Source organism: Vibrio variabilis (assembly GCF_003263785.1).
In the GTDB taxonomy this organism is placed as follows: Bacteria; Pseudomonadota; Gammaproteobacteria; order Enterobacterales; family Vibrionaceae; genus Vibrio; species Vibrio variabilis.
Genome location: NZ_JYJK01000096.1, coordinates 1 through 57671, shown reverse-complemented (window position 1 = coordinate 57671; position 57671 = coordinate 1). Strand labels below are relative to the sequence as shown.

The 57671-nt window shown below is 45.9% G+C and carries 48 protein-coding genes and 8 pseudogenes (1 of these 56 running past the window's edge); 23 read left to right on the top strand and 33 right to left on the bottom strand.

All coding sequences use genetic code 11. The features are described 5' to 3' along the window. The 5 genes and pseudogenes from TZ48_RS18205 to TZ48_RS18190 all read left to right on the top strand — a co-directional run. A pseudogene (locus TZ48_RS18205) lies at nt 1-953 on the top strand (MFS transporter); it begins 261 nt to the left of the window's first position. A gap of 92 nt (nt 954-1045) precedes the next feature. Further along, a complete protein-coding gene (locus tag TZ48_RS18200; protein ID WP_042499681.1) occupies nt 1046-1606 on the top strand; it encodes a DUF1415 domain-containing protein in 561 nt (186 codons plus the stop codon). Nucleotides 1607-1729: 123 nt separating this feature from the next. Next, on the top strand, nt 1730-1879 hold the full coding sequence (locus TZ48_RS25390; protein WP_239670954.1) for a hypothetical protein: 150 nt from the start codon (nt 1730-1732) through the stop codon (nt 1877-1879). Nucleotides 1880-2074: 195 nt separating this feature from the next. Then, nucleotides 2075-2335, top strand: coding sequence for a hypothetical protein (locus TZ48_RS18195; RefSeq protein WP_112480183.1), 261 nt, complete (start codon nt 2075-2077; stop codon nt 2333-2335). A gap of 357 nt (nt 2336-2692) precedes the next feature. Further along, the gene (locus tag TZ48_RS18190; protein ID WP_042499678.1) at nt 2693-3265 is read left to right on the top strand and encodes a nucleoside triphosphate pyrophosphohydrolase family protein; all 573 of its coding nucleotides are present in this window, start codon (nt 2693-2695) and stop codon (nt 3263-3265) included. 74 nt (nt 3266-3339) lie between these two features. On the opposite strand, the gene btuD is transcribed toward TZ48_RS18190, so the two are convergent. The 9 genes and pseudogenes from btuD to TZ48_RS18145 form a co-directional block, all read right to left on the bottom strand. Beyond that, a complete protein-coding gene (gene btuD / locus TZ48_RS18185; protein ID WP_112480182.1) occupies nt 3340-4113 on the bottom strand; it encodes a vitamin B12 ABC transporter ATP-binding protein BtuD in 774 nt (257 codons plus the stop codon). Further along, nucleotides 4097-5094: pseudogene (btuC, locus tag TZ48_RS18180) on the bottom strand (vitamin B12 ABC transporter permease BtuC). Before btuC ends, btuD begins: the two are co-directional and overlap by 17 nt. Before the next feature lie 45 nt (nt 5095-5139). Beyond that, a complete protein-coding gene (locus TZ48_RS18175) occupies nt 5140-6168 on the bottom strand; it encodes a succinylglutamate desuccinylase (RefSeq protein ID WP_112480181.1) in 1029 nt (342 codons plus the stop codon). Nucleotides 6169-6358: 190 nt separating this feature from the next. After that, the gene (locus TZ48_RS18170) at nt 6359-8158 is read right to left on the bottom strand and encodes a M3 family oligoendopeptidase (protein ID WP_112480180.1); all 1800 of its coding nucleotides are present in this window, start codon (nt 8156-8158) and stop codon (nt 6359-6361) included. A gap of 147 nt (nt 8159-8305) precedes the next feature. Then, nucleotides 8306-8929, bottom strand: coding sequence for a histidine phosphatase family protein (locus tag TZ48_RS18165; protein ID WP_112480179.1), 624 nt, complete (start codon nt 8927-8929; stop codon nt 8306-8308). After that, nucleotides 8926-9492 carry a bifunctional adenosylcobinamide kinase/adenosylcobinamide-phosphate guanylyltransferase gene (gene cobU / locus TZ48_RS18160; RefSeq protein WP_112480178.1) on the bottom strand — a complete coding sequence of 189 codons (567 nt, stop codon included), beginning with the start codon at nt 9490-9492 and terminating at the stop codon, nt 8926-8928. Before cobU ends, TZ48_RS18165 begins: the two co-directional genes overlap by 4 nt. Before the next feature lie 10 nt (nt 9493-9502). Then, nucleotides 9503-10285, bottom strand: coding sequence for an adenosylcobinamide-GDP ribazoletransferase (locus TZ48_RS18155; protein WP_112480177.1), 783 nt, complete (start codon nt 10283-10285; stop codon nt 9503-9505). Beyond that, nucleotides 10282-11310 carry a nicotinate-nucleotide--dimethylbenzimidazole phosphoribosyltransferase gene (cobT, locus tag TZ48_RS18150; RefSeq protein WP_112480195.1) on the bottom strand — a complete coding sequence of 343 codons (1029 nt, stop codon included), beginning with the start codon at nt 11308-11310 and terminating at the stop codon, nt 10282-10284. The genes TZ48_RS18155 and cobT overlap by 4 nt, the downstream gene beginning before the upstream one ends. Before the next feature lie 280 nt (nt 11311-11590). After that, nucleotides 11591-11881 (bottom strand): hypothetical protein, encoded by a 291-nt coding sequence (locus tag TZ48_RS18145; protein ID WP_112480176.1) that lies wholly within the window; start codon nt 11879-11881, stop codon nt 11591-11593. A gap of 731 nt (nt 11882-12612) precedes the next feature. Between TZ48_RS18145 and TZ48_RS18140 the strand changes: the two genes are divergently transcribed. The 4 genes from TZ48_RS18140 (at nt 12613) to TZ48_RS18125 (ending at nt 17097) form a co-directional block, all read left to right on the top strand. Continuing rightward, on the top strand, nt 12613-13497 hold the full coding sequence (locus tag TZ48_RS18140) for a sigma-70 family RNA polymerase sigma factor (protein WP_112480175.1): 885 nt from the start codon (nt 12613-12615) through the stop codon (nt 13495-13497). 85 nt (nt 13498-13582) lie between these two features. Beyond that, nucleotides 13583-14266: a Rossmann-fold NAD(P)-binding domain-containing protein gene (locus TZ48_RS18135; RefSeq protein ID WP_112480174.1), complete on the top strand. Its 684-nt coding sequence runs from the start codon at nt 13583-13585 to the stop codon at nt 14264-14266. 165 nt (nt 14267-14431) lie between these two features. After that, complete coding sequence (locus TZ48_RS18130; RefSeq protein WP_112480173.1) at nt 14432-15799, top strand: L-cystine transporter; 1368 nt, start codon at nt 14432-14434, stop codon at nt 15797-15799. A gap of 158 nt (nt 15800-15957) precedes the next feature. Further along, the gene (locus tag TZ48_RS18125) at nt 15958-17097 is read left to right on the top strand and encodes a permease (RefSeq protein ID WP_112480172.1); all 1140 of its coding nucleotides are present in this window, start codon (nt 15958-15960) and stop codon (nt 17095-17097) included. Nucleotides 17098-17277: 180 nt separating this feature from the next. Here TZ48_RS18125 and xylB read toward each other — a convergent pair whose 3' ends face one another. Then, nucleotides 17278-18729, bottom strand: a complete 1452-nt coding sequence (gene xylB / locus TZ48_RS18120; RefSeq protein WP_112480171.1) for a xylulokinase — start codon at nt 18727-18729, stop codon at nt 17278-17280. A gap of 234 nt (nt 18730-18963) precedes the next feature. On the opposite strand from xylB, the gene TZ48_RS25980 reads away from it, so the two are divergent. Genes TZ48_RS25980 through TZ48_RS25970 form a run of 3 tightly spaced genes read left to right on the top strand, consistent with a single transcriptional unit; the run spans nt 18964 to nt 20167 of the window. Next, the gene (locus TZ48_RS25980; RefSeq protein ID WP_275426461.1) at nt 18964-19401 is read left to right on the top strand and encodes a type 1 periplasmic-binding domain-containing protein; all 438 of its coding nucleotides are present in this window, start codon (nt 18964-18966) and stop codon (nt 19399-19401) included. Next, complete coding sequence (locus tag TZ48_RS26470; RefSeq protein ID WP_275426460.1) at nt 19299-19766, top strand: substrate-binding domain-containing protein; 468 nt, start codon at nt 19299-19301, stop codon at nt 19764-19766. Before TZ48_RS25980 ends, TZ48_RS26470 begins: the two co-directional genes overlap by 103 nt. Further along, complete coding sequence (locus tag TZ48_RS25970) at nt 19703-20167, top strand: helix-turn-helix transcriptional regulator (protein ID WP_275426459.1); 465 nt, start codon at nt 19703-19705, stop codon at nt 20165-20167. Before TZ48_RS26470 ends, TZ48_RS25970 begins: the two co-directional genes overlap by 64 nt. Nucleotides 20168-20222: 55 nt before the next feature. Here TZ48_RS25970 and TZ48_RS25965 read toward each other — a convergent pair whose 3' ends face one another. The 4 genes and pseudogenes from TZ48_RS25965 to TZ48_RS18105 all read right to left on the bottom strand — a co-directional run bounded on the left by TZ48_RS25965 (nt 20223) and on the right by TZ48_RS18105 (nt 23825). Then, nucleotides 20223-20525 (bottom strand): fibronectin type III-like domain-contianing protein, encoded by a 303-nt coding sequence (locus TZ48_RS25965; RefSeq protein ID WP_275426464.1) that lies wholly within the window; start codon nt 20523-20525, stop codon nt 20223-20225. Nucleotides 20526-20648: 123 nt separating this feature from the next. After that, nucleotides 20649-21308 (bottom strand): annotated as a pseudogene (locus TZ48_RS25960) (glycoside hydrolase family 3 protein); the annotation flags it as partial. A 258-nt stretch (nt 21309-21566) separates the two neighbouring features. Beyond that, a complete protein-coding gene (locus TZ48_RS25380; RefSeq protein ID WP_239670952.1) occupies nt 21567-22586 on the bottom strand; it encodes a glycoside hydrolase family 3 protein in 1020 nt (339 codons plus the stop codon). Between the two features lie 129 nt (nt 22587-22715). Beyond that, complete coding sequence (locus TZ48_RS18105) at nt 22716-23825, bottom strand: helix-turn-helix domain-containing protein (protein ID WP_112480170.1); 1110 nt, start codon at nt 23823-23825, stop codon at nt 22716-22718. A 479-nt stretch (nt 23826-24304) separates the two neighbouring features. Between TZ48_RS18105 and TZ48_RS26465 the strand changes: the two genes are divergently transcribed. From TZ48_RS26465 to TZ48_RS18075, 7 genes are all read left to right on the top strand, one after another. Next, complete coding sequence (locus tag TZ48_RS26465; protein WP_420822960.1) at nt 24305-24994, top strand: apurinic/apyrimidinic endonuclease family protein; 690 nt, start codon at nt 24305-24307, stop codon at nt 24992-24994. Further along, nucleotides 24892-25623: an apurinic/apyrimidinic endonuclease family protein gene (locus TZ48_RS26460; protein WP_420822959.1), complete on the top strand. Its 732-nt coding sequence runs from the start codon at nt 24892-24894 to the stop codon at nt 25621-25623. Before TZ48_RS26465 ends, TZ48_RS26460 begins: the two co-directional genes overlap by 103 nt. A 108-nt stretch (nt 25624-25731) precedes the next feature. Next, entirely contained in the window at nt 25732-26775 is a 1044-nt protein-coding gene (locus TZ48_RS18095) for an aldose epimerase family protein (RefSeq protein ID WP_112480169.1), read from the top strand. A 508-nt stretch (nt 26776-27283) separates the two neighbouring features. Further along, entirely contained in the window at nt 27284-28588 is a 1305-nt protein-coding gene (locus TZ48_RS18090) for a carbohydrate porin (protein WP_112480168.1), read from the top strand. A 121-nt stretch (nt 28589-28709) separates the two neighbouring features. Beyond that, nucleotides 28710-29432 carry a hypothetical protein gene (locus tag TZ48_RS18085; protein WP_112480167.1) on the top strand — a complete coding sequence of 241 codons (723 nt, stop codon included), beginning with the start codon at nt 28710-28712 and terminating at the stop codon, nt 29430-29432. 38 nt (nt 29433-29470) lie between these two features. Further along, nucleotides 29471-30682, top strand: a complete 1212-nt coding sequence (locus TZ48_RS18080) for a methyl-accepting chemotaxis protein (RefSeq protein ID WP_162674643.1) — start codon at nt 29471-29473, stop codon at nt 30680-30682. Nucleotides 30683-30935: 253 nt separating this feature from the next. Beyond that, nucleotides 30936-31955, top strand: coding sequence for a LacI family DNA-binding transcriptional regulator (locus TZ48_RS18075; RefSeq protein ID WP_112480165.1), 1020 nt, complete (start codon nt 30936-30938; stop codon nt 31953-31955). Nucleotides 31956-32026: 71 nt separating this feature from the next. Here TZ48_RS18075 and TZ48_RS18070 read toward each other — a convergent pair whose 3' ends face one another. The 11 genes and pseudogenes from TZ48_RS18070 to TZ48_RS18030 form a co-directional block, all read right to left on the bottom strand. Next, nucleotides 32027-33178 carry a glycoside hydrolase family 5 protein gene (locus tag TZ48_RS18070; protein WP_112480164.1) on the bottom strand — a complete coding sequence of 384 codons (1152 nt, stop codon included), beginning with the start codon at nt 33176-33178 and terminating at the stop codon, nt 32027-32029. Between the two features lie 106 nt (nt 33179-33284). Further along, on the bottom strand, nt 33285-34862 hold the full coding sequence (locus tag TZ48_RS25955; protein ID WP_275426463.1) for a glycoside hydrolase family 3 C-terminal domain-containing protein: 1578 nt from the start codon (nt 34860-34862) through the stop codon (nt 33285-33287). Then, nucleotides 34811-35500, bottom strand: coding sequence for a glycoside hydrolase family 3 protein (locus tag TZ48_RS25950; protein ID WP_275426458.1), 690 nt, complete (start codon nt 35498-35500; stop codon nt 34811-34813). Before TZ48_RS25950 ends, TZ48_RS25955 begins: the two co-directional genes overlap by 52 nt. A 61-nt stretch (nt 35501-35561) precedes the next feature. Then, complete coding sequence (locus TZ48_RS18060; protein WP_112480163.1) at nt 35562-36152, bottom strand: hypothetical protein; 591 nt, start codon at nt 36150-36152, stop codon at nt 35562-35564. After that, the gene (locus TZ48_RS18055) at nt 36149-37777 is read right to left on the bottom strand and encodes an endo-1,4-beta-xylanase (protein ID WP_112480162.1); all 1629 of its coding nucleotides are present in this window, start codon (nt 37775-37777) and stop codon (nt 36149-36151) included. Before TZ48_RS18055 ends, TZ48_RS18060 begins: the two co-directional genes overlap by 4 nt. 93 nt (nt 37778-37870) lie before the next feature. Continuing rightward, nucleotides 37871-38701 carry a carbohydrate ABC transporter permease gene (locus TZ48_RS18050; protein ID WP_112480161.1) on the bottom strand — a complete coding sequence of 277 codons (831 nt, stop codon included), beginning with the start codon at nt 38699-38701 and terminating at the stop codon, nt 37871-37873. Then, the gene (locus TZ48_RS18045) at nt 38701-39675 is read right to left on the bottom strand and encodes a carbohydrate ABC transporter permease (RefSeq protein ID WP_112480160.1); all 975 of its coding nucleotides are present in this window, start codon (nt 39673-39675) and stop codon (nt 38701-38703) included. Before TZ48_RS18045 ends, TZ48_RS18050 begins: the two co-directional genes overlap by 1 nt. Before the next feature lie 63 nt (nt 39676-39738). Next, on the bottom strand, nt 39739-40317 hold the full coding sequence (locus TZ48_RS25945) for an extracellular solute-binding protein (protein ID WP_275426457.1): 579 nt from the start codon (nt 40315-40317) through the stop codon (nt 39739-39741). After that, nucleotides 40298-40981: an ABC transporter substrate-binding protein gene (locus TZ48_RS25940; RefSeq protein WP_275426456.1), complete on the bottom strand. Its 684-nt coding sequence runs from the start codon at nt 40979-40981 to the stop codon at nt 40298-40300. Before TZ48_RS25940 ends, TZ48_RS25945 begins: the two co-directional genes overlap by 20 nt. A 9-nt stretch (nt 40982-40990) precedes the next feature. After that, a complete protein-coding gene (locus tag TZ48_RS18035; RefSeq protein ID WP_112480159.1) occupies nt 40991-42049 on the bottom strand; it encodes an ABC transporter ATP-binding protein in 1059 nt (352 codons plus the stop codon). A gap of 316 nt (nt 42050-42365) precedes the next feature. Beyond that, nucleotides 42366-45459: pseudogene (locus TZ48_RS18030) on the bottom strand (GH116 family glycosyl hydrolase). A gap of 41 nt (nt 45460-45500) precedes the next feature. Here TZ48_RS18030 and TZ48_RS18025 point away from each other — a divergent pair. Beyond that, a pseudogene (locus TZ48_RS18025) lies at nt 45501-46444 on the top strand (aldose 1-epimerase). A gap of 44 nt (nt 46445-46488) precedes the next feature. Here TZ48_RS18025 and TZ48_RS18020 read toward each other — a convergent pair. The 8 genes and pseudogenes from TZ48_RS18020 to TZ48_RS17985 all read right to left on the bottom strand — a co-directional run bounded on the left by TZ48_RS18020 (nt 46489) and on the right by TZ48_RS17985 (nt 56175). Beyond that, entirely contained in the window at nt 46489-48900 is a 2412-nt protein-coding gene (locus TZ48_RS18020) for a glycoside hydrolase family 94 protein (RefSeq protein ID WP_112480158.1), read from the bottom strand. A 72-nt stretch (nt 48901-48972) separates the two neighbouring features. Next, complete coding sequence (locus TZ48_RS18015) at nt 48973-50067, bottom strand: ABC transporter ATP-binding protein (protein WP_112480157.1); 1095 nt, start codon at nt 50065-50067, stop codon at nt 48973-48975. Next, nucleotides 50060-51414, bottom strand: a pseudogene (locus tag TZ48_RS18010) (GH1 family beta-glucosidase). The gene TZ48_RS18015 and the pseudogene TZ48_RS18010 overlap by 8 nt, the downstream one beginning before the upstream one ends. Before the next feature lie 3 nt (nt 51415-51417). Beyond that, nucleotides 51418-52281: a carbohydrate ABC transporter permease gene (locus TZ48_RS18005; protein ID WP_420822961.1), complete on the bottom strand. Its 864-nt coding sequence runs from the start codon at nt 52279-52281 to the stop codon at nt 51418-51420. Nucleotides 52282-52312: 31 nt separating this feature from the next. Continuing rightward, a pseudogene (locus TZ48_RS18000) lies at nt 52313-53301 on the bottom strand (carbohydrate ABC transporter permease). A gap of 66 nt (nt 53302-53367) precedes the next feature. After that, a complete protein-coding gene (locus TZ48_RS17995; RefSeq protein WP_112480155.1) occupies nt 53368-54609 on the bottom strand; it encodes an ABC transporter substrate-binding protein in 1242 nt (413 codons plus the stop codon). 18 nt (nt 54610-54627) lie between these two features. After that, nucleotides 54628-55637 (bottom strand): annotated as a pseudogene (locus tag TZ48_RS17990) (LacI family DNA-binding transcriptional regulator). Between the two features lie 265 nt (nt 55638-55902). Next, entirely contained in the window at nt 55903-56175 is a 273-nt protein-coding gene (locus TZ48_RS17985) for a hypothetical protein (RefSeq protein WP_112480154.1), read from the bottom strand. A gap of 379 nt (nt 56176-56554) precedes the next feature. Between TZ48_RS17985 and TZ48_RS26455 the strand changes: the two genes are divergently transcribed. From TZ48_RS26455 to TZ48_RS26445, 3 genes are all read left to right on the top strand, one after another. Next, nucleotides 56555-57016 (top strand): carbohydrate binding domain-containing protein, encoded by a 462-nt coding sequence (locus TZ48_RS26455; protein ID WP_239670950.1) that lies wholly within the window; start codon nt 56555-56557, stop codon nt 57014-57016. Then, nucleotides 57013-57396 carry a cellulase N-terminal Ig-like domain-containing protein gene (locus tag TZ48_RS26450; RefSeq protein WP_239670949.1) on the top strand — a complete coding sequence of 128 codons (384 nt, stop codon included), beginning with the start codon at nt 57013-57015 and terminating at the stop codon, nt 57394-57396. Before TZ48_RS26455 ends, TZ48_RS26450 begins: the two co-directional genes overlap by 4 nt. Then, a partial coding sequence (locus TZ48_RS26445) for a glycoside hydrolase family 9 protein (protein ID WP_239670948.1) occupies nt 57356-57671 on the top strand: 316 nt, incomplete at its 3' end. The genes TZ48_RS26450 and TZ48_RS26445, both read left to right, overlap by 41 nt.

The window sequence follows — 57671 nt, the reverse complement described above, 5'->3', positions numbered from 1 at the left end:
GTCATCGGCTATACGATGATGTTAACCGACAGCTTAACCGCCATTGTCTTATTGAGAGCGGCGATGGGCGTTGGGCTAGCGGCATTTGCCTCTGTTGCCGTCGCTATATGGTAGAAGAACTGTCTCCCGATGCGTTCACTAAAGCAATTGGCGGCTATATTGCTGCAAATTCTTTAGGTGGCATTGCTGGGCGTGTCGCAGGTGGGGTGTTGACCGACTATTTTGACTGGAAAACGGCGGTGTTTGTTATCGCCACTTTTACATTGATTTCCGCTTTGCTGGTCATCGCGATGCTACCTAAACAGCAGCACTTTAAACCTGCTCGAGGGCTGTTCTACCATCACAACCGCAGTTTGGTCACACACATCTCAAACCCAACGGTATGGGTGGCGATGCTCATTGGCGGCATTAACTTCGCGCTGTTCGTGAACCTCTACTCAGTGATGGGATTTCGCTTGGTCGAAGCTCCGCACAACCTACCCATTGCGCTTAGCTCACTTATATTCCTATGCTATTTGGCGGGCACACTGTCATCCAAACTCAGTGCCAATTGGCGCAAAAGATATCCACCGATTCCGGGCATGGTATTTGGAACCTTATTGAGCCTACTGGGTATGCTGGTCGCCTTATTTGAATCCATCCCTATGATGCTACTCGGACTACTACTTATCAGTGGCGGCGCATTCTTCACGCATACCCTAGCCTATGCATGGGTAAGCCAAAAAGCGACACAAGCAAAAGCGACTGCCACTGCTCTCTATCTGGTGCACTACTACATTGGCGGTAGTCTAGGTGGGTTTTTCTTACTCTATTGTTGGCAGGTAGGTCGATGGCCGGGTGTTGTTGAAGGTGGCGCATTACTTTATGCCGCGTTATTTGGACTTTGCTACAAGCTTTATCATATCGACCAGCGTAGCGCGCATGCCGATAAGCCCATTAATCACCCCTTCTAGTCAGTGAAGTAAGGGCTAAACAGTAACATTAACGTTCGCTATCGCCGCCATAGCAGCATATAATTGCCATTGTGTTAAATGTGGTAAATGTTATGTCGTTACGTGAAGAAGTAGTAAAGATCGAACAACAAGTTCAGCAATGGCTCAAGGATGTGGTCATTGGTTTAAACCTATGTCCATTCGCAGCCAAGCCAGAGCGCAATAAGCAGATTAAGACCTTTGTTAGCCTTGCTGACAAAGAAGAAGGCCTACTTGAAGATATTCTCAGTGAGCTCATGCTGCTTGAACAAACCGATGCGAAAGATCTTGAAACCACACTCGTGGTTGTTCCTAAGATGCTGCATGACTTTGTGGACTACAACTTCTTCATTGACTGGGTCGAAGCTCTCATTAAGCAAAATGACTGGGAAGGCATTTATCAGGTAGCGACCTTCCATCCAAACTATTGCTTCGGCGGCGCGGAGCCTGAAGATCCGGAAAATCTGACCAATCGCTCTCCCTACCCAATATTTCACCTTATCCGTGAAGAGAGCATGGAGCGTGTTCTTAAGCACTACCCCGATCCAGAAGCCATTCCGGACAACAACATTGCGAGAGTCAGTGAACTTGATGAGCATGAGAGAAAGCGCTTGTTCCCGTACCTTTTCTCTTAAGTCATCCACTGTATAACGGGGTAACAGCAATAGATCGGCTCAATATTAGGTTGCGATAATGTAGATACTCAATAGCACGTGGCGCTGCTAAGGTATCGACATTCACCTATTGAGAGCATCACTATGAAATCTTGGTTCAAATTTATCCCGCTTTGCCTTTTGGTCGGCTATGTCGTTATTTATGATGTCATCGATCAGTACGACCACAGTCAAGCGGCTGAACAGCAAGTTGTCGCTTCACAAACAGTCGCTACGCAAGCAAGTCCTGAGTAACCACCCACAGAGCAAACAACAAACCCACTATTTGCTCTGCACTCTACGCCGTTATTCCCAAGAGCCTCCCTACACCCAAGCAAAAACAGCTTAAGTGTGGGGATTTGATGAAATTCTTACATTCCTTTACTTCCACAATTATGCCCTGATTGATAACCTTGATGAATAAAAAACACCAAGAAATAAGAAGACGCAATGAGTCTGGCGCTCACAATATTTACTAACGTTGGCAAAACGGGTGTCGAGCTAGCAAATTATCAGGCACCCTCTGCAACACACGCAGTCGAAATTTGGGATAAGATACCCAGTGCTTCAGAAGTAACCCTACACTACTTAGTGATTATGGAAGGTCGCAATCATATCGACAGTAAGTTTATCGATACTCGTTACGTTGGACAGCTGCTTGAGATGTGGGGACAGTTTGATACGTTTTATCATCAGTTCCAAGAAAACTAGTTCCAAGAACTCTAAACGGTTAAAAGGCCACCCCGAAAGGTGGCGTTTAAATACGACGACTCGGGACCCTAATCCGAAACGACGTTTTCCAAAAAGTACGTGTACTCTTTGAAACTGTTGGCATGATGACACAAACGCTTAGGTCATCACCCAAAATTGATGATTTGGCGATATCAACAATTCAGTCAACCAATTGAATTGTGTAAGAATGCTACCTTTATTCCCGCCTAAAAACAATATCAGAGTAAAAGAGTGAGCGTCAGTCGATATTCGCGTCTCAAGAAAATGACCATCGGTGTAGCGCATGAACCTCTGCTCTGATAGGATCTCATCACCAATTATCAAGCAGCAAAATCGATGAAACTAACCAAACTTACCCAACCGATCTTTGATCACCTATACCGCGATATCACCGAGTTCCGTACTACGTTTGATCTGCCAGTCAATGATGCTAGCTCACTAGATGATGCAGCAGACACGCTACATAGCTCACTGGCTATCGAGGAAATGACAGAACTTGCTGAAGCGGACTCGAAAGTTGAACAAGCGGACGCAATCATCGATTCAGTGTATGTTTTGATGGGTCGTTTGGTTCATCTTGGCGACAGCAAAGTAGAAGACAACGTTGCGATCAGCTACCTGATTGAACTGCTTCTGCACGTTGCAGCAAACCGCGACATCGACTTCATCAAATGCTGGGATGAAATTCACTCCAGCAACATGAGTAAAGTGTGCCGCAACGAAAAAGAGTACCAAGAAACCGAAGCGCACTACGCTGAGCAAGGCATCAAGCTGATGGCTGTGACTAAGGGCGAATACATTATCGCTAAATGCGCAGAAGACTTCGTTTCAGAAGCGAAGACTATCCGTAAAGGTAAAGTGCTAAAGTCGGTCTACTACCGCCCTGCGGACTTATCACCGCTTGTATAAAACCTTTTAAAAAAACGGCCTCATCAGAGGCCTTTTTTCATCGTATCGATTTTCCAATCACTTAAATTTTAGCTTCATTCATTGAAGATCAATAACGGCTTGCCGTTCACTTCTATCTTGCTGACCGAGGTTTGATACACGGACTCAATATTCTCCGGCGTCAATACTTCATCGCCCGTCCCGACGGCTTCAACGACACCATTGTTGAGCATCACCACATGATCCGCACGTCTTAGCGTGGTATTTAAATCATGGTTTGCTACCACGACTGAAAGCCCTTGCGACGTCACTAGCTCAATCAACTGATTGAGGTATTTCTCTTGCCCAACATCCAGTGGCGCCGCCGGCTCATCAAGAATCAAGACTTTAGAATGAGGGTTCAATGGGCGCCAGATCTGCAAGCAACATGCAGCGAGTCTGACTCGCTGCCACTCACCACCCGATAAATGATGCACCGTTCTCGACAGCATGGTATCGAGCTTCAAAAGAGCGGTGATATCAGAGATTGCATCGTTCAGGGTTGCTTCACCATTCTTTCCTCTGGAGCCATTCTCATCATTGGGAATGGATAGCGAGAGATACTGATACACAGGCATGTTAAACGCAGGACGCGAAGCCTGTGGCAAATAAGCGCGTATCGTCGCCATATCAGGGAGAGACATGCCAGCTAAGTCCATGCCTGCAATGTCCACCTGACCTTCATAATTCAGCACTCCAGCTATGGCAGCAAGCAACGTACTCTTACCACTGCCATTTGGACCGATGACATGGGTAAGCTGCCCTTCTGGAAATGAAAGGCTAGCGGGCAAAAGTCGAGTACCAATGGCGAGGTTATGAACTTGAATCATGGTTTCTTAACAGCATCCAAATAAACACTGGAGCACCGATTGTCGTCGTCATGACGCCAACGGGCAACTCTGCGGAGTCTAGCACCGTTCTCGCCAAGATATCGGAGACCACTAACAAAGCCGCCCCGGTCAGCGCTGACAACGGCAACAAGTATCGATTCTCTGTACCAAACGCCAAGCGCAATAGATGGGCACAACCAAACCGACAAAACTGATAACGCCACCGAGTGCGACAGAGCCTCCGACCAACAGCGAGACCGCGAGTATTAGCTGCCAGCGAATTCGGAGTACATCGATACCGAGTTGCTTAGCGTGGATTTCCCCAACCATCAGCTTATCGAGCGTTGTGCCCTTGCTGCACAGCCAAATAGCCACTGGAATCATGGCAATGGTGAGTGTGTGCTGATACCAACTGACACCACCAACGCTACCCATGAGCCAATACATGAGCTGGCGAATGCTCAAATCATCACTAAAATAAAACGCCCACGTCACCACAGCGCCGGACAAAATACCTAATGCCACCCCGACTAACAGTAAGCGAGTCGTAGTCAGTCGCAGCGTTTTTGCCATCGAGACTAAAATAAGTGTAAAGCCAAGCGCCCCGAGCACGCCGGCGAGCATAAATCCTAATGGCGTCGCAGCAGCAGGGAAAGCAAACAGTATCAGCACCATGCCTAAACTGGCACCACCGGAAATACCGAGCACGCCCGGCTCGGCCAGTACATTGCCCAATAAAACTTGAAGCGAAGCACCAGACAGCGCCAGCGCAGCACCAATCGCAGCTGCGGCAAATAGCCTAGGCATACGCAGATCATAAAGAAGACGGGACTCTAGCGCAGATTGCGGAGAAAAAGGATTGATGAATACTTCGCCAACAGAGAGGTGAAGTAGCGCGCAAGTAAATAAGACGCCTGACATCACTATCATTAGGATGTGCCAGCGTCTTTGGTTTTGATTCAGTAACTGATTGAATTCCATTAGAGGAGCATAACAGTCGCGCTCAAGAACGCCACTGATTTTCTATTAATCGTAGACCAGTTGGTCATCCTCATAGCGAGTTGCCACTTTAACCACCATGAGAGCCGCTCTTTGCCCTATCACTACTTTACGATTTGGGAATACGATGGCTTCATGATCGTTTTTCGCCATCAACGGCTTATCACCATCATGACCGAACACTTCTCCGTGTTTAAACTCAGTGAAGTTCTCAACATCATCGTCAAACAAGAAGTCGAAGTCCTCATGGTGACGAACAACAGTGCGAGAAACGCGATAGATGATCGGCGTTTTTGCCAAGTGTTCAGGTTTCTCAGCAGCCAGCAAGTCTCGGGTGGCTAAATCAAAGGCTAGCAGCTTGGTCAGATCGTTCTCGCCAATGCGAGCCACGCGACCTAGTTCCATTGTCAGCGCCTGTGCACCGTAGTTCTCAGCGGAGAACCAACTGAAGGTACTAGACGGAGCATTAGACAGCAGCACAGCGTCCATATGGGCGCTAGATACATAGTCAAACAAGGCTTTGCTGCGCACGGCATGGCGCGTCTTAGGGCTCACCACAAAAGAATAGTGCTTGGACTCACGGATAGCACAGTGCAGATCAAGGTGCCAACGACGCTCAACGGCCGTATCTTGATAGAAGTCGTTCACAAGCTTTTTAAGGTGCTTGGCTATCGCGACTTCGCGGTTCACAGAGCCCTCTTTATTACCGAAAAGACGGTTCAGATTCTCATCGATAAAACGCGTGTGACGGTTAGTCGCTTCTGGGTGTGCGATGATAAACAAACAGCGCGCCTTGAGCTTTAAAAAACCTGATTCAATATCGTCAACGATTTTATCAACCAACTCCATTGGCGCAGTCTCATCACCGTGGACCCCACAGGAAATGATGATGTGCTCACTCTCCTCGTCAAGTTCGCGAGGTGTGACTTCCAAGACACCACGATAGCGGTGATCGAGCTTTATTCCGTCGTCGGTAGTTTTTGATATTTCGGTGAATTCAGTTTCGGTTTCTAAAGTATCTTTTAGAAATGACTGGCGAAAAAACGATTTCGTCATGCGCTGCTCCCTATCTAACAGCGGTATGGTAATGAAACAAGAGAGAAAATTATACGAATATGATCGCGTTTATCGAAGTAAGTCGCGTTACTTGGGGAGAAAAACTCCAAACTGTTCAAAAAACAGACCACTTAAAGCCAGTTTGCCCCTCCAGCAGTAAAACCATAATACTGGTGAGGGCAAAGCAGTGCTATCGACCAATTTCGTTGAGAAGTGCTTCAAACTCATCAACCTTCATAGATAAGCTTTGCATGCCTTGTTCCCAAAACTCCGCTTGCGTAAGATCTTTGTTCATGTGTTTGAACACCACATCTTCCGCAAGATGCGAACCCGTATCTCGAAGTAGCGCCACGTAATCAGGATAGAAAGACGCTCCTTTTTGCTCACGCTGGGCATACACTCCCTGACTAAACAAGTAGCCAAATAAGTACGGATAATTGTAGAAGCTCAGTTCAGAGATGCTAAAGTGCAGTTTACTCGCCCAGAAATAAGGGTCTGTACCCTCCATTGAGTCACCGTACCATTCTGCCCATGTTGTCGACATCAACTCACATAGCTGGTCTGCATCAAGCTCACTCTCTTGACGCGCTTGATAGAACGCTTTTTCAAACTCAAAACGAACCGGAATATTGATGGTGAGTGCGTAAGCGGACGACAGCTCTTCCCACAACATCTCCAGCTTTTCTTCACTGGTTTTTGCTTGTTCCAATAAATAATCGCGCACGATATTTTCAGCAAAGATAGACGCAGTTTCTGCAAGTGTCATTGGATAGCTAGTGCGACATAGCGGCAGATCACGCATCACCCAATTGTGGAATGCATGGCCAAGTTCGTGAGCGAGCGTCAATAGGTCAGAGCGGCTACCGCCCCAAGTCATGAATACAAGAGGTGTACGAGTCGCAGCTAGTTGCGTGCAGTAAGCGCCAAGGCGACGGTTTTCTGATGGCTCAGCATCTATCCAACCGTTATCGACCATCGTTTGTACAAACGCAGCCATCTCTGGGTTCACTTGCTCAAAGGCAGATTTGATCACTTCAATGCCTTCTGCAAACTCGTATACTTTGGCTTCCCCGTTGCCTAATGGCGGCATAGCAGCGAGATGGTTCCATGGCGTCATACTTGGCAGGCCATGGACTTTCGCCATCAGCTTACCGGCTTTTTGCCCAATAGCACGATGGCTTTTTGCCACCGACATCATGGCTTCTAGAGTCTCACGTTGAATGCGATTCGCTCTGAGACTTGGGTCGAGAAAGTGCTCTTCGCTGTTATGAGAGCGCTTTTTCCCCTCATTATGACGCCAGCCGGCAAGCGCATTCACGATGGCTGCAAAAGAAGTGTCGTTCGCCTTCATTGCCGCTTGAATCCCTTTCCAAGCCGCCTCTTGCTTTGCAAACTCACCGCCATATAAAAGGCTTGCTGCCGCTGAGAAACCCAGTGTTTCAGTGCCCTGCTCAGTTTCAATCGTGATGCTTAATGAACCAGTAATGTTGTCATAGAGACGTCCCCACGCATCGCGACCATCAACCTGCATCGCTGACAGCAACTGCTCTTCAGCAATGCTGAGTTGAGTCTGTGCTTTGCGCTGGAGGAGCTCGATTTGAAAACCTTGTCCCGCTACCGAGGGGTTGTCGTGTTCGAGGACTTGCTGAATAAAAGCGACGTCGGCAAAGGCCAAAACATTTTCATAAGGACTGAATGCTTGTTCCAGCTCCGAGCTCAATTGAGACAAACGACCAATTAGCTGTTTAGCTTGCGTGTTTTGGGCATTGGTCGAGGCATGGCAGTTGGCCAGTGTGCTTACCGTATTGAGCAAGGTGCTTGCCGCTTCCATGGTCTGAATCGCGTTTTGCATCGCAACCACGTGCTGACGTTCTTCTTGATGATGAGTCAGTAATGAAATCGAGCGTTGAATCAGCTCAATGTCTTGTTCAACCTTGGGGTCATTTAATCCTTGATAGGCAATCGACAAATCCCAAACCGCGTTTTTCATAAGCTTTCCCTAGTAGATCGTTATGTGACTGTGCATATAGCAATACATATACGAACTAATATGGAGACAGATACACCAATTATCAATGCTTAATAATTTTCAATCAGTTAGGAACGTCGTGTGGCGTGAGACAGGGTGGCCTAAGATTCAATCTATCAAGGTAAAAGAAGATATCGGCTGCCCAATCACCTTAACGCTTATCATCGAAGGATAGCGCGAATCAAACTGCAGCTGTGTCACGGTCGCATTACCGATCGCAAGCGCCGCATAAAGCTTCGGATTGCGCCAATCGAGGTCGAGGACATTCGCTAGAATTTGGCGAATGACCCCGCCGTGACAAAAAAGAAGGGTATGTTGATGGGTTTGAAGGAGCCGATGCCAAGCCCTGCTCACTCTCAGGTGAAAATCTTCAAGCGTTTCTGCATTGGGTAACTGGCACGTAACAGGCGTTGTCCAGAACGGCTCTAGCGTTTGCCACTCTTCTTTTGACATACGGTCAAAAGGTACACCATCGAAATCACCGAAATTCATTTCAGCGAATGCGGGTTCAATGTTAAGTTCAATACCAGATTGTTCACTAAAAGGCTCTGCAAGGCTCATGCATCGGGACAGTGGCGAACTGACCACCCGGTTTATATCAAGGGACTCACTCAATAAAGCTTGGAGCGCCTGACTATTATGTTCAGCCTTAATACCGACATCAGTATGGCCATAAAGGGCAGCGGCACCATCGACTTTCGCATGGCGCATTAAAAACACGTTCACTTTCATTGAGCAGCTCCCTTTAGCACCAGAGGTAATCCAGCCGCCACCAGAGTCACCTGCTGCGCGATCGCAGCGACGCGCTGATTCATTCTTCCTGCATTATCGACAAACAAACGTGACACTTCGCCCAACGGCACCACACCAAGGCCAACTTCGTTGGATACCAGTATAATGTGGGCTTCACAACGTTCTAGGCTTTCGACTAACGATGCAATGGCACGCTCAATCTCTTGCTCTACATCACCGCCGCTCTGCTGTGCATAGTAAATGACATTGTTGAGCCACAAGGTTAAGCATTCAACCAAGACGACATCATAATTAGAAAACGTCATCAGTTCGGCCGACAACTTTAGGGGAACTTCCCACTCTGTCCAGCCGTCACCGCGCTGCTGCTGATGATGAGCGATGCGTCGCTGCATTTCCTCATCCAGTGGCTCTGAAGTAGCTAAATAATGTTTGGTCATAACACACTGGTCACGATCACCCGATTCACATAATGAGAGAACTCTTTGCTCAGCAAAGCGCGACTTACCAGAACGGGCACCGCCCAAGACTAACTCCACCGTCATCGCTATCTCACTACCCCAAAAAAACCATTAACATGAGCACGTAAGTCATTAGCTCAACCAACTGCTGCGCTGCACCCAAGCAGTCACCCGTAAAACCACCTAAACGTGCCAAAAGCCATTTAGTAAATACGATGCGAAATACCAAGGCAAAAGCAATCAGGCTCGCCGCCAACGTCATGTCGTACATCAAGGCAGGCAGCACCCCACACAGTGCCAAAAATACCAGTTCGCCGGGAGTCTGTGTATTGGCAAGGGGTTTACTCTTGCTCCCTTTAGGGTCGGACACGTAAGGCATCGCGGAAATAAGCGAAGCGGCGACGGCACGACTGAACGCGTATCCGATAACGAAAACAGCAAATAGGTTAACTTGTGCGGACAGCTCGACCAAGACGGCATATTTCAAAAGCAGAGCCATGACTAAGGTCGCCACACCGTAAGTGCCGAGACGGCTGTCTTTCATGATCTCTAGACGGCGCTCTTGGGTCATCCCTCCACCAATACCATCGGCCATGTCTGCGAGACCATCTTCGTGAAACGCACCAGTGAGCAGCAGGCTAAACACCATGGTGATAACGACTGCGATACTGGTCGGCAAAAGCCCATCAACAACCGTGAAAAGCCCACCGCACAAAGCCCCCAATAACACGCCAACCAAAGCGAAATAACGCCCAGATCGATTCATTCTTTCAGCAGAATATGGGGTACTAGCGGGTATCGGCAGTCTTGAGAAAAAACTCAGCGCCAAACAGAACAGTTGCCACTGATAGCGCCAAAACGAGACTTGCCCACTCACACCGTTACTCCAGCACTCTCAAAGCTCGCCATTTCATTGTAAAACTCAACCGCGCAACGAATGAGGGGCAGCGCCAATGCTGCACCAGTGCCCTCACCTAGACGCAAAGACAAATCCAGTAGCGGTGCTGCGTTAAGCTCATCCAAAACAAACCGATGTGCACCTTCATTCGAGACATGAGAGAAAATCAAATAGTCACGTACTGCTGGTTCAAGCTTGCATGCGGCTAGCGCGGCAACTGAGACAATAAAGCCATCGACAAGTACAGGAACTTGCTGCTTACTTGCTTGCAAAAACGCACCAACCATATGAACAATTTCAAATCCGCCTAGCTGCGCCAGAACCGACATCACATCTCGCTCATCAAAGCGAGATAGCGCTTGTTCAACCAAAGCCGTCTTTCTCGATAGTTGTTCTGGATTGATACCGGTACCAAGGCCAACACTTTCTACCACTGAAAGATCGGTCAACGCGGAAAGCAGAGCGGATGCTGAGCTGGTATTGCCAATCCCCATCTCGCCAAAAATCAATAAATCAGCTCCGTCCGCCACGCACTGATTCACGATCTCGCGTCCACCCTCTATACCTTGAGAAAGCTGCGATGCGCTCATTGCTGGCTGAGTTGAAAAGTCCGTGGTTCCACAACCAAGACGACTAAGTAATAACTGAGAAGATTGGGTTTCAATAGGTGCTAGCATGCCGCAGTCGACCACTTGAAAATCAATGTCGTTCGCTCGACAAAAACAGTTAATCGCAGCTCCGCCAGCAAGGAAGTTTGTCACCATTTGCTGCGTCACCGCACTGGGCGCAATACTCACACCCTGCTCTGCGATGCCGTGATCGCCTGCGAACACGACAACCTTAGGGTTAGGCAGGGCAATTTTATTTACAAATTGGCCACGGGCGTGACTTTGAATTTTGGCGAGCTGCGCGGCAACATGTTCTAGCTCACCGAGAGCACCGAGAGGTTTCGTTTTTTGATCGATGTGATTTTGAATCTGAGGGTCAAATTGATTGCTTAGCATGGTGTCCATTTCGCTATGTTGGTATAGAGCAGAGCCTGTTTTAAACTCGTACAACTCTTGCTTAGTCTAAAAGTCGTTTGAGGACAGTGTACGCGTGTCACGTTCTCAAACCAACCGAATCTGGCCAACTAAGTACATGAATAATTTTAATAATCACCAACAGTAGGAAATTGGATCACAGGAGTTAGAAAGATAGGCCGCCAACACAGGTATGTATAAGAGAACTCATGCCCCGACATCATGGTTTGCAGCCTAGTTTTATAGAAAGTGTCAACAATGACTAAACCGTTTCTTCTTCACGTAGTTCAGAGAACAGCATCGCCAAGCCATCATCAGAGACTCTTGGTTTAGCCAAATTACATGATTGGCAGCACGCCTTATCCGCCTTACAGTGCTGCCCCATTAGCAAACTGTCCAAGTTGCGAGTACCTGCTTTGCAGTCTACTTCGATAGATTTAAAAATACGACAATCATCGCTGCCAGGAGTATCAACAACTCCAATAATAGAAACACCCTGAGATTTGGCGAGCAACAATAGTTCTTCAATTTTTTGTTTGAGTTCTGTATTCATTCTGTTGTGTCCAAACTAATATTTTATAATTCTTAACGTTATCTTAGACTATAGTTTAATGAAATGTGTTAATAGCACGAGCTATTGTGTAAAAATGATAAAACACTCGTATTTTCATGGCAAAGCATGAGTTTATAAAAGACACCTCACCTGTAACAATTCTGTAAAAATTTTGCGCAACATAGCCTAGGTTACATCTATTTTTGGAGTAAAAGTCACAAAAACAAACAATCACATCGACTACAGCCAAAATCACTAATTTTCGTGATATATCGTTTAAAAACACCATTCGATGTGGAATATCACAGTAGATCACTCCAAACATGCTCAGTGGACTAACAGCCCCTTCTTTCAAGACGCAACACAACCACCTGTAAACTTTTAAAATTAATATAGGTTTACAAGAACATCATTAATTACCGTCCAGATTCATTGACGAATGCATGCGACTTTATAAAAAGACTAATAACCAGTTATTTCAATATGATACGGACCACAGCTCTGATCTCTATAAATTACGATTTATATACGAACGATTATTATTTTCTACTTCTGTCTAACTATCCTTCGAATCAAAAAACAATAATGTTATTGGTATGTTTAAGTTTCTAGTAAACGTACGCTGTTCATTGTTATGAAGTTATAGTAATTTATGGAGTGAGTGTGAGCTTACATTCACATAAATTATAAAACTAATAATAAGCCAATGATGCAGTTGGTAAGGGGTTAATTTGAAACTTGAAGTAAACCGTGCTCAACAAAGCTCCACATACAAGGATGATACTGCCAATATTGGTACTAGTTACTTTAAACAGGTATCTAGTCACAACCTGCTCACCGCCGAAGAAGAAAGGCTAATAGCTCGCAAAGCCCGCACGGGCGATGTTGAAGCGAGGCAGCGTTTGATTAACGCCAACTTACGCTTGGTGATTAAAACCGCAAAGCGCTACGCCAATCGCGGACTCGACTTTTATGACCTTATTAACGAAGGCAACATTGGCCTCATTCAGGCTGTCGACAAATTTGATCCGGAGCTTGGCTACCGCTTTTCAACTTATGCGGTTTGGTGGATCCAGCAAGCGATAGACCGCGCTATTATGAACCAAGGACGCACTATCCGCGTTCCCGTTCATGTAACCAAACAAATTCGCGAATGCAGCAAGGCCGCCCATCAACTACGAAGAGAAGGCAAACATGAGCCTACCTTTGCAGAAATTGCAGAGAAAACTGGCCGCTCTGCAGACGAGGTAAGTAAGTTACTTAAGCTATCAGAGCAGTCACTGTCCCTCGATAATGGTTGGGATGACGATGGCGATAAGAAAGATCACCTGCAAACGATCGACGATGATGATGTGTTCGAACTACCAGAACGTGACATTGTCACACAGAATTTAAACAAGGAATTGGTCAGCTTAGTTGATGGCTTGCCAGATAAACATAAGACCATTCTCTACCATCGCTTCGGCCTTCTTGATGATGAGCCTAAAACACTCGAAGAAGTCGGTAGTATTGTCGGAGTAACTCGAGAACGCGTACGACAAATTCAGAAAGTAGCAATGGAAACGCTTCGAGAGAAGTTAAGAAAGCAAGATCTAACGGCGGCGGAAATTGATTAGCTTTATCTATATGTCTATGTAATCACAACACGTTAGCCAGATTTTGACTATAGTCCCACTACATCTTGATGAGTGGGACTTTTTTATGCAGCACAACTACAATGCGATTATTGCCGGAAGCTCAGGACTGGTTGGTGGTAAATTGCTTTCCCTACTTGAGGAAACATCGCATATCGACACTGTTTACGCATTGTGCCGCTCCCCTCTTGAAAGTACCCATCATAAAACACACCAAATCATGGACGGTGCACTTAGGATCACCGATTGGGATGATACCCACCCTACGCCAACCCTTGGTTTTATCTGCTTGGGTACCACATTAAAAAAAGCCGGCAGTAAAGCCGCATTAGAGAAGATCGACCTCGACTTGGTCTGCGACGTTGCTCAAACCATGAAGATGATTGGTGTTAAACGTATCGCTGTTGTGTCCAGTTTGGGCGCTTCACCTCGCTCACTCTCCCACTACTTAAAATGCAAAGGCAAAGTGGAGCAGCGCATCAATCAAATGGGCTTTGAACATGTCGTCTTTGTCAGACCTGGCCCACTAGCCGGGCGTGAAGTCGACATTCGCAGCGACGAAGTACTGGTGCAAAAACTGTTCGCGGTGATCTCACCTATTATGGTCGGGCGACTACGCGCTTTCACGCCAATCCCGGCAGAGCTGGTTGCAAAAGCCATGCTATACAGTGTGTTACAACCTCACAACGCCAAGTCCGTCGCATACAACTCAGCAAACATGCGTGATCTACTAAGCGAATACGCCAACTGACTCGCAAAATATTTCTAACAATCTCGCTCTATATAACTTACACCTCTAAGTAATAACTTTTACTTATTGTCATCTGTGCACTGCAAGCGTTACTTTAGCCATCCACACTTCCATTTCCCACACCTTAAGTGGGGACTTCGTCAGTTGAAAAAAAGGATTCTTTATATGTCAATTGCGGTTATCGCGTCGCTCGCGGTATTTTTGGGCATTCTCTATTTCTTGTATGGACAGCAGCAAAAAAACCACACTCTCTCTCGCTTAGTTCTTTTTGGATTGGTTTTAGGTAGCGCATTTGGTCTTGGCCTGCAGCTTCTGTTTGGTGAAGGTCATGCAGCTATTGGCGGCACTCTAGAGTGGGTCAATGTTGTCGGTCGCGGCTATGTTGGTCTGCTGAAAATGATCATCATGCCACTTGTCCTAGTCTCTATGATTGCAGCGGTCGTGAAGCTTGAAAAAGGCGGATCACTGGGCAAAATTAGTGGCCTAACCATATCTATTCTTCTGGCAACAACAGCTATCTCTGCCCTTATCGGTATTGTTGTTACCCAAGTATTTGGCCTAAGTGCAGAAGGACTGACTGAAGGTGCTCGTGAAACGGCTCGTATTGCCGTCCTTGAAAACCGAGTAGACCGCGTAAGTGACCTAACTATCCCACAAATGCTGGTTAGCTTCATTCCAACGAACCCATTTGCAGATCTGACTGGCTCACGTTCAACGTCTATTATCGCCGTTGTTATCTTCGGTGTACTAACAGGCATCGCTGCACGTAAAGTGATGGCCGAGAAAGAAGAACTAGAATCACCGATTCGTACCTTTGTTGAAGCAACTCAGTCTATCGTTATGCGCCTGGTTAAGATGATCATGGCTCTAACGCCATACGGCATCGCAGCTCTAATGGCAAAAGTTGTAGCAACTTCAAGTGCTGGCGATATTCTTAACCTGCTCGGTTTCATCGTTGCATCTTACCTTGCTATTTTCCTAATGTTTGTCGTGCACGGTTTACTGGTATCCCTAGTTGGCGTTAGTCCTAAAGAGTACTTCCAGAAGATCTGGCCTGTACTGACCTTCGCATTCTCATCTCGAAGCTCAGCAGCGACGATTCCACTGAACGTAGAAGCTCAGGTAACAAAACTGAACGTGCCACCAGCGATTGCTAACCTTTCAGCTTCATTTGGTGCGACAATCGGCCAAAATGGCTGTGCGGGTATCTACCCTGCGATGCTAGCCGTCATGGTTGCGCCTTCGGTTGGTATCGACCCAATGGACTTTAACTTCATTCTTTCGTTGATTGCTATCATCACTATCAGCTCATTTGGTATTGCTGGCGTTGGCGGCGGTGCAACCTTTGCTGCACTTATTGTTCTCCCAGCTATGGGGCTTCCAGTCACCATTGCTGCCCTATTAATCTCAATCGAGCCTCTTATTGATATGGCACGTACGGCACTAAACGTATCAGGCGCCATGACAGCAGGTACTATTACCAGCCGCCTACTCAAGAAGAAAGAAGCCTCGCTAGAAGAAGCTAAAGTTTAGTCTCACGATACCTTCCTAATGAAACAGCGCCTTATGGCGCTGTTTTTGTTTGCACTCAATGACTTATCTTTTATTTCTATTTTAATCGAAATAAAGCTTGATCTCATCTCAGTTATTTCTATAATTCGAAATATATCGAATTATTAGAGGAGGCTAATATGAGCCCTGAATTCCTTTCAATGGCCAAAGAAACCGCCAACATGTTCGCCTTCTTAGCGACCGAGTTAATTATTCTATTTTTGGCTATAAGTTACATTGTCGGTGTTCTACAAGAGTTCCTAACACCAGAAAAGATCCAATCTATTCTTAGCTCAAAGAATGGTAGAGGTTACTTTGTTGCGGCACTACTTGGTTCCATCACTCCATTTTGTTCGTGCTCAACCATTCCTTTCTTGAAAGGATTACTGCGCGCCCGAGCTGGATTCGGCCCTATGATGGTGTTCTTGTTCGCAAGCCCACTGCTAAACCCTGTGATCATTGGCCTATTTGTCGTGACATTCGGCATTAAAGTCGCTGTCTTTTACTTTGCGATTGCCATGTTTGTATCGGTTACAGCTGGCTATGTATTAGAGAAATTGGGTTTCGAGCGCTATGTAAAACCTGAGGCATACGAGGTACAAACGGCGAGCTCATGTGGTACGTCTTGCGGCGACACTAAACCAGCTGCGACTAAAGAATCGTCATGCGCAACGTCTACAAGCTGTGGCTCACCAAAAATTGAATCAGTGAAGCCAGCCGTAAGCAGTTGCTCTGCGGACAGTTCTTGCTCAACACCAACACCGGCAACATCATGCTACGCAGAAAAAGAACCAGAACCGACTATTGCTAGCATTAATGCAGACGGCAGCGCGTGTTGCGTCACTGCAGTAGCAGCACCAAAAGAAGACAATCGTTGGGTTCGTATTTGGAAGTCAACTTGGAAAGATTTCAAGCAAGTGTTCCCTTATCTATTGGTGGGTATTCTACTTGGGTCACTCATTTACGGCTTTATTCCAACTGACCTTATCGCAGAGTACGCAGGTGAAGGGGTTTGGTATGCGATTCCTATCGCAGCAGTCATTGGTATTCCATTGTACATTCGTGCAGAAGCGGTAATTCCTTTGAGTGCTGCACTAGTACAGAAAGGTATGGCGCTAGGCTCAGTCATGGCTTTGATTATTGGTAGTGCAGGGGCAAGTCTGACTGAAGTTATCTTGCTTAAATCTATCTTCAAAAACCAAGTGATTGCGGCGTTCTTGGTGGTAATTTTGGGTATGGCGGTAAGTGCAGGTTACCTGTATAGCTTTATGTTTGTTTAATCAAGTCCGTTTACGCTTGAAAATGTTTGGGATGAGTAAACTACATTTTCCAAAGTAGTGTTTGGCTACAACGCAATACGGCAGGTCAGCCTTATCACTGTACCTGCCTTGTTTTTAGCGCAGCTACTTAGAAAGCAGCAATTCAATTTCAAACATACGCGTGATTCGACATAGACTGTTTTAGAACAGACCTTGTAATCGTTTATAGAGAGCTTGGTATGTCGCACGTTTACTCTGATAGTAAGCATGCTTGTCAGCGTTTGGTATATGCTTTTGTACCAGCTTGGGCACCGGGCAGATATCGGATACCGTCGCGCCTTCTTTTGTGCCCAATACAGCAAGTCTTGCTGCACCTAGCGCAGGCCCCACTTCACCACCTTGTCTGTACACTAAAGGCATCTCAACAATATCAGCGAGCATTTGACGCCAATACTCACTTCTTGCACCCCCGCCAATTAGCGATACTTCATCAGGAATGTTTTTAGTGACGTGTAAGGCATCAAATCCGTCTGCAAACGCAAAACCAACCCCTTCTAACACGGCCTGTGCGAGTTCTAGCTTGGTTGTTGAGTGGGTCATACCAAAGAAGACACCCTGGGCATCAGGGTTGTTGTGCGGAGTCCGCTCACCAGAAAGATATGGCAAGAAAATGACCTGTGAGGTTGTATCAGCGTTTTCTTCGACTTCGTCAATCATGTCGCCAACATCTTCAAACCCAGTCAATTCTGCTACCCAACTTAGACATGAGGCGGCACTCAAGATAACCGACATAGTGTGCCACGTTTGTGGAAGTGCATGACAGAAGCTATGAAGCGCAAGCTCAGGGTTAGAGACAAAGCCATCGCTAACCGCAAAATACACACCCGATGTACCAAGCGACAACATCGCTTGACCCGGCAGAGTAATACCGACACCGACAGCGCCAGCGGCGTTATCACCACCACCAGCCACAACCGCAACCTGAGGCATTTCCCAAGCGTTTGCAATGTCAGGACTCAGAATCCCCGTGACCGCGCTGCCTTCAAACAATTCTGGCATATGAGAAACCGACAAGCCTGTCGCTTCTAAAAGCTCTTCACTCCATGCGCGCTTCTCAACATCCAACCAACACGTCCCTGCAGAATCGGACATGTCAGACGCAAAATCGCCGGTCATTTTGAAGCGCAAGTAGTCTTTAGGTAACAGTACCTTATCTACTTTTGCAAACACTTCAGGTTCATGATTAGCAACCCATTTTAGTTTCGGCGCCGTAAAGCCTGGCATCATTATATTGCCAGTAATATCGCGAGAGTTTGGCACCGCCGCTTCCAACTCTTTACATTCCGCTTCACAACGGCCGTCGTTCCAGAGAATAGCAGGTCGCAAAACATCTCCATTTACGTCAATAAGTGTCGCACCGTGCATCTGCCCGGAGAGGCCGATGGCAAGAACATCACTTAGATTCACTGATGCCTTGAGACCATTAATAGATTCACAGGTTGCCTCCCACCAAGCGCTGGGATCTTGTTCTGACCACAATGGCTTAGGGCGAGATACCTCCAAGGAGACGGTACAAGAGGCAAGGATCTCACCTTGCTCAGTCATCGCAATGGACTTAACGCCCGATGTACCTAAGTCGATACCTATATACATAGTTGTTTCCTTTAAGTTCTCACATTTGATTTCGCAACCAGACATCCACGACGCCATCTACCTGTTGCGCTTAGCTTGTATTCAGTATCTGCTGAGTAACACTTTCAAACAATTATGTTTTTTTATAGAACCATTCACTGATTTCACGACTGCGCCTAAGATCACACCATGTGCAATACGTCGCTGTTAGACTCAACGTTCGAGTAGATATCGCCAATATACAATTAAGGCATTATGGACAAACGATTTCGGGTTACACTGCTATTCAACGCCAATAAGGTTTATGATCGAGAGGTCATCGAAGGAATTGGTGAGTACCTACAAGCATCTCAATGTGATTGGGATATTTTTCTTGAAGAGGAGTTCACAACTCACCTAGATAACTTTCGCGGCTGGAGTGGCGACGGTGTGATTGCTGACTTCGACAACCCGAAAATTGCTGAACTGCTCAAGGATTCTGACATCCCTGTCATAGGAGTCGGTGGCTCTTACGAAAAGGAAGAAGATTATCCAGACATCCCTTATGTGGCCACCGACAACCAAGCGCTGGTTGAGTTGGCTACCAGCACTTGCGTGAAAAAGGACTGGAGAACTTTGCTTTCTATGGCAAACCTCATGACAAATGTAACCGCTGGGCTCATGAACGAGAAAAAGCGTTTTCAACTATCGTGAAAAGAGAGGGATACACGGGTTCTATCTATCGAGGTAATGAGACCAACTCAAGAACCTGGACCTACGATATGAATCGTCTAGCCGATTGGTTACAACGCTTACCGACACCCACGGGCATCATTGCGGTCACAGACTCGAGAGCGAGACACCTTCTGCAAGTGTGTCAACACCTCAACGTTATGGTGCCTGACAAAGTATCTGTAATTGGCATCGATAATGAAGAACTCGCTAGGCACCTTACGAGGGTATCATTAAGCTCTGTTGGACAAGGTACTAAACAGATGGGGTATCGCGCAGCAAAATGCTTCATCGCCTCCTTGATGCGAAACATAAAGATCAATCAGCTATCCCTAATCAGGTATTGAAACACGCTCGGGTTATGGTGCCGCCAACTCAGGTCTTCGAACGTCAAAGCACTGATTATCAGGCGCTAAAAGATCCCTTCGTGATACAAGCTATGCACTTTATCAGACACAATGCGTGTAAAGGCATTAAAGTCGACCAGGTGCTCAGTTACGTAGGTATCTCTCGTTCTAACATGGAAGCACGATTTAAAGCCGAGCGTGGACACTCGATTCATCAAGAGATCCACAACTCTAAGATAAAGCGCGCTTGCAACCTACTCGGTAACACTGAACTTCCAATTATTGAAATTGCTGAACTGTGCGGCTACCCGTCATTACAATACATGTACACCGTGTTTAAAAAGAACCTAGATCAAACACCAAAAGAATATCGAGAAACGTCTTTAAGTGCTGCTGACTAGAACCACAGCGTTATATTTGTCAGTAAAAAGGAGAGGCTCCCTCTCCTTCTTCAGTTTACAGAATCGAAATATCACACACCATACGCCACTGCTCAGGTAGCACGCGTGTGCCACCTTTCACGGTGATGACATCCTTAAATACAATATCGGTGGACGACTTACCGATCATAACCTCAAAGTCGCCTGCTTCCACCACTCTCTGATGCCGATGATTGGTAAGGTTGAGCATGTCTACTGGGAGTGAAAACCTTAGTGTCTTCTGCTCCCCTGGTTCTAAATATACCTTACCAAAACCCTTGAGTTCTCGAATTGGGCGTACTAGGGAACTGACCAGGTCTCTTACGTACAGCTGTACCACCTCATGACCCGCTACCTGCCCAGTATTTCTGACGTTCAGGGTAATGACTACGCTCTCTTCGTGCTCGACATCAATTGCTTCGATGTTGACATCTTCGTATTCAAACGTGGTGTAGCTCAAACCATAACCGAACGGGTAGTTCGAGCCAAAGTGGTAAGCGATAGGTGTACCGCCACTTTTTAGTTTGTGGTTGTAGTAGTAAGGCACTGCACCAACATTTTTAGGAATCGATAACGTTAAGCGGCCGCTTGGGTTCACATGACCCAGTAACGCGTCGGTAATAGCTTGAGCGCCGACTTGACCCGGAGCCCAGCCATACAAAATAGCCGCAGCCTCGCTTTCAGCACGTCCAAGGCTATAAGGGCGACCACCCGTGACAATCACCACGACTGGTTTACCGGAATCCAAGGCAAGATCAACTAAAGCCTGTTGTACACCGGGTAAATCAAGGCTGTCGGCATCCGATCCCTCACCGACTGTCCCCGTTTGAAACAGCCCTGCGAGATCGCCGACACAAACTACCACAACATCCGAGTCTTGAATCACACCGCCAGCCTCATGAAATCCCGAGGTATCTTTGTCGATAGGCGAATTTAAGCTTTGTGACAGTGCTAAATCGACATCCCCCGGAAAAACGGGTGCGTTGCTATGTCGCTCAGTCAAAATATTACAGCCCTTTGCGTAGCACACGGATGTAAACGCCTGTTCAAACGTTTCACGCAGTGTCGCTACAACTGGCGCTTCGCTCTGTTCACTACTTAAGATCAAGTGAACCGGAAAACTGTAGCCCCCAGTAAAGCGAGTGGATCATCGGCTGTCGCTCCCAATAACGCGATGCGAGTTTGATTCGACAGAGGAAGCAATCCATCGTTTTTAAGCAGCACCAAAGACTCCGCCGCTACTTGGTATGCCAGCCTCTCAGAGTCCTCATTGTGCAAGGGCTCAGTGGGTAACTCGCAGTATGGATTTTCAAATAGTCCTAACTCGAACTTAACCTTCAAAATTCGAGTTACAATTTCATCGAGCTTATTGATTGAAAACTCACCTCTCTCCATGCAAGCGCCAATTTAGTAGAGCACGCATCATCAGGCAGTTCGATATCGAGACCGGCATTAAAAGATAACGCAGCTGCACCTGCTGTATCCGCTGCAATCCCATGATGAGAATACAATAAATCGACGCCACCATAGTCGCAACCAACAGCCCATCAAACCCCCAGCGATGACGAAGCACTTCCGTCAGCAAATACTCTGATGAGTGGCAAGGCTCACCATCAATATCATGATACGCTGGCATGACAGACCCTGCGTTGCCCAGTTTAACGGCCATCTCAAAAGGTAACAGGAAAGTGTCATTGAGCTCTTTAAAACCAATGTGCACTGGCGCATGATTACGGGCACCTTCACTAAATGAATGACCAACGTAGTGTTTGAGTGTCGCATAGACATCGCGCTTCTCGCCTTGTAAACCCTTAACATACGCTGTCGCTAACAAACCTACGTGGTAAGGGTCTTCACCCAGAGTTTCTTCTGTGCGACCCCACCTAACATCTCGAGAAACATCCAATACCGGCGCTAAACCTTGATGCGCCCCCACCGCCCTTACCTGCCTGCCGATATCTGAAGCCATCTCTTCAATAAGTTCAGGGTTCCATGTGTGCCCATAATTTAGTGATGACGGATAGAGCGTCGCATCTTTTGCCATCAACCCCACCAAACACTCTTCATGAGACAACGCTGGGATACCAAGTCTTGTTTGATTTACCAAATAGTCCTGCAATGCATTCAAGGCTTTTACCCCTTTCTCAGGGGACACGGAGTGTGTACCTAGAGGGCGGGTGATTTGCCCAATGCCGTTTTGAAAACGTTCACTGATCGGTTTTTTAGCCTCATCCGAGGCCATCTCCAAGTCTCGGTCATGGTGGTTACCATTCTCATCTAAGATCAACCATTGTGCTCCTAGTTGTGCGAGCTTTTCTGGTACCGTCATTCTTGAAAGTAAGTCGTCTACTCGTTCTGCTATTGAAGCATTTGGATTCTTATACAGCTGTTTGTAAAGCATAGTTGTTACCTTTGTCCTTCTTCGTCCCCATACTATGACCTAACCTTTAACTGGGTTATGGGTGCCTCGTTGTAATTACCAAATTCCTGCAATGAGTTACCAAATATCGTATTTTTATGTCTGTTGTGATCACACAATCGCTTCATCTCTGGCTATTTTTTGACGATATTTTGCCGGCGTCAAACCCAGTTGCTTGATGAAGACCTGAGAAAGGTAAGATTGACTTGGGTAACCACATTGAGCTGCAATACTGTCAATGCGATCCGAGGTATTCTTTAAAAGATGTTTTGCTCTTGCCAGCCTAAGGCTAGTCAAATACTGGTGCGCGGTAACGCCATGCGTGATCAAAAACCGAGTGTCGAGTGTTTTTCTAGATATGCGACAGTAATCTGTCACTTGCTTTATCTTTATGTTGGAATGAAAGTGATTTCGCATAAAAAGCTCTGCTTTTACAATAACCTTATCTTGCGTCGATTCGCTGGCCGTCGTTTTAGCGTGAATCACCGTACCAGACGAAAAAAGTTTGGATAAAGGGCGCTTGTAACGGATCAATTGCTCCAGTGTCTCCATACAGCATCGCCCAAGCTCAAATGGATTAAGTTCTACTGAGCTCAAAGGCATTGGAGAGAGTAAACGTTCGGTGTCATCACAATCTGTGCCAATGATGGCAACTTGCTCAGGGACATTGACATAGTGTTGTTGACATAACTCAGCAATTCGCCTTGCTGAACGATCAGAAGAGCAATACACGCCAAGAGGAAACTGGCGGTGTTTAATCGCGGCGACTACATCAGAGCAATAATTGAGTGAATGTTTAGGTGCGGCCTGTTGAAAAGCGCTTTGACGCTCCTGACTCCATGGCGTAACCAAGTCTTGTTGGTTGGCAAAGTAACCGACATGGGAAAAGTCACTTTTGGCAAAAGTACGGATAGCTAAACGTGCCAATCCCTCATTATCGAGGGTGACTGAAGATAACTGTGAAGGCAAGTTCGCAAGAGTGTGATTAGAGTAAACGACCCGCCTAGCATCCAATATATCCACCAAATGCTTCACCGACGGCTTGTTGTAATCTGCGATCACGTAGTCCCAAGTTTCAGCGAGTATGTAGTCTAGATTACTGGCACATTCCAAATAGAGACTCAGCTTGAGTTGAGACTCATCAGAACGCGCCTTAATCCCCTTGAGCACTTGGCGATCAAAGTAAACCATACTATCGAGGAGGATAAGCAGTTTTTTCATAACTCACTTCCTAGTGTTGGTATTGAAAAAAGCCCTGCATTTCACAGGGCTTAAAACGGCTTATCAGGAGCGACAAGACGTTTTGGGGGTTCTTATAACCAGATATGTCTTGGTGGGTGGTTTGTTTGATCTCTCATGAATTGCATATCAGTTAACGTTTTCGCAACGATACGTGTTGAATGATATTTTTGTTAATTCAAGAAGTTTATTCAAGTTACACAATTTAATTCCCGACTTATGATATTTTCCATTTGTGATTCAAATCGCCAAAAACATGGTCAAACACCTCTTAAGTGAGCTTTCCTCGTAAAAATGAGGCAACCATACTAATGCGCGTGAAAATAACCAATTTTTGAGAGCTAGGCCACATTTAGTAAATAGCTTAATTTTCCTATCAAAAATCATAATTGATGGCATCGTCGAAAAGACTGAATAATGTTTGTGAATGAAGTCCACAACCAAAACTTGGAAATTAGGCTATGACAGAAATTTTTAAAAATATTAATAAGATCAAATTTGAAGGTAAGGAAACGACCAACCCTTTGGCGTTTCGCCACTATGATGCAGATCGTATGATTCTAGGTAAGTCAATGAAAGAGCATCTTCGCTTTGCGGCATGCTACTGGCACAACTTCCGTTGGCCGGGCTCTGACGTTTTTGGCGACGGTACTTTCGATCACGAGTGGCTAAAAGTTTCTGATCCAATGGAACACGCGCACGCTAAAGCGAATGCTGCATTTGAATTTTTCTCAAAACTCTCTGTTCCTTACTATTGCTTCCACGATACTGATGTAGCACCAGAGGGCGCGTCGATTAAGGAGTATGTTAACAACTTCCAAACCATGGTCGATGTGCTGGAGCAGAAACAAGAACAGACCGGCGTCAAACTACTTTGGGGGACGGCCAATGTGTTCTCGAACCCACGTTATATGTCCGGAGCAGGCACAAACCCCGATCCTAAAGTCTTTGCTTATGCTGCGAGTCAAATTTTCAATGCTATGGGCGCAACAAAACGTCTAGGTGGCGAAAACTACGTATTGTGGGGGGACGTGAGGGTTATGAAACCTTGCTTAATACCGATCTGCGTCAAGAGCGCCAGCAACTCGGTCGACTCATGCAAATGGTCGTTGAGCACAAACACAAAATTGGTTTTAAAGGCGCAATCCTAATTGAACCTAAGCCACAAGAACCAACTAAACATCAGTATGATTATGATACCGCGACCGTTTACGGCTTCTTAAAGCAATTCGGGCTTGAAAACGAAATTAAAGTCAATATTGAAGCGAACCACGCAACATTGGCAGGCCATAGCTTCCATCATGAAGTCGCGACTGCAACATCCCTTGGTTTGTTTGGTTCTATCGATGCTAACCGAGGTGATCCGCAACTCGGATGGGATACGGATCAGTTCCCGAACAGCGTTGAAGAAAACACACTCGTAATGTATGAAATCCTAAAAGCGGGAGGCTTCACCACTGGCGGTTTCAATTTCGACGCTCGTGTCCGCCGCCCTTCAATCGACCTTGAAGACCTGTTCCATGGTCATATCGGCGGCATGGATACAATGGCACTCTCGCTAGAGCGTGCAGCTGATATGATCGAAAACGACGTTCTTTCTAAAAATATCGCGCAACGTTATTCGAGCTGGAATGAAGACCTTGGTAAGAAAATTCTTGCTGGTGATCTCAGCCTAGAGCAAGTAGCGAACTATTCGCTTGAGAACAACCTATCTCCAGTTAAGGAATCCGGTCGTCAAGAGCACCTAGAAAACATTGTCAACGGGTTCATCTACAAGTAAATGTTGTGAGAACCTTGGTTTCAAGCCCAAGTATGATCGGGGGATGTACTTGGGCTTTTTTGAATCTTTTCATTAATCCACAGCACAACAAATTTTACGGAGACCGTTTTGAACGCGAACACTGGCAAAAGCCCGCGTCAATGGGGGCAATATAATCTGTACTCACTTAGCAACGGAAATGGCACCCAGATAGACATCTCTGATCTTGGTGCGACCATTATCAACTTTTTCGTGACAACCGAAGCCGGCAAGAGGAACAATATCGTATTGGGCTATGACAATCCCGAAGACTATCTGCAAGGCAGTGTTTATTTGGGAGGGGTGATTGGTCCATGGGCTAATCGTATTCAGAGTGGTCGTTATCTTGCCGGAGGTAAGCATATTCAACTGGAGACTAATGAAGACGCCAATCACTTACATGGCGGCAAAGCCAACGTGGCAAAGAAGCGTTGGCATACTACCTACCAAAGTGTCGACTCCATTGAATTCAGCGTATCTGTGAATAAAGGTGAAAGTGGTCATCCCGCCGCCATTGACTTTCGTGTTCGTTATCAACTGAACGAAAATAACGAGTTGTCGATCGTATACTCAGCGTTTCCACACGCTCCTACAGCAATCAATATGACCCAACACGCCTATTTCAACTTGGACGGCACGGCTAACATCTACGAGCATCAGGTTCAAATTAACGCCCAGCACTATCTCGAAACTGATCACTCTGGTATTCCGGTTGAAGTCAAAAACGTTACGGGAACCGCAATGGACTTTCGTCAACCCAGACTGATCAAAGATGCCATGACGCAATTGTCAGAGCAGTCACTGAGTAATCTTGGTTTTGATCACTGCTGGTGCTTGCCCGCCACGCCTATGTACCACGCGGCCAAAGTAACCAGTCGCCGCAGTGGTATAACGCTAGATGTTTATACCGACCAAGGTGGTCTCCAGTTTTACACTGCTGGCTACTTAAATAACGAACTGGGGCGCAAAGGAAATTCATACCAGCAACATGCAGGGCTGTGTTTGGAAACCCAATGCTACCCGAACCAAGTCAACATGCCGGATACACCTAACTGCATTTTTGATATCAACAACCCCTACCATCAAGTGACCATGTTCAAAATATCGATGGCGAACACATCAACACGGTATTAATTCCCCCTTCACAAACCGACAAGCTCCCAAATAAACGATTACTCGATACATTTTATTTGGGACTCTTTCTACCCAACCCCACCCACTTAACTTTGATCGGTTAAACAAGGATGAAACTTTAATTTAGCCTCCAAAAACAAGCATTTCACTTCGTTAATCACACCGGTAGAACAGGTAATAATCACCACATTTATTTCATATAATTCACTATTATGAATACTTTCAAAACCAACCAGAATTAATGTCAATCAACAGCAAAAAAACCTGTGATAATCACCTTCTAATCCATGAAACGAAACCGCATTCATGGGCGATAACCAGCTTCCAACAATCAAAATAAACATTTAAAATCAGACACTTGCAAAAGAAATGCCTTCCAAAAATGTTTCATGAAGCAAAGCACGCTAATGAGATGTGAAGCCAATCTATATTTTCATTCATTTCATTCCTTAAAATTATTTATAACAAGCACCAACTAAGCATCATAATAAACTTATAAGGAAATAGTATGTATCATCTTAATAAGCTTCCTGTCGCCCTAGCAGTGGCTGCCTCTCTGGCTTCCTTTTCATCATTTGCAGAAACTGAAACTAACAATGCTGCACAAATAGAGGAACTCACCAAGCGCATTCAAGAGCTGGAAACTAAAGTTCAAGAAACAGATTATGTTTATGACCAACAACCAGCAGTACTCACTCCTGATTTTGAGCCACCTCAAGGGCTTATTTTCTCAGGTTATGCGCGCTATGGTCTGCATTACGCTGACAGTGATGCGGCATATGTAGAAGTAGGAAGTTCGGGGCGCTCCGTCGGCCGATTGGGCAATGAGTACAACGGTGGCGAAGTCCAATTTGCCTACGCTAAAAAAGCGGACAACGGCGCAGTATGGGATATTGTTGCTATGTTCGACCAATGGGGTAACCGCGCTTGGAGTTCGAAGGGAGGCGTTAACCTCAAAAAAATGTACGCTGGTGTGACCAACGTGTTTGAAAGCCAACCAGAGCTATATATGTGGGCTGGTCGCGACTTCCACCAACGTCCTCAACAAGGTTTAAACGACTATTTTTGGATGACGCATGACGGCCAAGGCGGTGGCTTCAATAACCTAAATCTTGGTGGCATTAAGCTTGATATGGGCCTTGTAGGTCAGGTGGACTCAGAGACAGGCGCTCTTGGAAATGACAACGGAAAGTACGCTGTCACGTCTAAATTGCATGGTATAGATCTTGGCATTGGTAATCTCGACCTTTATGCGAACTATGGCTTTGCTTCCAAACAGGCTGGTGAAGATCTTGAAGACGAAAAAGCATGGCAGGTGGGCGCAGTTCTTGGTTTAGGCTCTTCCAATAAATTAGTACTCAAGTACGCAGATGGTGCCGATGATTCAGTGTTCGATTTGTCAGGTGACAAAAAGGTCATCTACGCAAGTATCGAAGGCGGCGTCAACCCGAACTCAAACTTGTTTGTTGACTACCTCGCCTCTTTTAAGAAGCTGTCTGGTGAAAACGTTAAGATGCCTTGGGAGACAGAAAACACTGAACGCAGTGAGTATTCTGCGATCGTCCGCCCGATGTATAACTGGGATGAAGTACATTCTACATGGCTTGAAGCTGGCTATGCCATGGAAGATCACGTAAGCGGCTTTGAGAAAAAAGGTTGGAAAGTGACCGTTTCTCAAAACGTATCACTTGGTGGTCTACCTTGGAGCCGCCCAATGCTGCGATTCTACGTCACAGCGGGCGACGTCAAAGCTACTGAAGCTGAAAAAGTCGATACATTGTCAGCGGGCGCAATGTTTGAAGCATGGTGGTAATGAGACATTAGGGTCTCCGTTCCTTTGGGCCTGGCTTCTCAGGCCCCTTTTTTTCCGCTGTTACGCTCGTTCCAAACTCCACTTTTTTACCCTCAGTATTCACCACCTAGGAGTTTACTCGATGAAACTATCGTCCATCGTCACTCGAATTTACGTCAGCTTCTTTTTGCTCATCGCCATTATGACGGCATCGTCTTGGTACGCTATTCAGTCTACTTCAAAAATGACCGAGCGAATTGAAACCATCACTCATGAATCAACACCACTTATGATGCGCTCATCCGAATTAACCATCGCTTTTCTAAATATCAATCGCAGCCTCACTCGCTATTTAGGCGCTATGTTTATCGATGAGCTTGAGCCTCTCGCTGTCGACATAGATAGCAAAACCGCACACTATCTAGAGCAAGAACATTGGATAGCCCATCACCTAACATCCACGGCAAGTACTGACGCAACGATAGCGAACATCCAAGCAGGAAGCAGTGAGGTTTTGAGTCAGATTGCCGAGGTAGCTCGCCTATTTGAACGCTTTCTGGACCTTAAAGACCAAGACGACTATCAACAATCCAAATTCCAGCCTATTGTGAATCAACTGACCTCAGATCTCGTTAGTGGATTATCAAACACAAATGCCGCTGAAGAGCGCATGGCGATACAGGGGCTACTGTCTCAACTCAGTGTTCTTAGTATTGATGCTAACAAGGCATTCACTATGCAAGACATTGTCGAACTCAATGCATCTAAACGAAGCTTCGCATCACGCCAAGAACGATTTCAGCAAGCTATCGAGCATTACAAACAGCCTCCCCAGCCCTCCTTAAGTCGACTGAACACGCACTGACACTGTTTTCAAAACACTTGTTCAGTGACTCGGGTGCGATGAGCATTCACATCGAAACGTACGATCTATTTGACCAGCTTTCGGTACAAAGAACACATTTGGTTTCATTGGTCGACGCTCACTTAGCGGCTATTCAGCAACTTTCTGACTACGCGGACTTCAGCACTAAAACAGTGGAAGCTGAGGCAATTAACAGTGCTCACCACATGGTTTCTGCTTTAGGTGGATTGCTTGTTGCGTCTATTCTGCTCACTGCTGTCATTGCCAATCGGCTCGCAACGTCAGTACAAAAGCCAAGTAAACAAGTACAAGCCGCATTGGATCAACTTGCTCAAAAGGACCTTACTGAGAAAGTGAGCTATCAGAGTCATAATGAATTTGGCAATATTGCCAACAAAGTGAATCTAGTTTTAGAACATCTCTCTGACGTTATTTTTGAACTCCGCCACTCGGCCAATCAGCTTAACCAAGCATCGGCAGACAATCAGCAGACCAGCGAACAACTCAGTGCAGATATCACCCGTCAAACCATGCAAACAACCCAAGTTGCCACTGCTATGAAGCAAATCGAGTGTGCAGTGCGAGAGATTGCTCAATCGGCTAATGACACGCTTTGTACGGTGACTCAGGCGGTTGCCCTCTCCTCTCAGGGGCAGAGCGCCATAAGTGCTAACGCTACTCTGCTGGCAATGTTATCTACCCGTCTTGCTGAATCAACAGCAACCATCGAAGTCTTGGAGCAAGAGGCGATAAGCATTGAAACGATATTAGAGGTCATTTCTGGTATTTCGGAGCAAACCAACTTGTTGGCACTCAACGCCGCTATCGAAGCTGCACGAGCAGGTGAGCATGGACGCGGTTTTTCCGTCGTCGCAGATGAAGTGAGAGTCCTTGCGGCAAAAACTACCGACTCTACCTTTGAAATCAAGCAAAAAATCGACCAATTACAAAACAGTGCTGGGTTTGCCGTTTCGCAAATCAACCTTTGTAGTGACGATATGCAACAATGCATCACGCAAGCAGACAGCGTTGAGCAGAACATAAAAGGAATTAATCTACTGCTGAATGACATCGAGAACCGAAGTACCAGCATAGCTTCAGCGACGATTGAACATCAGTCGGTTGCAAGTGATGTCACCAACAGTGTGAGCGATATATTCCAACTATCCCAATCTAGTTCGGACAAGTTTGAGTTACTTAATCAACATGGCCTGACTCTGGAGAAAATGGCGGAGAAACTATCGAGCTAACGGCGAGTTTCACACTACCATCAAATAAGTAGCTAAATCATTGGTAAAACACCGATAATGCCAAATATTGAACCAAATAATCGGCTTTCACATATAAAACAGGCGCTTATTGCTTTGGGAGTGAATTTAGATTAATTTGGCAATCGAAGTACGCAACTATAAACAAGAGAAATCAATAACCTATTGGAATGCGTAAGTCCAAAACAGTAAAAAATTAATATCAATTAATCGCCTTGCTAATTAAGTCACAATAATGAAAAAAAAGAAAAAATCCGCCACGGTTTATGATGTGGCTAAGCTTGCCGGCGTATCGCCAAGTACTGTCTCGCGTTTCCTCAACCGAACCACCTATGTATCGGATGAAAAGAGTGAACGCATTGAGAATGCGATCAAGAAAACTGGGTATAAACCCAGCTTTCAAATGCAACAAGATTTAAATCGCCGTTCAATGACCATCGGCGTTTTAGTGCAACACCCCGATAGCCCCTACACATCAACCATAGTCAACGACATGGAAAAAACGCTGATTAGCAAAGGTTACTCCCTTGTTATGGCCTCCGGTCACTGGCAGAACAAGCTAGAAAATCATGCTCTCGACTATTTGATAAAAAGTAACGTTGACGGCATTATCATTGTGACTGGAAACTTGGATGAGCAAAAAATTACAGCCGCAGCCAAGTCGATTCCGGTTGTGACGGTGGGTTATGACATCAGAGGACAGAATATCTGTTCGCTCAACCTTGATAACACCATGGGTGGCTACATTGCGACGCTTCACCTACTGCAACAAGGTCATACCAACATCGCACACATTAAAGGCTTGTCACCGCAGCCTGATGCTGCAGCTCGATTTGCGGGCTACAAAAAAGCACTGGTTGAGGCCAACATCCCAGTTAACACTAAACTGGTTAAAAAAGGCGACTTTGGCATGGAGATGGGTTATCGCGCCACAAAAGAGCTCATTGATTCAAACATCTATTTTTCAGCTATTTTTGCTGCAAATGACCTTACTGCATACGGAGCGATTAAGGCTTTACATGACAACGGACTTAAAGTTCCGCAAGATGTTTCAGTCATTGGCTTTGATGATCTCCCCACCTCCAAATACTTTACTCCTGCATTAACCACGTTGAGGCAACCGATTGAAGAGATAGGTACCGTGTGTGCCAACTCTATTTTAAGTATGGTTCTCAATGGACAATATGAAGCAAGAATGCCGCCTATTGACTTAGTTACTCGACAATCGACAAGCTCGATCTTCAAGAAAAACTAGCGGTGTCACCCCCTACACCAAGCAACGTCAAGCTCTGACTCATTCACGTTGCTTGGTTAGCTCTCTGCATTTTACAAAGAATTGTCGCGGGGAATAAGGCCCTCAATCAACGGTGCTCGCCATTCTTCGGCATAAGGATCGTACGCACCAAAGCCAGAACTGTACTCCCAGTAATGCCAGCTAAAACCTCGCTTTTCTGCTTCACGGGCAATAAATGCCGTCCAAGCGCGCTGATCCTCGGCTTTTGAAAACTGACTATAAACACCAAACTCACCAATGTTGATCTCAAACTGACGATTGGATGGGGCATTCCACTGCGATATCGCGTTGAGATAGTCAAATAGTACTTGTTGTTCCGATGGTGTGCCCAACCAGCGGGTTCCGATCCAATCTTCTGCGCCATCAACCCATTCCGCCCCTTGATGAGTGAATTCGAACGGCTGGTAGAAATGGACGGTAATAATGGTATTGTCAGCAGTCGCAATCGATGGCAACTTGAGCTCTGGAAGTGCCGAAGGTCCTCCCCAGTCAGCAGTACCAATCATGACTTTGCGTTGTCCTAACGCATTATTCTGAGTCTCAGCATTGTTAATCCATAACGCAGTGGTCAGTCGATCAACGATGTTGTTCCACTGGTTGATCCCAATATTTTCATGGGGCTCATTGAGGAACTCGAATACCAGATGCTGTTCCGAGTATTCGCTAAGTGGGAAGCGTTGCGATAGCTGGTTCCAGAATGATATCAGACGCTCAGTATGGAATGCTGTTCGTTCTCCATCATAAAACAGCTCATCAAAATGATGAGTGTTAATGATGACCCGCAATCCTTCTTGTATGGCTTGATCCACCACCTGCTGAACGCGCGCTAAAAATACCTCATCTATAGTATGAGGATCATGATCACGTGTATGTGCACTCCACCGCACTGGGACTCTGACACTCGCAAAACCTGACTCACTAATGTTTTTGAAATCATCCGCTTGAATGATCAGATCCCCATTCCACTCCCCTTCATAGTTTGGGGATTCTAAAAAGTTTCCCATGTTGATGCCACGGCCTAAAAAACTATCCCTCAACCCCTTGGTTTCATTCCACGCATACATATCCGTGTAGTATGCTGAATCCAGTTCAACCGATCGCGCGTCGCTTGTGCTTGAATTACAACCATGAAGCGCGGCGACACTGCATATGGCGACGGACACCATGGCGATTTTCCTCAACATTTCTATCACCCTCTAAACAATACACTGAAGTCTTGTCTCTCGAATTTCTACTTTGATCGAATACCCAAGCGACCTTACAGTACCACGTTCGCTTGGGCATCAAGAGCTAGCTCAACATCACGTCCTCTGTCACTTCAAAATCAAGTGTTACTAAGTCACTATCCTTAGACGAACTGCCAATCATAAGACTGAACAAGCCAGCCTCGACAACCTCATCAAGGTTTTGAGTAATCAAAGCAAACGCGTCAAATGGAACTTTGATAGTGACCTCGGCACTCTGTCCAGCCGCAATCACAACTCGTTCAAAACCACACAGTTGTTTTACGGGGGTCGTCACGCTTGAATAATGGTCGCGGTAGTAGGCTTGCACAATCTCAGTGCCATCGACGAGCGAAGTATTCGACACTGTCACCGTGACTTCAACAGGGCTGTGCGCTGCAATTTTGGTCTGTTTTAATCGCGCGTTCGAGTATTCAAATACACTGTACGAAAGACCTTCACCAAAATGAAATACTGGCGTCTCCGGCATGTCTAGATAACGCTCTTGATGGTTCGTTCGCTCCGAAAGCTGTGCATGCCAACCTTCAAACTTGTTATAAAATACAGGAAGTTGGCCAACGTGATGTGGAAATGAGATGGTTAGTTTGCCACTTGGGTTGTATTCTCCAAAAATCACGCGCTTGATCGCTTCTCCTCCTTTTGTGCCCGGATTAAAGCCGCACAGCACGGCATTGGCGTTTTCTGCAATCCAGGGGATCGTCATCGGCTTAGACGCAATCAAGCTGACGATCATTGGCACACCAGAAGCTTTGATCTGCTCAAGCATGTTTTGCTGTTTACCCGTTAAATCCAAGTTAGCACGATCATGAAACTCACCGTGCAGTGATAGAGTATCACCTACACACGCAATCACGACATCAGCGCGGCTTAGAGCTTCTTCGAGTATATCTTGTTGTTCAAAGTCGTCATCAACGCAATCACTGCCTTTCACATAGTCGAGGTCAAACCCATAGTGCTCAGACGCCAATTTAAACGCTTGTAGCGGAGTCACGGTCTGCTCTCGATGGAAGTGATCGTTGGTTGCCCCCGCTTGCATCGACCCAAAAGACCAATCTCCAAGTTGAGCCACGACATCATCAGCATTGGGACCGACGACTAAAACACGCAGCCCTTCCTTTGCTTTGAGCGGCAAGATGCCATCGTTTTTCAACATCACGATACTCTTCAGGCTCGCTTCCATCGCTACATCTAGGTGCGGTGCTATGCCCATGATTTCTCGTCGTTCGGGCGCATAAAAACGCATTTCATCAAACAGTCCAAGCTCAAACTTTTTGGTTAAAATACGAGCAACGGCATCATCGACGATCTGCCTCTCAATTTGTCCTTCGCTTGCAAGTTCTACCGCTGTTTGATAAAACTCGGGCGTCGACATCATCATATCGTTACCCGCATCAAGGGAGCGATAACACGCGTCTGACAGCGTTGGGCTCGTCTTTTGTTTGGTATGTAATGAGCGAACATTGTCCCAGTCAGTGACGATAAAACCATTGAGCCCCCACTCCTTTTTGGCCAAGTCGGTCAATAACCACTTGTCGACAGTACATGGGACACCGTCGTTGGAATGGTATCCGGTCATAAATGAAGCGACGTTCGCCTTCTCAACGGCCTTTTTAAAAGGCGGCAAGAAAATCGATTTGAGTTTACGGCGCGATACATCGGCCTCATAGGAGTCACGCCCCCAACGCTCTCGCCATAGGCGACATAGTGTTTCGCGCACGCCAAGATAGCATCTGGACTGGCAAAGTCTTCACCTTGATACCCCAAAATCGTTTCTGCCGCCATTTCACCAATGAGCCACGAATCCTCACCGTAAGTTTCATTTACCCTTCCCCAACGTGGATCTCGACCAACGCAAAGCACGGGCGAGAAAGTCCAATGAATGCCCGTGGCACGTACTTCTTTCGCAGTGACTCGTGCTACTTTCTTAATCAATTCACGATCCCAACTGGATGAAGTTGAAAGCTGTGTCGGGAATACGGTAGCGTCGTTATCAAAACAGTGACCATGAATCGCGTCGATGCCAAAAATTAGCGGTATCCCTAGACGAGTATTCGCAGCGCGCCGTTGTAACTCTAGGGCCGTATCACCCGTGCAATGCAGGTAACTGCCAACATGCCAGGTTTCCAAACGATCGGTATTTCCCTCAATGCTTGCAGCAAGCTGGGTAAGTTGGCCGACTTTTTCTTCAATCGTCATGCGACCGAGGAGATCAGCTACGCGCTCATTGATCGGAGCATTTTTGTTTTTGTACAGTTCAGTCATTATGGGTAGTACTCAGATTTGGCAGCCCCTGTGAGAGGCTGCTGAACAATGGAATCAATAATTATTGAAATTCAACACGAGTGAGTTCTTCACCCATGTAAGAACGGTTGCTGCCAGGCAGTGGGTAAAGCTGTGATTTTCTTTGGTCGCTGTCGTTGTCAGACAATGCGATGTTCCAACCTAGCTTAACTCCTGGTTTTGGTGGCTCTTTCAGTTCAACACCAAAGTAAAGCTGTGAGTTGTCTTCACTCCAGATCGCAAAGTGTTTGTTTGGATAATTCGATGTTTCAAAATCTTGGCCAACCATAGTGCGTAACTGATAAAAGTGATTTTCGTCAAGCTGGAACATCACCTCAACATTGTCGTTTTGATAACTGTGTTCCATATTAGTCACGGTTAAATCATCTTGTCGATGAACCACACCAAACAACCAGTTTCCATGATAACCAAGCTGCCATGCACCACTAATATCGTTCTTTTCCGCAACCGTTTGATCGTCACCTTTTAACTGGTTGTACTCCAATGAGTACTGGAATGCTTGTTCCCACACCTTGTCACTCGATGACGTCGGTTTTGCCGTTAATGGTAAGATCTTAAATGGTGCCGGTGAAGCAGCCGGCTTCGTGGGCAGTACAGCATTCTGAGCAATCATAAATAACTCACCGAACTGTTCACCTTGCCAACTGGTGTTGTTGCCAGGTACAGGATACAGCTGAGCATGACGGATGCGTCGGCTTCGGGCTCATCATTGTCAGAAAGGGCAATATTGAAACCGATGGTCTCACCCGTTAATGACTTAAGGCTTGTGAATTCAATTTCAAAGTCGAACACTTTACCATCAGCGGACCACACGCCCTTTGTCTTACCGGGAAAGCTATTCGCCGCGAAGTCCTCTCCGACCACAGATCGAATTTGCCAATAGGCCTCTCCGGATTGAAGAAATACTTCAACATTATCGTTTTCATAGTCAAATGTCTTATTGGTAAACGTCTTGTCATCTTGACGATAAACTCGCCCTATCAGTTTATTGTCATGATAACCGACCGCCCATTTTCCGCTCAGATTGTGGCTCTCTGGTACCGCTAGATTTTGGCCACCTAGCTGATTGTAAGCAAATGGATAGTAAATCACCTCTTGGTCATTCAATCTCGATTGAGTCAAAGGCTTAGCCACAAAAGCTTGAACGATGCGCGTATCAGCATGCTCCCCAACCGGCGGTTGGTAAGCAAACTCTCCTTGGGACGCCGCCAAGAGCGAACTGTACACCGCGTCAAAGGCTTTCTTTGGTTTGTAATCTTTATCAAACATCAGGCCACGGCCATAACCCGGAAACCAGCTAGGAATCCAACTGTATTTGTCCGTTACGCCCCATGTGGTGTACATATCAACTGAAGGATAGTAAATGGCAAAATCCATAAGCCGACTGAACAAGCGTGCTTGAGCATCCACACTAAATTGCTTAGCGTCATCTCTAATTCGAACATCCACTTCGGTAAAATGAACTTTCAACCCTAGGTCTTGAAGGCGTTGGATATTTCGGGCGACAGTCGCCTCACCAATGCTATGCTCTCCCATCAAGTGAAGTTGAAAGCCGACACCGTGAATAGGTATCCCTTCATCAACCATGCCTTTCACTTTTCTATAAATTGCATTTGATTTAGGGCCCATGCCTTCGTTACTGTAATCGTTATAAAACAAAATAGCGTCTGGGTCGGCTTGATGGGCAAATTTGAACGCGAGTTCCAGATACCTTTCCCCCAGCACTTGGTACCATAATGTTTCACGGTATGAGCCATTCTCGTTGAAACTCTCGTTAACAACATCCCAATACTTGACTTTGCCCTTGTAGTGACCGACGACTGTTTTAATGTGACGTTCAAGCACCTTCTCCAGCTCAGGCGCCGTCCAATCTTGGTTCGTCAGCCATTCAGGATTTTGAATGTGCCACACTAAGGCGTGACCTTTTACTGCCATATTGTGTTGCTCGGCAAAGGCAACTAACTCGTCCGCTTTGGCAAAATCAAACCGATTGCGCTCCGGATGGATATAGGACCACTTCATTTCATTTTCCGGTGTCAGTTGATTAAACTGACTGGCGAAAACTTTCGCAAATTCAGGCTCTTTTAGGTGCCTTGCTTCCATGGCGGCGCCCACATAAATGCCAGACTGCTTGGCTAACTCTTTAAGACTCGGTGTCGGTAAATCTGAACCTTGAACAGCGAACACGGGCATTATTGCGCATACAGCAAAAAGCGAGGTGGCAACCAAGTTTTTCATCTTATTTCTTCCTTTTAAAAGTCAAGAGGTGACAGTGAACTGGAAAACGTATTTGGCGCCCCTATCTAATAAGAGAGAAGTCGCCAGCAACAATTACCCTTTGACGGCACCAGACGTGAGGCCATCAATCAATCTTCGAGAGGCAATAATGAATAGGAACAGTAGTGGCAATACCGCAATACTCGCACCTACCGACACGGCGCCCCATGGCACCTGCCCTGTACCTTGAAGAGCTCGCAATGCCAGCGGAACCGTAAACATTTTCATGTCGTTCATAACGACGAGTGGCCCCATGAAGTTGTTCCAAGTGCCGATAAACGTGATCAAACCAAGGGTACCAAATGCAGGGAGGATCAATGGAACAATGATGCGATAGTAAATCTTAAACTCTCGGCAGCCATCCATACGAGCAGCTTCGACCAACTCTCTTGGTATCGAGCTGGAAATAAATTGGCGCATCATGAAAATCCCCATCGCGCCGCACGCGGCAGGTACTATTAGGGCTTTCGGATCATTCATCCACCCCAGTTGCGACATGACCATTGCTGTTGGGATCATCCCCAAAAATGGTGGTATTAGCATTGTCGCCATGATCATGACAAATAACGCATTCTTAAAGCGGAACTCAAACATTGAGAACGCATAACCTGCAAGGGAGCAGAACAATAAATTGAGAGCAGTGACAACAATCGCGACCACTAAACTCAACACCAAATTGTGCCAAAAATACGGCAGTGCTTTTAATAACGCATTAAAGTTAGCAACTAAGTAATCGCCAAACGTCACTGGTGGAGGTACGGATAGAATTCCTGTGTTGGAGTGAGACGAAAAAATGAACATGAAATAAAACGGCGCGAGCATAATAATGGCACCTACCGCAACGATAATATAAGCAATCAGCTTATCTTTTCCGATGTTATTCATTAGTAATTGCTCCCACCCAACAGTTTATTGTTTAGCCATGTTAAGCCAGCGATGATCATAAATAGAATCCAAGATATTGCCGAAGCAGTACCGAAATCACTCTCTACAAAGGCGGTAATGTACATATGCATAGCTGCTGTTTTACCTGCTTGTTCCAAGCCACCCGTACCGCCGGTAATAATGAACGGCTCCTCAAACAACTGAAGGTTACCAATAATGGTCAAGGTGACGGCAAAAAACGCCATTGGCTTGAGCATAGGGAGCGTGATATACCAAAACTGTTGATATCGGTTCGCCCCATCCATGGTCGCAGCTTCGTAAAGGTCTTTAGGAATGGTTTGCAGAGCTGACAAGTAAAGTACCGTGTTCCACCCCACAAATCGCCAAAATACCACGAATGAAATCATGTCTTTGGTATACGCAGGACGAGACCAATCTACATTTTCAGTAGGAAACAACCAGGCCAGTACTTTTAGATCACCGATGGTAAAATTACCGAGCGAAGTAAGAACTTGGTTCACCATGCCATAATCACGTGAGAACAGTGTGGTGAACACCAGAGATATCGCCACAGTCGACGTAATATAAGGCACAAAGTAGATCCCAATCACCGTGTTTCTCATACGAGTGAAGCTCGTATGAATAAAAAACGCCAAAGGCAATGCAACGGCGTGTTGGGGGATACCCGACTTGAGCGCGATAACAAACGTGTTGTAGATTGAGGTTTGAAACCATTCATCCTCCAACGCGAATACATAATTTTCAATACCTACCCACTCCATCGCTGCAAGCCCAGCTGCTGGCTCCCAATAATGCAGTGACAGGTACAACGAAAACAGTAGTGGAAATAAGCCAAATACACCAAAAATAATAAAGAAAGGGCAAATGTAAAGATATGGCGCTATCTTATTTCCTTTTCTTAGCCAGAAATTATTGCCTCTGCTAGCATTAATTGAACGTGTCATCGTCGTCATAAAAGAGTACCAAAATTAGCTTAATGACAAGGGGTCACCATCTCGTGACCCCAAAGGGAAGGTTTAACGACGACGAGCACGACGTTTAATTTGTTTCTCGGCATCGGCAAGTACGGTGTTGATGTCCGCATCTTTTTCAAGCACTTTCTCCAACGCATCATTTACCACTTGGCGAGCAACCTCGTCATAACGGTCTACCGTAATTGCTGGAATATGCCCTGCAGCTTCACGCCAAGTCAGACGTGCTTGTTGTCCACCAAGATAAGCAATCTTTTCATTGAAAAAGTCATCTTGGTGTATTTCGTTAAGTACTGGAAATGCATTAATTTCTTTGAAGCCAGCAAGCTGAACTTGTTTATCTGTCGCCATAAACTCGATGAATTTCCAAGCTTCATCTTTGTGCTCAGCTTTTTTAGGAATGGCATAAAATGACCCACCCCAACTTGCCATTGCGCCATTAGGAAGCTGTGATGTGCGCCATTTGCCTTCCGCGTCTGGTGCAATCCATGTCTGAAGGTGTCCACCCAGCCATGCTCCCATCATTTGTACCGATACCGTGCCGCGGCGAAGACTTTCAGTCCATTCGTTAGACCAAGCTCCAATTTCAGCATCGATACCTGCTTCACGCGCTGCCTTGGCCAAACGAAAACGCTTCTTTGAATCGTTCGGAGTTCACTAGAATATTGTGTTCTTTATCAAAGTAGACGCCCTCACCTGCTTTAAGGTTTGATCGAATAACAATGTCTTTGATGTCAGCGGCATTGGCGAGCAAATAGTTACCCGTTGTCTGCTTCACTTTCTTACCTGCGGCGATAAACGAATCCCAATCTTTAAGGAGCTCTTCTTCTGTTACCCCTGCGGCCTCAAGCACATCGGCTCGGTAGAACGTCGCTCCTGGCCCGATATCCGCTGGAATTGCTGAGAGTACCCCTTTTGAGTTCGTTGCTTGTGCGACAGAGAACGGCACCATACGTTCGGTAAACTGACCAGCACCATAAGCTGCTAAATCCTCTAAGCCGCCTTTTTCAATGAACTGACCAACATAGCTATATTCAACACCCATTACATCTGGCAAATTGGCACCGGTTGCCAATGCTGTAGTCATCGCATTGTGGTGGTCACCATACGCAAGAGTTACAACCTTAACTTTAATATTTGGGTACTTTTCCTCAAACATAGGAACCGCCAGTTCAGCGACTTGATTGAAGTTAGGAAACGACGCAACTGTAATTTCCGTTTTCTCGGCCAATGCCGCAGCAGAGAACATGGAAACGAGAATTGCAGAGGTTATGATGTTCTTTTTCATGGTTATTCCTTATTGGGTTATTAATCGGTCTTTTTCATCAAACACATGAACTTTGTTTATATCGAAGTACAGCTCGAACTCGTTCGGCGTTCGTTCATCCCTGTACGGTACTTCCGCGACTATTCGCTGATCGGAAAATAAGCATGTCAGGTGCTTCACTGAGCCCATCAACTCCACCTGTTCAAGAGTGACTTTAATCGAACCAATGCTATCGCTCTCAAGCTCGCAGGCATTTAAATGGAAATCTTGCGCTCGAATGCCTATGGACAGTACATTGAAGTCAGGCACTTGTTGGGCGATCGACGTTGCGAGAAAAGGGGTGACATCATCGCCGAGGTTTTCCAGAACATTCATTTCTGGAGTGCCGATAAACTTAGCGACAAATTTGTTTTTAGGCCGACCGTATATCTCTTTGGGCGTGCCAATTTGTTCAATCACACCGCCGTTCAAAATCGCTATGCGATCAGCCAGTGTCATTGCTTCAACCTGATCGTGAGTTACATACACGACAGTGGTTTTAATGCGTTGATGAAGACGTTTTATTTCTGAACGCATTTGACCGCGGAGCTTGGCATCTAAGTTTGACAATGGCTCATCAAACAGAAATACATCTGGACTACGAACCATGGCACGCCCCATTGCAACCCGCTGACGCTGACCTCCAGACAACTCTTTTGGTTTGCGATCAAGTAACGGGGTTAGCTCAAGAACCTCTGCTATCTCCGCCACCATGCGCTTGCGTGTTTTTTTGTCAACGCCGAGGTTCTCTAATGCAAAAGCCATGTTCTCTTCGACTGTCATGTGTGGATATAACGCGTAACTCTGAAACACCATCGCGATGTTACGTTCAATAGGGTGAAGGTCATTGATCACCTCATGCTCGATGCAAATCTCGCCGTCAGTGATATCCTCAAGCCCAGCAAGCATACGTAACGTCGTTGACTTACCACAGCCGGAGGGTCCCAGCAGAACGATAAACTCGCCGTGTTGAATATCTAAGTTAATGCCTTTAACAACCTCAGTATCGCCATAGTTCTTTATCAAATTCCGTAATTGAACTGATGCCATATATTCACCAAAAACCAAATTAACCCGAAGTAGATACCAAGTTAATATGGGAGTGACGGGACAACCAATACCGATTTTTAAAACTGGATTTACAATATTTACCATCCGTGACTGCTATTAATTTATCGCACCAAACAGGCCTCTTTGTTTCATAGGTTGCATACAAATTTGATTGCTAATTTGCTTTTGATCACACAGCAATTTTTTTGGTTTCACGTTTTTATTCTCATTCCAAAGTTACCGAAGCTAAAAATGTCAAAAGGGCTAGAGTTGCCTCTAGCCTTTCAATGTTAGTGCCGCTTTATTGGCTTGAACGTTAATACATATATGAAAAGATCATCCCCGGCCTAAAGTAACGCCCTGCCGTATATTTGAGACCGGTATTAAGCAGCCAAGTATGCAGTTTCATCGCTTGCTCTACAGGCATACTGTCTGTAAACCGCTCTCTAAATTCATCAAAGTCTGAACTCAGCTCTGGATTCACCCGGCCATCAGCCAAAACACAGTTTGTCGCTTTCAAGCTTTGCAACCACTGCTCAGCTGTCGTTTCTACCACATTAAACTGCTCCACCAAATCACATTGGGAAACAACGACAGAACAGTTAAACCCTTCCGGCGCGGCGAATGGGATCTTGGCGTAGTGGTAAAGCGCGTTGTAAACAGAGTCAATCAAAGCCTCGGCTTGCTGCTGCTTACCTGCAAGTTTTAACGCCGTAGCAGTACTGAACTGCACACCAATCCAAACGTCTTGTGCCTGAAACGCATCATGGGGTGCGCCATCGCAAAGGGTCATGTTTGCCACACCTAACTTCGGGCTATTCTCTTTAAAGTTTGTACGGTAGATGTAATCTAGGGTACGAGCGACTTTGTCACCTTCAAACAACCCTTTATCACCAATCAGTTTCAAATAACTGTCAGCAAGCAAGGCATCGCCGAAGCTGTTATCTGAGTCAAGTAAGATGTCCTTGTACGCGGCGGTAAATACATCCGGAGCGAGCTCTAGCAAACGATGCTTTTTAGAAACTCGCTGCTCGAACATACTCAGTTCAGACTCAAGATCAACATTATCTAAATAAGCGTTAATTACCTTTTTATCTTCAGTTTTATCGCCAGTTAGTGTTAGGCTAATGACTGCAGAGAGTCATTCGTTTCACCCGTTAAATGCTTGGCTTGGACTGGCGTTGCGAAGAAGTGGTAGTAGCCGTTTCTTTCATCCCACAATGCGCGCTCCAACGTTTCTAACGCAGCAGACGAGCGTTGTTGATACCAATCTGCTAAGTCGTTTTCTTCCATCAATTTAGCCAGTTTGCTGGCGGCTTTGAGTCCGGCGGACCACAAGCTAGCACAGTAAATGGAGATACCATGAGAGGCTAAGTTATCGAAGGTATCATCCGTACCACGCGTCAGAGGCAGTGTGTCACCTTCTTCAATGAGCGCCGTCAAATATTCAACGCTTTCCACAATGGCAGGCCAGCAGGCTTGAACGACCGACAAGTCTTTAGAATGCACATAGTGACGATAAACCATTAGGATGTATTTAGGTGCAAGATCTTTCCACTCTTTCACGTTATGCCAATCATAGGCGTCTGGCTGAATGTCATAAGGACTCCCTAAATCATGGATAACCGCACCTTTAATGGCTCGTACGCCTTCATATTTTGCATCACATAGTTCTGCATTTGGCTTTTCGGCATACTCCCAATAACGACGTTTGGTTGGATCGGAGGCCATAATCGCGTCCGCAAACTCGCGCATAACGACACCATCGAGCTCTGGCAGTAAGTAAAGCAAAGAGAATGAGCCATAGAAATACACATCGAGCGAGTTAAAGAACGGATAGTCCACGCACTCTTTCACCAAGAACTTATCCTTCCAATCCCACACTGTAGATTCTGCCAGAAACGACAGAGTATTCATTGCCATTGTGGTAAAGCGGGCAGCGCTCTCACTACTTTCAAAGTTCGCTTGAGCTTGTTGATAAAATGTCTGTTGCTGAGAGACAATTCGATGCTCGATATCGCTCAGCTTTGGCAGAGTATCTTTAAGTATCGACTGTGCCGGGTGTGATTCTTGGTAAAATTGAGCGTACGATTTTCTCGACTCCCATCCATCAAGGGAGATTTTGCTGTGATCCATGACCTGAACGAAACGAAGATCGACCGTTTGACCTGGCTCAAGCTCCACTTGAACACAAACCAAGGCCTGTAAGCATTCTCGGCCACTGTATATGCCTTTGTCGAACAACTGATTGGTTCGGCCAGTTTTTAAGCTGGTTTCCAGCGCTTTTTGCGATTGCGTGGTATAAAGCGACGGTTTTACCGAGACGGTAACTTTACCGCTTTCAAGTAAATCCGAGTCCGATTGAACACCAAAGCAAACTTCTCCCTCAATATCAGACGCATAAGGTGACTGACTTGTCAGTGCCACTCCTTTAAATACCGAATTATCCGTTGTAATGGTGACAGGACGGTGCGACTGATCGATTGGGTTTTGCGTCAGAGTACAAAATGAATCTTGCACACCATCGCGGCCTTTGCGGTAGGTAGAGCCAATAAGGTTAGTGAGTGGCTGAACAATCGTCACCACTTTGGTTTCAGTACCTTTATTTTCCGCTGAGAATAGGTTCCAGTGAAGCGGCAACGAGCACAGGGTTTTGTCGCCCTTAACAATAGGTGACACCACGTTTCGAGTCAGTTTGATATCTTCAAACGATGAATACTGATACTGCGCAATGGGATACATGGCTTGGTACTGAATTTCTTCACGAGCCACACTTTCGATCGCCGACTGGCTAACTGCATTTAACGAGCGAAGCTGAGCTGTTTTGTTAACCAAATGTCCATCAAAGAAATCAACAGCAACTCGCACTTGCGTTGAAACACTGTTTGCTTCAAGCTCTAAGTCACGCTGTGTTTTATCAGAAAATTCGACGTTCCATTTTGAAAAGCGTTCTTTATTGTCACCATAAAACGTCGTATCAACCAGGGCTCGCTTAATTTCACTTTCTATTTTTTCGATTGAAATATCGGTCGATAAGTTGCCATTTAACACAACTGGATAATATTTCAGATACTGAATCAACCCATCGATATCGGCTATTTCCAAATTATCAACCATCGGAATATCCATAACTGAAACGTGGAAGTCGTTAAAGTTTAGACCCTCGGTTTCAACATCGATGAAAATCCCCGGAACAAAGCTAAAGTTTGGTGTAGAACCAAGCGGCGTCAGCGTGAATGCGCTGCCAATCCCACCTATTGCCATCCCTGTGTTATCAGGGGTTGTTGAGATAGGCACGTACCAAGGTTGAATAAATTCAACCGCATTTCCCTTAGCACACAGTTCATTCACTGTGCCCTTGTAAGTCGTTTTTTCTATATTAAGAATCATAACAATCCCTTATTGAATATCTTTTTTATTGTGATAGCATCAATTAAAAATGGAGTCGAACATGTTTAAAATAACTCAAGATAACTTCGGCCACTTTGGTTCGTTGCAAATTAAAAACCCAAAGCGCGGCATATTATTGGAAATCATCCAAGACTTTGGAGCAGTAATAAACAAACTCATTGTAAATAACAGTCCTTTTTCATTTATTCAGGGCTATCAGAGCGCGGAGGAATTAACCAAAACCCACCCGTTCTTTTCTCGTAGCGCCAAACTCTTTCCATTCCCAAACCGCCTAGAAAACGGCCAATACCAATTCCAACAACAAACATTTGCCCTACCCGCTAACTTTCCTTGGTCTCAAGATGCTGTTCACGGGTTACTTTACAATCAACCATTCTCAATCCTTCATACCAATGCCAATGTTGACTATGCCGAAGTGACCCTTCGCTACAACACCGAGCACCTTTGCGCTGGTTTTCCACACAGCTTCCTATTAGATGTCATCTATCGTATCGATAGTGATGGTGTTCTAACTTGCACCACCGAAATCACGAATACCAGCGTTCACTCCCTGCCCTATGGGGATGCATGGCACCCATACTTTTCGTTAGGCTGCAAGCGTGACCAAGTAAAACTAACCATGCCGTCAAGCCAAGAACTCGTTTCAGAATCTGGCCTTCCTACTGGTTCATTCAAACCATTTGACCAGTTTACCAAAGGAGCTTGGTTGGGCGACGCGGAGCTGAATCACTGTTTTCAGTTCGAGTTGTCACGCCCTATCGCCTTGTCTCTTGAACGAGCAGATCAACGAGCCTCTATTCGTTACCAGCAAGACCCAAGCTACCCATTCATTCAGCTCTATACACCCAACTCCGAGTCCACGTTGCTGTTGAGCCCATGACTTGCCCTGCGAATGCATTTAACAATCATATCGGCCTTAAAGAGCTAAACCCCAACCAACTGGAGCGTTTTACTTGGCAATGTCAGTTTAGCTATCAAGCCTAAACCACCACACCGCTAGAAGGGGCGCTAAGCGCCCCTTTTTTTATCTACCCGAGTGTCACTTCGATTTGGTGTTCACCTTCTGCAAGCACTGGGATCTTGTTACCCTCAATCAGTTCGCCGTTAACCAGCAGTTTCGTAACCCCTTTCGAAACGTGTTCTGGGTTGGTCACTTCAATGCAGTAAGTGGCTCCGCGGAACTGACGTTTCACTTTAAACCCAGGCCAGGCTTTGGGAATACATGGGTCGATGATCAGGCCGTCGACATCTGGTCGAACACCTAAAATCCACTGTGTACCCGCCACGTAAGTCCAAGACGACGTACCCGACAACCAAGCATTTCTGCCTAAGCCAAATTGCTCATGTTCATCCCCTAAGATGTTCTGCGGATAACAGTAGGGTTCAGATTCAAACACATCAATGTGATCGTTTTTCGATGCTGGGTTGATTTGACGATAGTATTCATAAGCTCTATCACCATTGCCCATTTTCGCTTCAGCGATCATGACCCATGGGTTAGAGTGCAAGAATATACCGCCATTCTCTTTCGCGCCCGGTGGATAAGTGGATACACCGCCCAATTTTGGATCAAACCCGTTGTAGCCCGGTGTCGACAACTTAATACCATTACGTGTATTGAGCTTTTGATACACAGACTCTAACGCTTGAGTCGCACGCTCTTCAGTTGCAAACTCTGAAATGACTGGCCAGCTTTGACCATTAGTGTATATCTGGCCTTGCTGATTCACATGTGAGCCGATCGGCTCGCCTTTCTCATCAAAGTAGCGAATGTACCACTGCCCGTCCCAACCATAGTCATTGACGATACGCTGCATCTCTTGATAGTACTCTTCAAAACGCTGCGCTAACGCACTGTCTGTACGCAGTTTGCAGAGATCGAGCATATCCAGTAGCGCCTTACCGTACATATTGGCGATCATCATAGACTCAGCGCCAGTCGGCAGGTTGACCGTATCATTCCAGTCAGCAAAACCTAATAGCGGCAAACCATGTTGACCGCGATTGCTGTACGTAAACTCAATCGCGCGGCACAAATGATCCCAAATGGTTGCCGACTCGACAGGGTTGCCCAGTTTGTCTTTTTGATAATAAGGAAGCACCTTATCTAGAAACGCGGCATTACCGGTCTCTTTTACGTACTGAGTGACAGCAAAGATAATCCAGAGGTGATCATCACCGTAATAATCTGGACGGTCTTCTTCCTCCCGTGAGTCACCGGCATTGGCTTCCATGGTTGATGGGAAGAACTGGTGCATAGCCGAACCATCGGTGTTTTGTACGGTTAGCAGTCGCTCAATCAACTCGCGAGCTTCTTCAGGCATATGGGAGATAACACCCAAGGTATCTTGAGAAGAATCCCTAAAGCCGATACCACGCGCACCATAACCCAACTGATACAGCGACAAGTAACGCGACCAGTTTTTAGTGGTATGACACTGGCGTGGGTTGTGTACGTTCAGCATTGAGTTCATAGCCAGATCTGGCGTGTCGACGTGCAGTGTTGCTAAATACTGCTCCCAATGAGAAGCCAGCGCGTTAAACGCCTCATCGACCGTTTGGTGATCGCGATATTTGGCAAGAAGCTCCGTCGCTTGTTCTAAACTTTCCATCTGAGTTAACTGCACCACAGTGCGCTCTTGCTGCTCTGGCTCTAGCCAGCCCAACCTTAGGTTCAATGCTCCAATATTATCGCCACGTAAACATTCGGAGTTATTGAGCTCTTCATTGTTCAATGCTTGCGGCGCTGCCCAACTTCCGTAACCCATGTCACCAAGGAATTGTTGGCGATCACCATCGAAAGAAGTCGCTAACCTATCCGCTGTCATTAGGTTTACTGAGTAGTCCCGCTTCATAAATGCATATTGCTCGAGAACAGTATGTCCACTTGCCTGCTTGTGTGCTTTTAATGTCATCGTTTGTGGTACCCAGTCTGCATTGAGAAGCTGTTTCAATGCGTCAAAATGGGTGAATTCATAAACAGGGATCACATCAACGTGCAACTTTTTGTCCGAGATATTGGTAATCTTAATATCTTGCAGCAACACGGGATCCGTATGAGGTACGAAAAACGTCGCTTCACAACGGACTCCATATCCTTCCGAGACAATAGTGGTATACGACAAGCCTGTATGATTTTCGTAGCGTTCTAAAGGTTTCAACGTCGGAGTATAGAACGGCGAAAAGATCTCCACATTACCGTCCGAGTCTTGCACCTTGATATAGGTTGTCGAGCCCTTAAAGTCGGAGTTTGGCAGCTGGGCGATGTATTTGGTGATCCTGTTGAGTGCTGGGTCCCCCTTACACAGCAGCACTCCACCATTACTATCCACCAAGCCGCCAAAATTGAGCGTGCCCACATAATTACACCATTTAATCGGTGTGCACGGTGTCGTGGCTACATATTCCTTCGCCGCGTCATCAAAATATCCAAATTTCATCGTCGTGTTCCCTAACCCCTTCGCTTTCAAAGGGGTTTATTCAAAGTAAAAATAAAATCGTTCGTCTGCGGACTAGTCGATGGCGAGTGAGTTTTCGCTTAAGGCATCGAACAAGTGGATTGCATCTAGATCCAGATAAAGAGTGAGCTCGTCAACATCAACCTCTGCTGCTTGCGTTTCAACAACAAATGGTTGACCTGCAACTTCTGTTTTCAACAGAATGCTCGCGCCAAGTAACTCCTTGTCTTTAATTGAGACAGGAATTGGAATAACACGGTCATGGTCGACTTGCTCTGGGCGAAGATAAAGGTCTGTTGGGCGAACACCAAAATGCAATGCGACATTTTTGGAAGCGTGCGCTTTGAACCGCTCTGGCAATGGAATATGCACGTCACCAAGTTCGACGACAAACTCGCCGTCAACGTCGACAAGCTTCGCATCCAGCATGTTCATTGAAGGGTTACCAATAAACTGAGCGACAAATTTGCTGGCTGGACGTTTAAAGACATCCGTTGGCGTGCCAACCTGTGCAACGTAGCCATCTTTCAGAATGACGATACGATCAGCGAGCGTCATAGCCTCAATCTGGTCGTGTGTCACGTAAATGGTTGTAGTCTGCAATTTACGATGTAACTCTTTGATTTCTTCTCGCATTGTGCCGCGTAGTTTGGCATCCAAGTTTGATAATGGCTCATCAAACAAGAATACTTTCGGTGTGCGTACCATCGCACGCCCCATCGCTACACGTTGACGCTGACCGCCAGACAGCTCTTTCGGCTTACGATCGAGCAGCGGCGTTAGCTCTAGCATGGTCGCGGCTTTGCGAACTTCGACGTCGATATCACGCTTAGCCATGCCCTTTAGTTTGAGAGCAAAGGCGATGTTTTCATATACTGTCATGTGTGGGTACAGTGCATAGCTCTGGAAAACCATCGCCAAGTCTCGGTCTTTTGCGTCCACTTTATTCATGCGCTTGTCGCCGACAAAGATATCACCTGATGTGATGTCTTCTAGGCCAGCCAACATCCTTAATGTGGTCGATTTTCCGCAACCTGATGGGCCAAGGAACACCACGAACTCACCGTCCTGGACGGTAAAGTCAAACTCCTTTACTACATCTACGTCGCCGAATGATTTTTTGATATTACGAAATTCTACTTTAGCCATTTTTGTTCTCCTCAGAGCGCGCCAGAAGCATATTGCGATAGGCAATCGCACTCTGTTTAAGTGTTCTTTTTTGTGTTTGATAGTCGACATGTACAATGCCAAATCGCTGGTTGTAGCCGAACGCCCACTCAAAGTTGTCCATTAGGCTCCAAGCAAAGTAACCATGGACGTTAACGCCGCGTTCTATCGCCCTATCCAGAGCAAGCAAGTGCTGTTGCAGGTAGCGCTGACGCTGCTCGTCTTCCACTTTTCCTTCAATACACTGATCGTTGCCTGCTGCGCCATTTTCAGTAATGTAAATCGGGGGCAAATTTGGATAGCGTGATTTGATTCGAACCAATAGATCAGTCAGTCCCTGTGGGTAGATTTCCCATCCGATATGGGTGTGCTCCGAGTTTGTTTGAGGGATGCTTCGATATCGCCATTTTCATCAAATCGCACCACGCCACGTGAGTAGTAGTTGATACCGATGTAATCGACCGGTGCAGAAATAATTTCCAGATCCCCGTCTAGCACCATAGGCTTGTGGGCGTACTCACGCTCTAGTACTAACTCGGGATAACTTCCCTTGAGCACGGGATCCATAAACCAGTGATAATTCGCGGCATCTTTGTACATAGCCGCACCTTCGTCCTTTTCACTTTCTGGATAGAACGGTGTGGCGTTGTAAACAATCCCATGCAATGAGTCAGGCGCGTTTTCACGCAATACTGGCATGGCTAAACCATGCGCCAGTAATAGATGATGCGATGCTAAAAGCCCTTCAGACTCCCCGACCACACCTGGTGCATGCATCCCCCAGCGATAACCAAGGAAAGCGGATACAAATGGCTCATTAAGCGTGGTGTAGACATCGATCTTATTGCCAAAGTAGCGACTCACTACCTCAGCATAGTGAGCAAACTTATAGGCTGTTTCACGATTAAGCCATCCACCCCTGTCTTCCAAATACTGAGGCAAATCCCAGTGGTAAAGCGTGACATAGACTTTCATACCCAGAGCGTGACACTTGTCGATAATGCGCTCATAAAACGCCAAGCCTTGAGCATTAACCGCGTCTTCTTCAGGCAGGATGCGCGGCCATGCAATTGATAGCCTGTAGGCATCGACACCCAGAGAATGAATCATCTCGATATCTTGTTCCCAAAGGTGGTAATGGTCGCAAGCTATATCGCCATTATCACCGTTGTCTACCTTGCCCGGTTGTCGGCAGAACGTGTCCCAAATGGAATCACAGCGCCCGCCTTCTTTCGTCGCGCCCTCAATTTGATAAGAGGAGGTAGCCACACCAAAGACAAACTGTGGGTCACGCATTTTTGAGCTAAGTGGCAGTTGAAACTGTTCCATCATTTACCCCTTAACCGCGCCAGATGTTAGGCCGCTAATCATCTGTTTAGAAGCAAACAGATAGGTCACAACCAGTGGAAGAATTGAGATAGTGGTACCAAGCATTACTGCGCCCCATGGCGTATTTGGTATCCCCTGCACACTTCTTAGTGCCTGAGTAATCACATAGTTTTCTGGCGAGTTCAGAACCACCAATGGCTGCATGAACATATTCCAGAAGAATACGAACTGAACAATTGCTAGTGTTGCCAGTGCGGGTTTCATCAGCGGCAGTACCACACTCCAGTAAGTGCGCAGTTCACCAGCACCATCTAGTTTTGCCGCTTCAAGAAGCTCACGTGGAATCGAGGCCACCACGTGCTGACGCATCAGGAAAATACCAAACGGCGTGGTCGTAAACGGAAGCCAAACCGCGACGTGGTTGTCGAGCAGTCCCAGAAACTTCACGATCATAAAGTAAGGAATCAAGCTCAGGACTGGCGGAATCATCATCGAGCCTACCAGCATGCCAAATAGAATGTTCTTACCCTTGAACTTGTGAACCGCAAAAGCGTAACCACCCATGCTGCAGAAGAGCAGTGAAATGGTGGTGCCCACAAAGGCCACGTAGACAGAGTTAAACATCGCCTGCCAAAAAGGCATGATTTCTTGTAGCTTCGCGTAGTTAATTGCCAAGCTATCTCCGATGGCAAAACTGATGCCAGTGCCAAAGATTTCACTGCGGTCGCGAGTTGACAACAAGGCTGACCAAATAAACGGAAACACGGTAACAATTGCCGAGACGATGAGTACTACGGCAAGCAGCACCATCAATACTTTCACCAGCAGTTCTACTGTACGATCGCTCGGGGTTAATTTTGCCATCATGGCATTCGAGCTATGCGTTAGAGTCGTCATATTAGTGCTCCCCCAAACCTTTCTTACCAAAGAATAAAAATTGAATTGTTGTACAACCAGCGATCAGCGCGAACAGTAACCATGAGATTGCCGATGCGGTGCCCATTTCGAGCCATTCCCAACCTACTTTGTACAAGTACATGGAGATAGTCAGACCCGCTTGGCCAGTACCGCCCCCCCACGAGTCAGCACGAATGGTTCTTCGAACAGTTGCAGGTTACCGATGATTGTCATCGTGACAGCAAAGAAGATAAAAGGACGAATCATAGGTAGTGATACATGCCAGAAGCGACGCAGCGCGTTAGCTCCATCCATGCGAGCTGCCTCCAAGATGTCCTTTGGAATCGTCATCAGGCCTGTGGTGTAAAGAACGATGTTAAAACCGGTGTACTTCCAGAAAACCATGATGGCTATCGACGGTTTTATTAGTGTTGCATCGTCAAGCCAGCGGATAGGTTGATAGTCATTGACCCACGCAAACGCCCAACCAAGAACCGTGGTGTCAGCCAAGTAAATCAACGTTTGGTTGATGATGCCTGAGCTTGGCGAATACATATTGAAGAAGATAAGTGACGCAGCGACCGTTGAGGTGATGAAAGGCAAAAAGTACGCAGACGTCAACCAATGGCGAAGTCTGTCGCCAAGGGAAACCAAAATATAAGCCACTGGAATCGCGACTAAGTGCTGTGCTACACCAGAAGTGATTGCTAGCCAGAATGTGTTCTTAAGGGAGCGCCACAACCACGGGTCGGTAAGCGCAATATGGTAGTTTTCTAGTCCAACGAAATTCATCGCGCCAAGACCTTCTACTGGGTTCCATTCATGAAAAGAGAGGAACACAGAAAATAGAAGTGGGAAAATACCAAAAACGGAAAAAATAATTAGGAACGGCAACAAAAAACCATACGGGGCGAATGCCTTGGCATTGAAACGAGCAATAATACTCTGCCTTGATGTTGCTTCCATGACGTTGCTCGCTGAATGACTCATAGTAACGACCTTCTTAATGAAGGAAGCGCGCCAGCACGCTTCCTTAAAATCAAACTCAAAAACGGATTACAGGTTGCGCGTTCTGCGTTTAATTAGACGCTCTGCCTCAGCCAATGCGGTTTTGATGTCTTTCCCTTCATCGAGAACTTCCATCAGTGCATTCTCCAAAATAATTGAGCGAGCAACGTGGTCACCTTTGGCCGGTGCGACTGGCTTGATATTATTCGCGACCTCTGCAAACAGCTGACGGGCTTTCTGACCACCAAGGAATTCAACTTCTTGATCGAACAGTTTGTCATCGTAAGTCGTTACGTTCGCAGGGAACGCGGCAATCGTTTCAAAGTGCTTGAGCTGTGAATCGCGGTCTGCGGTCATAAATTCAATCAATTTCCACGCTTCATCTTGATGCTGTGATTGCGTTGGGATCGAAAGGAAAGAACCACCCCAGCTACCGTAAATCCCATCTGGTAAGTTTGAGACTGCCCACTTACCTTTTGTTTCTGGTGCAATCCAGTTGTTTAGGTGACCAAGTAGCCATGCGCCCGATTGCTGAGTCGCAAACGTGCCGTTTCTGAAGCCCTCATACCACTCGTTTGACCATGCCAAAATCCGACCATCCAGACCTTTTTCACGAATTTTCTTCGCGATTTCAAAAGCATGAACAAAACGCTCAGATGTAACGACTGGCTGACCGTCTTTATCAAAATAGAGACCTTCACCCTCAGGAACTGTGGTATAGATAATGGCTTGTGCGACATCAGCGGCAGATGCGATAAGTTGTACATTTTGCTGTTTCAGCTTCTCACCAGCAGCAATGTACGAGTCCCAATCTTTGATGGCATCTTTCACGTCGATACCCGCTTTTTCAAATAAATCTGTACGGTAGTACATCACGCCAGGGCCTAGATCCACTGGAATGCCGTACATGTTGCCATCAGCGCCCTTACCTTGCGCCCATGCGTAAGGTGCAAAACGCTCAGCGTATTTATCTGCACCGTATTTTTCAGATAGGTTAACTAAACCACCAGACGCTACAAATGGACCAATTTTCTCTACATCAACAACGATGACGTCACCCGCACCTGAACCCGTCGCTAGGTTAGTTGTCAGTTTAGTGTGATGGTCACCGTGGTTGTTCATCAAGTAATCAACCTTGATGTCATTTTCCTTTTCAAACTCAGGTAGCAGTACTTTTAAGCTGCTGTCAAAATCTGGAAAACCATCAAAGCGAATCGCTTCTTCTGCATTTACAGCGGTAATCGTTCCAAGCGAAATCGCACTATAAAGTACTAAACTCTTTAATTTCATGTTATATCCTTAATAGAATTATAGGGTAGTAAGTAGATCCTTAACTGAATTTCTAACCACTAGTGAAGGGAGTAATTTAAAATTAACGTCACACTTATTGTTCCCCAATTTTTGAATAACAAGCTGTACAGCTTCTAAACTCATTTGTTCAATTGGGAAGTTCATCGTCGTTAATTTTGGCGTTAAATAGCGAGCGAACAAAATGTCATCAAATCCAATAAGTGACACTTGTTCTGGCACTGAATATCCTTGCTCTGCCAGCACCTCATACGCACCTAAAGCCATATGATCATTAGTAGCAAATACTGCGGTAAAGTGGCATTTCCTCCTTATTATTTTTTCCATCGCACTGGCACCACTTTCTTCGGTGAATGACGCTTCGGCAACAAGCACTTCATCATATTCAATACCTGCGTCAAACAGTGCATTTCTATAACCTTGCAGACGTCCTCTTGCATCGGATTTATCTAAAGGGCCGGTAATACAAACAATATCCGTGTGTCCCATTTTAAGGAGATATTGTGTTGCTATTTTTCCACCAAGCTCATTGTCGATGGTGATACAACTAGATTTCATTTCCGGGATAAATCGATTGATAATCACAAGCGGAATACCTGACTCTTCAATTTGAATTAAGTAGTCATCGGGAACATTTTGCGCATGAACGATCAGTGCATCAACTCGACGACTCACTAAGAACTCAATCGACTCTTTCTGACTCGCTTCGGTATTCGAACCTGCGCTGACCACCACGTGATAGCCAAAGCGGCGGAGATGATCTTCCATGTTGTGTAAAATGCCAGAGTAAAATGGTCCGCCGAGCTCAGGCACCATAATGCCAACACTCCCAGTACGACTAAATGCGAGGGCTTGAGCAATTGAGTTGGGTTTTGTAGTCCAACTCTTTTTATGGCTTTTTCTACTTTAAGCTTTTTGTCGTGACTTACCCGGCTAGTACCATTGATGACTCTTGATACTGTTGCCTGAGAAACGCCTGCTAACTCTGAAACATCTTTGATAGTCGCCAAAATAACCTCGATACGCCCCTGCATGAAACCGTTTTCAAGCAGAGTATTTCTTATATGAGGTCAGTGAAGCGTGATATAAATCACATGTAACTGAAGGGAAATTTTTAAAATCGCTGAATATTGAGTGCAATGGCAAGTTTTATATTTGCTATGAAACTCTTTCATGAAATTGGAGTTTGAAATGGAGAGATTTAGCGTATTCGGAAGCGCCCATACCAACAATTAATTAGTAAAACATGGGCGCTGAACATTTAAGCACTTAAGACTACAGGCCTAGTTTTTGTCTTGCGACTTGGTAATCATTCTCAATAGTATCAATGACATACTGTCTTGGCGCTCTGTCAGAGACATAACGAGCTCGAACTTCTATGTTGTCTAACTGTGCGTTACGCCAGCTTTCTAATGCCTTCTCTATATCGCTTTTCGACATGCTATGTTTGATGGATTGTACGGTCATATAATCCATCGCGTTTTGGCTGAACACCGAAAACGAAACCATCGATGCTATAACACTCAATGCAATTAAACTTGCTCTCATAACTATATTCCTTAACCTTCAAAAGACGAAAAAGGCATGTTGAAACACGAAACCGGTTTCAAGAAAATATGCCTTACCATCGACACTTCCAAAATTGAAAATGTCAAAACAATAATAGTACAGAACGAAAAAACATCCATTTTTGCAATACAGATCACCATTTACTGGTGGCGCATGAAATAAATATAACTTCGACAGAAAGGGATTTGCTTTCATGATTAAACAACTGATACCCATGAAAAACATTCACCAGTCCATTCGACTCTGACTAATTGTTCACAGTTATTACGTTGCGCTCTTAATTAAGTTCAATTTTTCAACAATCGAGCTTGCCTTGAGAATAACCCTATATATTGTTGGAAAAAATTAAGGAGTAGATATGACAAAACTAAACAAGGTAAGTATCGCTATTCTTTGTGCCGCTTTTCATTCTTCTGGCGCATTGAGTGATGAGATGATTCGCAATGGTGATTTTAGTCACGCTCTCGATGGTTGGTGGACGGCAGGTGCTAGCGCCACTCCCAAAAATGGCTTCGCTTGTATGGATATAAAAAGCGCCGGTAGCGATGCATGGAGTGTGATACTGGGGCATGCTGGCATAGGGTTGGAGCAAGGGGAAAAGTATTCAATTAGCTTTGATGCGTACGCAAGCACCGATACGCAAATGAAAACACTGATTCAACATGAAGGTCCCCCTACACTCACTACTTCCTCACAGAAACACAACTATCGACCAACCCAAAAAGCTATCAATATGAATTTGTCCACGAGACCGACAGTGATGCTGGCGGAGAGTTTCAATTCCAAATGGGAGCACAAAAAACGGGGGCAATTTGTGTGACTAATGTTTCAGTCGAAGGTAAGCCCTATTTCGAAACTTCAAAAACCTCACCTATTCGAACCAATCAAGTTGGCTTTTACCCTCAAGCAGATAAACTCATCTTCATTAAGTCTGACTCTAAACAGCCCTTGCGTTGGACGCTCAAAAACGCCCAAGGGATTAACATTGACCTTGGGCGAACATCAGTATTTGGCTTGAATCCAGCCTCCGGCGAGCACTTGCACCAAATTGACCTTTCAAACCTTACCACTGAGCATACTGACCTGACCATCTCGGTCGATGGCGAAGAAAGCTATCCATTCAGCATTCAAAAGAACATTTATCAATCGCTAAAACACGATGCTTTCTCCTATTTCTATCAAAACCGAAAGTGGAGTTGAGATACAAAAAGCCTATGTTCAAAGAGCCGACTTAGCGAGGCCAGCTGGACATGCTAGTGACCGCGTAACCTGCTTTGATAAAGAGGATGCTTGGGGAAATCAGTGGCCAGGTTGTGATCTTTCTATCGACGTAACCGGTGGTTGGTATGATGCGGGCGATCACGGTAAATATACGGTTAATGGTGGTATCACTACATGGACACTACTCAACCTATATGAACGCGGGTTATGGCTCGACAATGCCAAAATTCCTTTTAGCGGCGAAGAAGTAAAGA

Bases quoted from the DNA above. Each gene is read 5' to 3' on its own strand.
- TZ48_RS18200 (WP_042499681.1), top strand. From the start codon at position 1,046: ATGTCGTTACGTGAAGAAGTAGTAAAGATCGAACAACAAGTTCAGCAA.
- TZ48_RS25390 (WP_239670954.1), top strand. From the start codon at position 1,730: ATGAAATCTTGGTTCAAATTTATCCCGCTTTGCCTTTTGGTCGGCTAT.
- TZ48_RS18195 (WP_112480183.1), top strand. From the start codon at position 2,075: ATGAGTCTGGCGCTCACAATATTTACTAACGTTGGCAAAACGGGTGTC.
- TZ48_RS18190 (WP_042499678.1), top strand. From the start codon at position 2,693: ATGAAACTAACCAAACTTACCCAACCGATCTTTGATCACCTATACCGC.
- btuD (WP_112480182.1), bottom strand. From the start codon at position 4,113: ATGATTCAAGTTCATAACCTCGCCATTGGTACTCGACTTTTGCCCGCT.
- TZ48_RS18175 (WP_112480181.1), bottom strand. From the start codon at position 6,168: ATGACGAAATCGTTTTTTCGCCAGTCATTTCTAAAAGATACTTTAGAA.
- TZ48_RS18170 (WP_112480180.1), bottom strand. From the start codon at position 8,158: ATGAAAAACGCGGTTTGGGATTTGTCGATTGCCTATCAAGGATTAAAT.
- TZ48_RS18165 (WP_112480179.1), bottom strand. From the start codon at position 8,929: ATGAAAGTGAACGTGTTTTTAATGCGCCATGCGAAAGTCGATGGTGCC.
- cobU (WP_112480178.1), bottom strand. From the start codon at position 9,492: ATGACGGTGGAGTTAGTCTTGGGCGGTGCCCGTTCTGGTAAGTCGCGC.
- cobT (WP_112480195.1), bottom strand. From the start codon at position 11,310: ATGCTAAGCAATCAATTTGACCCTCAGATTCAAAATCACATCGATCAA.
- TZ48_RS18145 (WP_112480176.1), bottom strand. From the start codon at position 11,881: ATGAATACAGAACTCAAACAAAAAATTGAAGAACTATTGTTGCTCGCC.
- TZ48_RS18135 (WP_112480174.1), top strand. From the start codon at position 13,583: ATGCAGCACAACTACAATGCGATTATTGCCGGAAGCTCAGGACTGGTT.
- TZ48_RS18130 (WP_112480173.1), top strand. From the start codon at position 14,432: ATGTCAATTGCGGTTATCGCGTCGCTCGCGGTATTTTTGGGCATTCTC.
- TZ48_RS18125 (WP_112480172.1), top strand. From the start codon at position 15,958: ATGAGCCCTGAATTCCTTTCAATGGCCAAAGAAACCGCCAACATGTTC.
- xylB (WP_112480171.1), bottom strand. From the start codon at position 18,729: ATGTATATAGGTATCGACTTAGGTACATCGGGCGTTAAGTCCATTGCG.
- TZ48_RS25980 (WP_275426461.1), top strand. From the start codon at position 18,964: ATGGACAAACGATTTCGGGTTACACTGCTATTCAACGCCAATAAGGTT.
- TZ48_RS25970 (WP_275426459.1), top strand. From the start codon at position 19,703: ATGCTTCATCGCCTCCTTGATGCGAAACATAAAGATCAATCAGCTATC.
- TZ48_RS25380 (WP_239670952.1), bottom strand. From the start codon at position 22,586: ATGCTTTACAAACAGCTGTATAAGAATCCAAATGCTTCAATAGCAGAA.
- TZ48_RS18105 (WP_112480170.1), bottom strand. From the start codon at position 23,825: ATGAAAAAACTGCTTATCCTCCTCGATAGTATGGTTTACTTTGATCGC.
- TZ48_RS26465 (WP_420822960.1), top strand. From the start codon at position 24,305: ATGACAGAAATTTTTAAAAATATTAATAAGATCAAATTTGAAGGTAAG.
- TZ48_RS18090 (WP_112480168.1), top strand. From the start codon at position 27,284: ATGTATCATCTTAATAAGCTTCCTGTCGCCCTAGCAGTGGCTGCCTCT.
- TZ48_RS18085 (WP_112480167.1), top strand. From the start codon at position 28,710: ATGAAACTATCGTCCATCGTCACTCGAATTTACGTCAGCTTCTTTTTG.
- TZ48_RS18080 (WP_162674643.1), top strand. From the start codon at position 29,471: ATGAGCATTCACATCGAAACGTACGATCTATTTGACCAGCTTTCGGTA.
- TZ48_RS18075 (WP_112480165.1), top strand. From the start codon at position 30,936: ATGAAAAAAAAGAAAAAATCCGCCACGGTTTATGATGTGGCTAAGCTT.
- TZ48_RS18070 (WP_112480164.1), bottom strand. From the start codon at position 33,178: ATGTTGAGGAAAATCGCCATGGTGTCCGTCGCCATATGCAGTGTCGCC.
- TZ48_RS25950 (WP_275426458.1), bottom strand. From the start codon at position 35,500: ATGACTGAACTGTACAAAAACAAAAATGCTCCGATCAATGAGCGCGTA.
- TZ48_RS18060 (WP_112480163.1), bottom strand. From the start codon at position 36,152: ATGATTGCTCAGAATGCTGTACTGCCCACGAAGCCGGCTGCTTCACCG.
- TZ48_RS18055 (WP_112480162.1), bottom strand. From the start codon at position 37,777: ATGAAAAACTTGGTTGCCACCTCGCTTTTTGCTGTATGCGCAATAATG.
- TZ48_RS18050 (WP_112480161.1), bottom strand. From the start codon at position 38,701: ATGAATAACATCGGAAAAGATAAGCTGATTGCTTATATTATCGTTGCG.
- TZ48_RS18045 (WP_112480160.1), bottom strand. From the start codon at position 39,675: ATGACGACGATGACACGTTCAATTAATGCTAGCAGAGGCAATAATTTC.
- TZ48_RS25940 (WP_275426456.1), bottom strand. From the start codon at position 40,981: ATGAAAAAGAACATCATAACCTCTGCAATTCTCGTTTCCATGTTCTCT.
- TZ48_RS18035 (WP_112480159.1), bottom strand. From the start codon at position 42,049: ATGGCATCAGTTCAATTACGGAATTTGATAAAGAACTATGGCGATACT.
- TZ48_RS18020 (WP_112480158.1), bottom strand. From the start codon at position 48,900: ATGAAATTTGGATATTTTGATGACGCGGCGAAGGAATATGTAGCCACG.
- TZ48_RS18015 (WP_112480157.1), bottom strand. From the start codon at position 50,067: ATGGCTAAAGTAGAATTTCGTAATATCAAAAAATCATTCGGCGACGTA.
- TZ48_RS18005 (WP_420822961.1), bottom strand. From the start codon at position 52,281: ATGATGGCAAAATTAACCCCGAGCGATCGTACAGTAGAACTGCTGGTG.
- TZ48_RS17995 (WP_112480155.1), bottom strand. From the start codon at position 54,609: ATGAAATTAAAGAGTTTAGTACTTTATAGTGCGATTTCGCTTGGAACG.
- TZ48_RS17985 (WP_112480154.1), bottom strand. From the start codon at position 56,175: ATGAGAGCAAGTTTAATTGCATTGAGTGTTATAGCATCGATGGTTTCG.
- TZ48_RS26455 (WP_239670950.1), top strand. From the start codon at position 56,555: ATGACAAAACTAAACAAGGTAAGTATCGCTATTCTTTGTGCCGCTTTT.